Below are 56,712 nucleotides of genomic sequence, written 5' to 3'. Positions count from 1 at the left end.
TCCGCTGTTGATGATGGGCCTGCTGCTGTGTTCCCAGGGTTTTGCCGCCACTGCCCAGCAAAATAAAATGACCACCTGCAATGCCGACGCCACCACCAAGGCGCTCAAAGGCGATGAACGCAAAGCCTTTATGAGTACGTGTCTCAAGGCGGCTCCCGCTGCCAACGACGCCAAGACCCTGACGCCCCAGCAGCAGAAGATGAAAGACTGCAATGCCGACGCCAAGACCAAAGCCTTGACCGGCGACGCGCGCAAAACCTTTATGAGCACCTGCCTGAAGAAATAATAGCCCCAGGCCATAGAAGGCTGCGACACTCGCACACAGCCCCCTGTAGGTGCTGGCTTGCCAGCGAAAAAGCGGGAACGCTCACGCGTTTATCCAGACTAAACGCGGTGCCCTTGCGTTTTTCGCCGGCAAGCCGGCTCCTACAACATCCTTTAACGCCGTTCGTTTTGAGGCTGTATGCCAACGTTTTCTCAGCGTCACGTGTTGTTGCTGGTCAGTTGCGTCATCATTTTCGGTGGATTATTGCTGGTCCTGCCGCTGAAGCTGCTGCCCAGCCTGTTGGCCGGCCTGCTGGTGTATGAACTGGTCAACATGCTCACCCCGCAGTTGCAGCGGCTGATCGAAGGTCGGCGCGCGCGCTGGTTGGCCGTGGCCTTGCTCGGCACCTTGATCGTCAGCGTGCTGACCCTGATCTTCGCCGGCGCCATCAGCTTCCTGCTCCACGAAGCAGAAAATCCCGGGGCGTCCCTCGACAAGTTCATGGGCGTGGTCGACCGCGCGCGCGGCCAGCTGCCGCCCTTCCTCGATGCCTACTTGCCCGCCAGCGCCGCCGAGTTCCGCGTGGCCATCGGTGATTGGCTGAGCAAACACCTGAGCGAACTGCAGTTGGTCGGCAAAGACGCCGCGCACATGTTCGTCACCCTGCTGATCGGCATGGTGCTCGGCGCGATCATCGCGCTGCAGCGCGTGCCCGACCTTACCAAGCGCAAGCCGCTCGCCGCTGCGCTGTTCGACCGCCTGCACTTGCTGGTCCAGGCCTTTCGCAACATCGTCTTCGCCCAGATCAAAATCGCCGCGCTGAACACGGCCTTTACCGCGATCTTCCTGGCCGTGGTGCTGCCGCTGTGTGGCATTCACCTGCCGCTGACCAAGACCCTGATCGTGCTGACCTTCCTGCTCGGCCTGCTGCCGGTGATTGGCAACCTGATGTCCAACACGCTGATCACCATCGTCGCGCTGTCGTTGTCGATCTGGGTGGCGGTGGCGGCGCTGGGCTACCTGATCGTGATCCACAAGGTCGAGTATTTCCTCAACGCGCGCATTGTCGGCGGGCAGATCAGTGCCAAATCGTGGGAATTGCTCCTGGCGATGCTGGTGTTTGAAGCCGCGTTTGGCTTGCCGGGCGTGGTGGCGGGGCCGATCTACTACGCGTATTTGAAGAGCGAATTGAAGCTCGCTGGCATGGTTTGATGCAATAACGAGAACGTTAAAGGGACTTAAGGGGAAACTAGCAGTGAGCGACAATCTCTACGCTCCGCCAACGGCGGAGCTGACCGACACAGCGCGGCCGTCAGCCGAGTTTTACGTCATTTCCAAAAAGAAATTGCTGATCCTGAGCCTGCTCAGTTTTGGGCTTTACACCTATGTCTGGGCGTATAAAAACTGGAGCTTGTACAAGCAGGCCAACCAGGCCGATATGTTGCCAGTGGCGCGCGCGTTCTTTTTTATTTTCTTTATCCACAAGCTCTATCGCCTGGCCTACCGGCGCGTAGTCGAGAGCGGCCGCAAGTTCGACTTCGATTTTGAACAGTGGGCGACGGTTTTCGTGGTGCTGACGGTGGGCGCCAATATGTTCGACGCGGCGGCGGCGCGGATCGAGGCGTGGTCTGCATATAAGAACCTGACGATGCTGGCGATTCCGATCTGTGCCTACATCCTGCAGCAGTCCCAAGGCCTGATCAATTTTGCCGCGGGGGATCCTGACGGCGAGAGCAATGATCGTTTCAGCCCATGGAACTACCTGGTGATCGTGCCGGGGGTGGTGGTCTGGGGGCTGACGTTCCTGGGGCTGTGGTCGATTTATTTCCGCTAGGGCGGGTGGGCTTGTCCTGCGATGAGTGGGCTTTTTTGTGGCGAGCGGGCTTGCCCCGCGTTGGGCTGCGAAGCAGCCCCAAAACCATCATCCCAGGCATACCTGAAACACCGCATTCATCCTTGATGGGGCTGCTTCGCAGCCCAACGCGGGGCAAGCCCGCTCGCCACAAGAAGCCCGCTCGCCACAAGAAGCCTGGCAGCCACAATAAGCTCATCAGCCACATCAAGCCTGGCAGCCACAATAAGCTCATCAGCCACATCAAGCCTGGCAGCCACAACAAGCCCATCAGCCATATCAAGCCTGGCAGCCACAATAAGCTCATCAGCCATATCAAACCCTGCAGGCCACAGGAGACTTTGGTTGGCTCATCAAGCCCTGCAGGCCACAAGAGGCTCTGGTTGCCTCAAGAGCCTCCTCTGGCCAGCGTCTCGCTCAACTGCCGTAGCGTTTGCTTGCCTCGATTGCCAGGCCGCTGCCGATGCTGCCGAAGATGTTGCCTTCCACGTGCCGTGCATTCGGCAGCATTGCCGAGATGCTGTGGCGCAGGGCCGGGATGCCGCTCGAACCGCCGGTGAAGAACACCGTGTCCACTTGGGCAACGTCCACCGAGGCGTCGGCCAGCAATTGCGTGACGCTGTTGCGCACGCGCTCCAGCAGGCCGTCGATGGCCGACTCGAACAGGCTGCGGCTCAGGTTCACGCTCAAGCCCGGTTCAACCCGGTCGAGCAGTACGTGGCGGCTGTCTTCGTGGGTCAGCTGGATCTTGGTTTCTTCCACTTCCATCGCCAGCCAGTGGCCGGCGCGCTGTTCGATCAGCTTGAACAGGCGGTCGATGCCGCCGGTGTCTTCGATGTCGTAGCGCATGCTGCCCAGGGCCAGCTGGGATTTCTGCGAGTACACCGAGTTGATGGTGTGCCAGGTGGCCAGGTTCATGTGGTGGCTGGTGGGCATGTAGGCTCCGCTTTTCATGCGGCTGCCGTAGCCGAACAGCGGCATCATGCCGGCCAGCGACAGTTGCTTGTCGAAGTCGGTCCCGCCGATGTGCACACCGCCGGTGGCGAGGATATCGTCGTGGCGGTTGTCGTTGTGACGGCGGTCCGGTGACAGGCGCACCAGCGAGAAGTCGGACGTACCGCCGCCGATGTCGACGATCAGCACCAGCTCTTCCTTCTCGATGGTCGACTCGTAGTCGAAGGCCGCGGCAATCGGTTCGTACTGGAACGAGATGTCCTTGAAGCCGATCTTGCGCGCTACATCCACCAGGGTGTTTTCGGCTTCCTGGTCGGCCATCGGGTCGTCATCGACGAAGAACACCGGACGTCCCAGCACCACTTCCTCGAACTCGCGGCCGGCGGTGGTCTCGGCACGGCTCTTGAGTTGGCCGATAAACAGCGCCAGCAGGTCGGTGAACGGCATGGCCGTGCCCAATACGCTGGTGTCGTGCTTGATCAGCTTGGAACCCAGCAGGCTCTTGAGCGAGCGCATCAGCCGGCCTTCGTAGTTTTCCAGGTACTCGTGCAGGGCCAGGCGACCGTAGACCGGGCGGCGCTCCTCGAAGTTGAAGAACACCACCGACGGCAACGTGATCTTGTCGTCCTCCAGCGCGATAAGCGTCTCCTCGCCAGGGCGGATCCAGCCGACGGTGGAGTTGGACGTGCCAAAGTCGATGCCGCAGGCACGGGCTGGAGATGGGTTTTTCATGTCTATCGGGTTCCGGTTGAAAAACGGCCGCGCAGTGTATGCCAGTCGCAAAGGAATGCGTAGGCCGACTATCCGTTAAATGGTGCTTGAAAGTACGCGTTTCGCCCCCACATCTTGTGCATACGGCTAGCGCCGATAACACTTTGACGCACCCCTAGGCCACAGCACTCAACAGGTGCAATGCAGCGCACGTTGTGCCCCGGGCTGTGCGATCTCGATTAAGGATGGTGAACCTCCGATGGATTTCAAAGACTACTACAAGATTCTGGGTGTCGAGCCGAGCGCCGATGACAAGGAAATCAAGGCCGCCTATCGCAAGCTCGCACGCAAATACCACCCGGATGTCAGCAAGGAAAAAGACGCCGAAGCCAAGTTCAAGGACGCGTCCGAAGCCTATGAAGCGCTTAAAAGCGCGGATAAGCGCGCGGAATACGACGAACTGCGCAAATACGGCCAACATGGCCAGCCATTCCAGGGGCCACCGGGCTGGCAGAGCCGTGGCGGCTTTGGTGGCGGCCAGGACGCGGGCGACTTCTCGGACTTCTTCAGTTCGATCTTCGGCTCGCGTGGCGATGCCTTCGGAGGCGGCCAGCGTCGTCCTGCCGGGCGTAAAGGCCAGGACGTGGAGATGCAGTTGTCGGTGTTCCTCGAGGAGACGCTGTCGACCGAGTCCAAGCAGATCAGCTTCCAGGTGCCGCAATACGACGCCTCGGGCCGGCATGTCAGCAACACCACCAAGAGCCTGAACGTGAAGATCCCTGCCGGCGTGACCGACGGCGAGCGCATCCGCCTCAAGGGCCAGGGCGCACCGGGCATCGGCGGCGGGCCGAATGGCGACCTGTACCTGATCATCAAGTTTGCGCCACACCCCAAGTTCGAGGTGGATGGCGAGAACCTGATCATCAACCTGCCCCTGGCGCCATGGGAATTGGCGTTGGGCACGGAAGTGGCGGTGCCGACCCTGACCGGCAAGATCAACCTCAAGGTGCCAGCCGGCAGCCAGAACGGCCAGCGCATGCGCGCCAAGGGCCATGGCTTGCTGAACAAGGCCGGGCAGCGCGGCTTCCTTTACGTGCAGCTCAAGGCGGTGATGCCACCGGCAGGCGATGACGAGGTGAAAGCGTTGTGGCAGGCGTTGGCGCAGAAAGCGGCCTTCGATCCTCGCGCCAATTTCTGACGCGCCCTTGCAGGAGCCCGGCTTGCCGACGATAGCGTTCTAGAGACTGCTATCGCCGGCAAGCCGGGCTCCTGCACGATTCGGGGTTCAGAACAGGAAATACCGCTGCGCCATCGGCAACACGTCCGCCGGCTCGCACCACAGCAACACCCCATCGGCCTTGACCTGGTAGGTCTGCGGATCCACCTCGATATCCGGCAGGTAATCGTTGTGGATCAGGTCGGTTTTCTGCACGTCGCGACAGCCCTTCACAACCCCAATCTGTTTCTTCAGGCCCAGCGCTTCCGGCAGGCCTGCGTCCATCGCTGCCTGGCTGATAAAGGTCAGGCTGGTGGCGTGCAACGAGCTGCCAAAACTGGCGAACATCGGGCGGTAGTGCACCGGCTGTGGCGTCGGGATCGAGGCGTTGGCGTCGCCCATCAGGCTGGAGGCAATCGCACCGCCCTTGAGGATCAGGCTCGGCTTGATGCCGAAGAACGCCGGGCGCCAGAGCACCAGGTCAGCCCATTTGCCGACTTCGATGGAGCCGACGATATGACTGATGCCATGGGTGATCGCCGGGTTGATGGTGTACTTGGCGATGTAGCGCTTGGCGCGGAAGTTATCGTTGCCCGGACCGTCGCCGGGCAGGGCGCCGCGCTGTTTTTTCATCTTGTCGGCGGTCTGCCAGGTGCGCGTGATGACCTCGCCGACACGGCCCATGGCCTGGCTGTCGGAGCTGATCATCGAGAAGGCGCCGAGGTCGTGCAGGATGTCTTCGGCGGCGATGGTTTCGCGGCGGATGCGGCTTTCGGCGAAGGCCACGTCTTCGGCAATGCTCGGGTCCAGGTGATGGCAGACCATCAACATGTCCAGGTGTTCGTCGATGGTATTGCGCGTGAACGGCCGCGTCGGGTTGGTGGAACTGGGCAGCACGTTGGCAAAGCCGCAGGCCTTGATGATGTCCGGCGCATGGCCGCCACCGGCACCCTCGGTGTGATAGGTGTGAATGGTGCGGCCCTTCAGCGCGGCCAGGGTGGTTTCGACGAAACCCGACTCGTTGAGGGTGTCGCTGTGGATCGCCACTTGCACGTCGTACTGGTCGGCGACGCTCAGGCAGTTGTCGATGCTGGCGGGCGTGGTGCCCCAGTCTTCATGCAGCTTCAAGCCGATGGCGCCGGCCTTGACCTGTTCGATCAGCGGCTCCGGCAGGCTGGCGTTGCCCTTGCCGGTCAAGCCGATGTTCATCGGGAACGAGTCGCTGGCCTGCAGCATGCGCGCCAGGTGCCACGGACCCGAGGTGCAGGTGGTGGCGTTGGTGCCGGTGGCCGGGCCGGTGCCGCCGCCGATCATGGTGGTGACGCCGCTGGTCAGCGCCTCTTCGATCTGCTGCGGGCAGATGAAATGCACATGGGAGTCGATGCCCCCGGCAGTGAGGATCATGCCTTCGCCAGCGATCACTTCGGTGCTGGCGCCGATGGCCATGGTCACACCGGGTTGGATATCCGGGTTGCCGGCCTTGCCGATGGCATGGATGCGGCCATTCTTGAGGCCCACATCGGCCTTGACGATGCCCCAGTGGTCGATGATCAGCGCGTTGGTGATCAGGGTATCGACGACCTCGTGGGCGAGCAGTTGGCTCTGGCCCTGGCCATCGCGGATCACTTTGCCGCCGCCGAATTTCACTTCTTCGCCGTAGACGGTGAAGTCCTGCTCCACTTCGACGAACAGCTCGGTGTCGGCCAGGCGGACCTTGTCGCCGACGGTGGGGCCGTACATGTCGGCGTAGGCTTGTCTGGAAATCTTCATGTGATTGCCTTGGGAATTAAGTGAATGTGGGATCGCGCGCTCGCTTTCGCCGGCTTCCCGGCGATGGGGCCTAGAGGTCGCCCATGATCCGCCCGGCAAAACCAAATACCCGGCGTCCGCCGCTCAAATCGACCAGTTCGATTTCACGGCTTTGCCCAGGCTCGAACCGCACCGCCGTGCCCGCTGGAATATTCAGGCGCATGCCGCGACTCAATGCGCGGTCGAAGGTCAGTGCGTCGTTGGTCTCGAAAAAGTGGTAATGCGAACCCACCTGGATCGGGCGGTCGCCGCTGTTGGCCACGCTCAGGGTGACGGTGCGGCGGCCGACATTGAGTTCGATCTCGCCAGGCTGGATCTGATATTCGCCAGGAATCATGCAGGTTGCCCCAAGGTCTTGAAGTAGATGGCGGTCGGGGTGTAGCGCCCGTCCGGGCTTTGGCAGTAGTCGGGCAGTTCGCCGATCTTGGTGTAGCGCAGGGACTGGTAGAAGGCCTCGGCGCCCGAGCCGGCTTCGGTGTCCAGGTACAACAGGCCGCGCTTGTGCTGGCGCGCGGCGAGTTCCAGGGTGTTCATCAACTGTTGGCCCAGGCCATGGCGTCGCGCGCTGCTGTGCACCAGCAGTTTTTGCACCTCGGCGCGGTTCAGGCCGTTGGCTTTCAGGCACAGCGCCAATTGCACGCTGGCGATCACCTGTTCGTCGCGCACCACCACCCACAGCAGCAGGCTGGCGTCTTCGATGCTGGCGCGCACGCCTTGCAAATAGTCGCGGGCCTGGGCTTCATCGAAGTCGGCCATGAAACCCACCGACGCGCCATGCTTGACCGCGTCGAGCAACAGCTCCACCAAGCCCTGGCGGTAGTGGGCAAAACTTTCAGCATTGACTCGACGCAGATGGGTCGCGCTCATCGATCTCACTCCTTGGGCGGTTGCGCGCCCGGGTTCAATGTCAGTTGCATAAAGGTCAGGTCCAGCCAGCGGCCGAACTTGATGCCCACCTGGGGCATCTGCCCGGTGGTGATGAAGCCCAGGCGTTCATGCAGGCGGATCGAGGCCTGGTTGCCGCTTTCGATGGCGGCGACCATCACGTGTTTGCCACAGCCGCGCGCGCGTTCGATCAGGGCTTGCATCAGCAGGGGGCCAAGGCCTTTGCCGCGCTGGTCGTTGCGCACATATACCGAGTGTTCGACGCTGTAGCGAAAGCCTTCGAAGGGGCGCCAGTCACCGAACGAGGCGTAGCCGATCACTTCATCATTTTCCACCGCGACCAGGATCGGATAGGCCTGGGCCTGGCGCGAACTGAACCAGGCCTGGCGGTTGCCGAGGTCCACCGGTTGTTCGTTCCAGATCGCCGTGGTGTTGAGCACCGCGTCGTTGTAGATATCGCGAATCGCCGGCAGGTCGGCGTGCACGGCGTCACGCAGGGAGATGGACATGCTCGGTCCCTCAAGCAATCGGTTGGTGGACGGTGACCAGCTTGGTGCCGTCCGGGAACGTGGCTTCCACCTGGATATCCGGGATCATTTCCGGGATGCCTTCCATCACTTGCTCACGGCTCAGCAGGGTGGTGCCGTAATGCATCAGGTCGGCCACGGTGCGGCCATCGCGGGCGCCTTCCATCAGGGCGGCGGAAATATACGCGATGGTTTCCGGGTAGTTGAGCTTCACCCCGCGCGCCAGGCGGCGCTCGGCCACCAGGCCGGCGGTAAAGATCAGCAGCTTGTCTTTTTCCCGTGGGGTCAGATCCATGGTTCAAGGTCCTTCAAAACGTTATTCATAAAAACACCGTAGATCCCTGTGCGAAACCTTCGTGACTGCGCCACCGCGATCGCCGGCAAGCCGGCTCCTGCAGTGCGAATCTTCATGTGCTCCAGATTCTCGGTGAAACGGCTTCACGGCCCAGCACCGCCGGGCGTAAGAGTTTCCATAAATCAATCAACCAGCCCCGCGCCAACAGCGCTTCACTGGCCAGGCAGCGGGCGACCAGCAAACCGGGCAGTTGGGTCAGGTCGCCGCGCACGGCGTGGGGCAGGGCGCGGCACTGTTCGAGTAGTTGCGGTTCGATCTCGGCGGTCAGCAACAGCGTGGCGAACACCGGTTGGCCGTCGAGGCCGATGGGCGAGTCGAGCAAACCGTCGGCGCCCACAATGCGCTGGCGCTCATGCCAGAGCAACTGGCCGTCGCGGCGGATATCCAAGTGTGATTGGAAGTGGCCGAGGTCGAAACGCTCGCCACTGGCCGGGCGACCGAGGGCAATGACGTCCCAGTAGAACAGCCGCGCATCGCCGTGCAGTTGGATGCGCGTGGTGAGCTCGGCCTGGGCGGCGCTGAACACGATGGTTTCCTGGGGCAGCCACTCCAGGGTCGCGCCGGCTTCCACGGTCAAGTCCAGTTGCTGAAACGCCGGGCCGCTGGCGCGGTACCACTTGGCCGCGCCGGGGCTGGTCAATTGGGCCCAGGCGCCTGTGCCGACATGCGCGCTGATGTCCAGGCGATCACCACCGGCAATTCCGCCGGGCGGGTGCACGATGATGTGCTGGCACACCTCGGGGCCTTCGGCATACAGGTGCTTCTGCACCCGCAGCGGGCCGAGGTGGCGGCGCATTACCGGACGCGTGGTGTCGCCGAAACGTGCGTAGCCGAGTTCCAGCTCGGCGTGCCAGCTGGGGGTGAACAGGGCGGGGGAGACGGGCAGGTTCATGGTTGAGTGCTTATCATCAGGACGCTACAGATTAGATGGTAACCAGGCCGCGTACACCTTCACGCTCCATATTTTCGCCACGGCCCTGCTGGACGATTTCACCCCGCGACATCACCAGGTACTGGTCAGCCAGCTCGGCGGCGAAGTCGTAGAACTGCTCTACCAGCAGGATCGCCATGTCGCCGCGTGCGGCCAGTTTCTTGATCACTGCGCCGATCTCCTTGATCACCGACGGCTGGATGCCTTCGGTGGGTTCATCGAGGATCAGCAGGCGCGGACGGCTGGCCAGGGCGCGGCCAATCGCCAACTGTTGCTGCTGGCCGCCGGACAGGTCACCGCCGCGCCGGTGCTTCATTTGCAGCAACACCGGGAACAGTTCGTAGATAAAGGCCGGCACTTCCTTGGCCTCGGCACCGGGAAACCGCGACAAGCCCATCAGCAGGTTTTCTTCCACCGTCAGCCGCCCGAAAATCTCCCGACCCTGCGGCACGTAGGCGATCCCGGCGTGCACGCGCTGGTGCGGCTTGAACCCGGTGATGGGTTTGCCTTCCCAATTCACCGCGCCCTCCTTGGCCGGCAGCAGGCCCATCAGGCATTTGAGCAAAGTGGTCTTGCCCACGCCGTTACGGCCCAGCAGGCAGGTGACCTCGCCGATCTTCACATCAAAGGAGAGACCGCGCAGGATGTGGCTACCGCCGTAATACTGATGCAGCTTGTCGACGTGCAGCATGTTCAAAACTCCTCAAATCGTGCAGGTGCCTGGCATGCAGGTGCCTGGTGGCAAGTGCCTGGCGTGCAGGTACCTGGCATCTGTGGTGAGCAGGCTTGCCCTGCGTTGGGCTGCGCAGCAGCCCTAAACCCAGGCGATGCAGTGTGCCTGGCGTAACGCGGCGCTCTTATTGGGGCCGCTTCGCAGCCCAACGCAGGGCAAGCCTGCTCACCACAACAGTGTGTCTGCCGCCGATTTTTCAGCGGCCCAGGTACACCTCGATCACCCGTTCATTTTCCTGCACTTGTTCCAGCGATCCTTCCGCCAGCACGCTGCCCTGGTGCAACACGGTCACGTGGTCGGCAATCGAACCGACGAAGCCCATGTCGTGCTCCACCACCATCAACGAGTGCTTGCCCGCCAGGCGTTTGAACAGTTCGGCGGTGAATTCAGTTTCGGCGTCGGTCATACCCGCTACCGGTTCGTCGAGCAGCAACAGCTGCGGGTCCTGCATCAGCAGCATGCCGATTTCCAGGAACTGCTTTTGCCCGTGGGACAGCAAACCCGCCGGGCGATCCAGTGACGCGGTCAGGCGAATAGTGTCGAGCACTTCATCGATACGGTCTTTCTGCTCGCCACTCAGGCGCGCGCGCAGGCTGGCCCATACCGACTTGTCGGTCTTCTGCGCCAGCTCGAGGTTTTCGAACACGCTGAGGGCTTCGAACACCGTCGGTTTCTGGAACTTGCGGCCAATGCCGGCCTGGGCGATCTGCACTTCGCTCATGCTGGTCAGATCCAGGGTCTCGCCGAACCAGGCCTTGCCGTGGCTGGGGCGGGTCTTGCCGGTGATCACGTCCATCAGCGTGGTCTTGCCGGCGCCGTTGGGGCCGATGATGCAGCGCAATTCACCGACACCGATGTACAAGTTCAAGGCGTTGAGGGCCTTGAAACCGTCGAAGCTGACGCTGATGTCTTCCAGGGTCAGGATCGTGCCGTGGCGGGTGTTCAGGCCGGTGCCGGCGGCCTGGCCAAGGCCGATGGCATCGCGGCCGCTGCCCGCATCGAGAATAGGTTCGAGCATGACGTTCCTCATTTTTTCAGCAGCCCGATCACGCCCTTGGGCAGGTACAGGGTGACGATGATGAACAGCGCGCCGAGGAAGAACAGCCAGTATTCCGGGAAGGCCACGGTGAACCAGCTCTTCATGCCATTGACCACGCCGGCGCCGAGCAACGGCCCGATCAGCGTGCCGCGCCCGCCCAGGGCCACCCACACGGCGGCTTCGATGGAGTTGGTGGGCGACATTTCGCTGGGGTTGATGATGCCCACTTGCGGCACATACAACGCCCCGGCCAAACCGCACAACACCGCGCTCAGCACCCACACGAACAGCTTGAAGCCGCGCGGGTCGTAGCCGCAGAACATCAGGCGGTTCTCGGCGTCACGCAGGGCGGTCAGTACCCGGCCGAACTTGCTGCGTGCCAGCCGCCAGCCGATGAACAGGCTCGCCACCAGCAGCAGGACCGTGGCCACGAACAACACCGCGCGCGTGCCCGGTTCGGTGATGCCGAAACCGAGAATGCTGCGAAAATTGGTGAAGCCGTTGTTGCCGCCGAAGCCCGTCTCGTTGCGAAAGAACAACAGCATCCCGGCGAAGGTCAGGGCCTGGGTCATGATCGAGAAATACACGCCCTTGATCCGCGAGCGGAAGGCGAAGAAACCGAATACCAGCGCCAGCACGCCCGGCGCCAGCACCACCAGGCACAGGGCCCACAGGAAGTGCTCGGTGCCAACCCAATACCAGGGCAGTTCGGTCCACGACAGGAAGGTCATGAACGCCGGCAACTCATCGCCGCTGGCCTGGCGCATCAGGTACATGCCCATCGCATAACCGCCGAGGGCGAAGAACAGGCCGTGGCCGAGCGACAGCATCCCCGCGTAGCCCCACACCAGGTCCAGCGCGAGCGCGACGATGGCATAGCAGAGGATCTTGCCGACCAGTGTCAGGGTGTAGGCGGACACATGCAGCGCACTGTCCGGCGGCAACAACGACAGTAGCGGCAGCGCGAGCAGTACCACAAGGATCAGCGCGCCCACTGCAATCGTGACGGTGGGGCCGGCCTTTTGCGTGGCCGTGAGCATCAATGGCTGGTTCATCAGTCGATCACCCGTCCTTTCAGTGCGAAGAGTCCCTGCGGGCGTTTCTGGATAAACAGAATGATCAGCGCGAGGATCAGGATCTTGCCGAGCACGGCACCGATCTGCGGTTCGAGAATTTTGTTGGCGATCCCCAGGCCGAAGGCCGCCATCACGCTGCCGGCCAACTGGCCGACACCGCCGAGCACCACCACCAGGAACGAATCGATGATGTAGCTCTGGCCCAGGTCCGGGCCGACGTTGCCGATCTGGCTCAGCGCCACGCCGCCCAGGCCGGCGATGCCGGAGCCAAGGCCAAACGCGAGCATGTCCACGCGCCCGGTGGGCACGCCACAGCAGGCAGCCATGTTGCGGTTCTGGGTGACGGCGCGCACGTTGAGGCCCAGGCGCGTCTTGTTCAGCAGCAGCCAGGTCAGCACCACCACAAACAGCGCGAAGGCGATGATCACGATGCGGTTGTACGGCAGCACCAGGTTGGGCAGTACCTGGATCCCGCCGGACAGCCACGCGGGATTGGAGACTTCGACGTTCTGCGCGCCAAACACCAGGCGCACCAACTGGATCAGCATCAGGCTGATGCCCCAGGTGGCGAGCAGGGTTTCCAGCGGCCGGCCGTACAGATGGCGAATCACCGTACGCTCCAGCGCCATGCCGATCGCGGCGGTGACGAAGAACGCCACCGGCAAGGCGATCAACGGGTAGAACTCGATGGCTGCGGGCACGTAGCGCTGCATCAGCAACTGCACCACATAGGTCGAGTAGGCGCCGAGCATGAGCATCTCGCCGTGGGCCATGTTGATCACACCGAGCAGGCCGAACGTGATCGCCAGGCCCAGGGCCGCGAGGAGCAGGATCGACCCCAGGGACATGCCGCTGAAGGCCTGGCCGAGGATCTCGCCGAGCATCAGTTTGCGTTTGACCTGGGCCAGGCTGGTTTCGGCTGCGGTGTGCACGGCGGCGTCGGTTTCCACGCCCGGCGCCAGCAATGCTTCGAGACGGGTGCGCGCCAGCGGATCGCCGGTGCTGCCCAGCAGACGCACCGCAGCGAGGCGCACCAGCGGGTCGGTGTCGACCAGTTGCAGATTGGCCAGCGCCAGGCTGAGGGCGGTGTGCACGTCCTCGTTGGTCTCGGCGGCGACTTGCTGGTCGAGGAATTTGAGCTGCGCAGGCACAGCGGTTTTTTGCAGGGTTTGTGCTGCGGCCAGGCGCACCTTGGGGTCGGCGGCGAGGAGTTGCTGGCTGGCCTGCACGTTGTCGATCAAACCGCGCAGGCGGTTGTTCAGGCGTACGGTCCTGGTTTCACCGTTGACCGTGAGTTGGCCTTGTTGCAGGGCGTCGACCAGTTCGATGCGGGCTGGATTTGGCTGGGCAGCCCAGTCCTGCAGCAGCTTGGCTTGCTGGGTCGGGTTGGCGGCCAGGAAGTCTTCGGCATCGCCTGCGTGTGCGGCCAGCGGCAGCAACAGCAGGGCGGCGAGGATGAAGCGGTAAAGGGCAGTGGGCATACCAAAGTGTCCTGATCATGCGCGGACAGTGTGGGAGCGGGCTTGCTCGCGAATGCGCCGTGTCAGTCGACGCATCCGGAGCTGATCCAGCGCTTTCGCGAGCAAGCCCGCTCCCACATTTAGACCGAGTCGGGCTTAGTTGCTCTTGACGGCGTAATCCGGCTTTTTGTCATTGCCAGGAATGTACGGGCTCCACGGTTGCGCGCGGATCGGCTCCTGGGTCTGCCAGACCACCGAGAACTGCCCGTCCGCCTGGATCTCGCCGATCATCACTGGCTTGTGCAGGTGGTGATTGGTCTTGTCCATGGTCAGGGTGAAGCCCGACGGCGCGGCGAAGGTCTGGCCGGCCAGCGCTTCACGCACTTTGTCGACATCGGTGGACTTGGCTTTCTCGACAGCCTGCGCCCACATATGGATGCCCACGTAGGTGGCTTCCATCGGGTCGTTGGTCACGGCTTTGTCCGCGCCCGGCAGGTTGTGTTTCTTGGCGTAGGCCTTCCAGTCGGCGACGAATTTGGTGTTCACCGGGTTCTCCACCGACTGGAAGTAGTTCCAGGCCGCGAGGTTGCCCACCAGCGGCTTGGTGTCGATGCCGCGCAGCTCTTCTTCACCCACCGAGAACGCCACCACCGGTACGTCGGTGGCCTTCAGGCCCTGGTTGGCCAGCTCTTTGTAGAACGGCACGTTGGAGTCGCCATTCACGGTGGAGATCACTGCCGTCTTGCCGCCGGCGGAGAACTTCTTGATGTTGGCGACGATGGTCTGGTAGTCGGCGTGGCCGAACGGGGTGTAGACCTCTTCGATGTCTTTGTCCGCTACACCTTTGGAATGCAGGAACGAGCGCAGGATCTTGTTGGTGGTGCGTGGGTACACGTAGTCGGTGCCGAGCAGGAAGAAACGCTTGGCGCTGCCGCCTTCTTCGCTCATCAGGTATTCCACCGCCGGGATCGCTTGCTGGTTCGGCGCTGCACCGGTGTAGAACACGTTGGGCGACATCTCCTCACCCTCGTATTGCACCGGGTAGAACAGCAGGCCATTGAGCTCTTCGAACACCGGCAACACCGATTTGCGCGACACCGAGGTCCAGCAGCCGAACACCACGGCGACCTTGTCCTGGGTCAGCAGCTGGCGGCCTTTCTCGGCGAACAGCGGCCAGTTGGAGGCGGGGTCGACGACCACCGGCTCGAGCATCTTGCCGTTCACCCCGCCCTTGGCGTTGATCTCGTCGATGGTCATCAGCGCCATGTCCTTGAGCGACGTTTCGGAGATGGCCATGGTCCCGGACAGCGAATGCAGGATGCCGACCTTGATGGTCTCGGCGGCCTGCACGGTCCAGGTCAGGCCCATGGCGGCAATGGATGCCGACAGGGTGAAAGCCTTGATCAAGCTGCGACGCTTCATGGTGCGATCTCCGTAAACGTTGGATTTTTTCTGAGGGCCAGATATGAACGTTAAAACGGTACTAGCAAAGGCTGTGCCCGATGACGCACCGCCCGGTTTTGCGGGGGCATACCTGCAGCTGGAGGGTTGTGCGCACCAAAAACGAGCGACCAGGCGGTGGCGGTGCAGGTGATGCGCCTAAAGAGTGCCGGGAGGCAAAGGCGCCTTGATAACCAAGCGGCGCCCCTCTTGAGGCTGACCGCGATGAGTTGCAGGCCGCTGTCGCGACAGGGCTGCGTCTTGAACCCTAGCGCTTGCGCATCAGGCCTATAAAGAACAGCCCGCCGATCGCCGCCGTGGCAATGCCGATCGGCAGGTCTTGCGGGGCGATCAGGGTGCGCGCGGCCACATCCACCCACACCAGGAACAAGCTGCCCAGCAACGCGCAGACCGGCAGCAACCGGCGGTGCTCGGCGCCTACCAGGCGCCGGGCGATGTGCGGCACCATCAGCCCGACAAAACCGATGGAGCCGCTCACCGACACCAGTACGCCGGTCATCAATGAGGCGATCAGGAATACCCGCAGGCGCACGTTGCGGGCGTTCAGGCCAAGGGTCACGGCGGTCTGTTCGCCGGCCATCAGCGCATTCAGCGGCCGCGCCATGCCCACCAGCAGCATCAGCCCCAGCACCACCACGGCGGCAGGCACCATCAGCAGTTCCCAACGCGCCAGGCCGAGGCCGCCGAGCATCCAGAACATCACCGCCGACGCGGCGCGGTGGTCGCCCATGAACAGCAGCAGGTTGGCCGTCGCCATCATCACGAACGACACCGCCACACCGCACAGCAACAGGCGATCACTCTCCAGCCGGCCATTGCGACTCGCCACGGCCAGCACCACCAGCATGCTCACCAACGCACCGATAAATGCGGCGATGGGCAAGGTCAGCAGGCCGATGATTTCGCCGACATGCAGCACCACGATCACCGCGCCGAGCGTGGCGCCGGAGGTGACGCCCAGCAGGTGCGGATCCGCCAGCGGGTTGCGGGTGACAGCCTGCAATACCGCGCCGATCAACGCCAGGCCGGCGCCCACCAGCGCCCCGAGCAACATGCGCGGCACCCGGATCAGCCAGACGATGTGCTCCTGCCCGACCGGCCAGTTGACCTCGCCGAGTCCGAAGGCCTTGTACAACAAGACGCGCCACACCACGTCCACCGGCACCCGCGCCGGGCCGAAACCCAGGGAGAGCACGCAGGACACCAGCAACACCGCCCCGAGGGTGGCGAGCAGCAAGGCGTAGCGACGGGTGATCATTCGCCGTGGAACCCCTTGGCCAGGGTTTCGACGGCCAGCACGTTATCGATGCCGGGCGTGGCCTGCACGTAAGGGATCACGATAAAACGCTGGTTCTTGATCGCATCCACCGCCTGCAGTGCCGGGTTATTGAGCAGGAAGGCCTGCTTCTGGTCGGCGCTGACTTCGCTGTAGTCGACGATCACGATGACCTGCGGGTTGCGCTCGACCACGGTCTCCCAGTTGATGCGCGTCCAGCTGGCGTCGACGTCGTCGAGGATATTGCGCCCGCCGGCAGCCTCGATCAGTGCCTGGGGCATGCCCAGGCGGCCGGAGGTCATGGCGCGGTCTTCGCCGCTGTCATAGAGGAACACGCGGGGTGTGTCGGCGGGCAGGTCCTTGCGCACCTCGGCGACCTGCGCCTGCATCTGGGCGATCAGGGCGTTGGCGCGGTCCTGGACGTCGAAGATCTTGCCCAGGTTGCGCAGGTCATTGTAGGTGTCGTCCAGGGTCGCGGCCGGGCGCTTCATGACAAAAGCGCACGACTCGGTCAGCTCATACACGTTGATGCCCAAGGGCTGCAGGGTTTGCGGCGTGAGGTCGCCGCCCACGCGCATGCCGTAGTCCCAGCCGGCGAAGAAGAAATCCACATTGGCGTTGAGCAGGGTTTCCACCGAGGGATACTTGCTAGCCAGCTCCGGCAGGCCATCGAGGGTCTGGGCCATTTGCGCGCTGACCGACTTCCATCCTGTCACACCGCTGTAGCCGGCCATGCGTGGCTTGAGGCCCAGGGCGAGCATCATCTGGGTCATGTTGATGTCGTGGCTCACCGCATGCTGCGGCGCTTCCTGGAAGGTCACGTCGCGGTTGCAACTCTTGATGGTCACCGGGTAATGGGTCGCTTCGGCGAACGCTTGAGCCGTGCCGAACAGCAGGGCGAGAGACAGCAGGGAGCGCAGGATCATGGTTGAGTTATCCAGGTGATTCGGGGGTAGCCGGACAAGGGATGGGTGTCGATCAGCGCCTCGACGCCGAACACGTCGCGCAGCAACTCGGCGGTGAGTACTTGATGGGGCGTGCCACTGGCGACGATGCGCCCGTGGTCGATCACATAGAGGCGGTCGCAAAAGGCGGCGGCCAGGTTCAGGTCGTGGATGCTGGCCAGGGTGCCGATGTTCAGGCGTTTGACCAGCCTTAAAAGCTCAAGCTGGTAGCGCGGGTCGAGGTGGTTGGTCGGCTCGTCGAGGATCAGCAGTTGCGGTTGCTGGGCCAATGCACGGGCCAGGATGACGCGCTGTTTTTCACCGCCCGACAGCGTGCCGAACGCGTGGTCGTCAAAGCCCTGCATGCCCACCGACGCCAGCGCCTGTTGCACCAACTGCTGGTCCTGTTGTGTGTCGCTGTCAAACAAACCCTTGTGGGGTGTGCGGCCCATGGCGACCACTTCATCCACGCGCAGGCCGAAGGCATCCGGAAACTCCTGCAGCACCACGGCAATACGTTGCGCGCACCACTTGGCGCTTTGCTTCCACACGTTCCGATGGTCGAGCCGCACTTCACCGTGTTCCGGTTGGGTGAACCGGTAGGCGCAGCGCAACAGGCTGGTCTTGCCGCTGCCGTTGGGCCCGATCAGCCCGACAAACTCCCCCGCACCGACCTGCAGGCTGGCGTCACGCAGTTGGAACCGGTGATGGCAGCGGTCGTGACCCGGTGGGGTCCAGCCAAGCTGGGCGAGGGTGAGTGAAGTCATCGTTACTCTCTGGATCAACACAATTGAACGGTGGGCGCTGGCTTGCCTGCTATAGCAGTTTGTCTGGTCCAGATGCACTGCCTGAACCGCCGCCATCGCAGGCAAGCCAGCTCCCACATGGGGTTCCGCTAAAAGGTGTAGTCCGCCGTGACGAAGAACGAGCGCGGTTCACCGAGGATCCACTGTTGGCCGTCGTTGTACTGGCTGACGGCGTAGGTACGGTCGAACAGGTTGTTCAACTGCAGGCCCAGGGTGGTGTTGCGCAGTGCTTTCCACGAGACGCTGGCGTCGACCACGGTGTAGCTCGGCAACTCGTTCTGGTTGGCCATGTCGGCATACCGCGCATCGACATAGCGCACACCGGCGCCGGCGCGGATATCGTCGGTCACAGCCTTGCTCAGCCACAGGTTGGCGGTGCGGCGCGGTACGTCCACCGGGCGGTTGCCGTCGCGCGATACCTGTACGCCGTCGACGTCCTGTTTGAAGTCGTCGTACTGCGCCCGCACGAAGGCGGCATTGGCTTGCAGTTGCCAGGCGTTCGGCAGTTGCAGGTCGAGGCTGGCTTCCAGGCCATTGGACGATTGCTGGCCGACCTGCTGCTGTTGGTCGGGGTCGCCCGGCACGTCGGTGAGCAGTTTTTTCTTGACGATATGGTAGGCGGCCAGCGTCCATTCACCGCGTTGGTCCCAGAAGGTTTGCTTGATGCCGATCTCGCTTTGCTTGGCCGTCGACAGGTCGAACTGCTGCTGGCTCTTGCTCAGGGAAATCAAGCCGCCGACGCCGTCGGTGCTGGTGGCGTACTGGCCGTAGACCGACGTGTCCGGGGTGATCGCATACACCAGGCCGGCCTTCCAATTGTTGCCGGTGAGGGTCTTGTCGTTCTGGCTGCCGTCGCGCAAATCATCGCGATCAATGTGCGCGTAGTCACGGCGGATGCCGGTGATCAGCGACAGTTGATCGGTGAGTTGCAGGCGGTTTTCAGCGAAGCCGGCGACGGTCTTGGTGGTGGTGGCGAACACCGGTTTGAACGGGTCGTTACTGGCGAACTGTCCAGGCGCCGGGTGGTTCACGTCGATAGGTTGGCCACCGTTGAAGGTGTCTTCAAACGGGGTGTTGCTGGCCAGGCGGAAGCGGATGCGGTTGTACTCCACGCCGGTCACGGTCTGGCTGTCGAGGCCGAACAGGGTGTGCTTGAAGGTGAAGGTCTGGCGATCACCGACCTGTTCCTGGTTGTGCTTGATGCCGACGTTGCCGCTGCGGGTGAGTTGGCCGTCGGTGAAATTGTAGTTCTCGGCGTTCTGCCAGCGACGCTGGTTCTTCAGGTAGTACAGCTCGTTGGTGGCGCTGACATGGTCGTTGATCTGCCATTCGCTGGTCAGGCGCGTCCACTGGTCGTTGTAGTGCTGGATGTCGTTGCTGACGTTGTAGTTCTTGTCGCGCAGGCCCTTGTGCAATTGGCCGTTGATCAGCGGGGTGCCGAAGTAGTTTTGCGGGCGCTGGTCGCCGTAGTCGCTGGCCAGGGTAAAGCTCAGGTTGTCTGCCGCCTGCCAGCGCAGCGCGCCGCTGACGAAGTCGCTGCTGGAGTCGCCACGGTCGATGAAACCGTTGCTGCGCAGGCGATTGAGGTTCAAGCGATAGCTCAGGGTGTCGGTCAGCGAGCCGCCGCTGTCCAGGGCTTCCTGCTGGCGGTCGTAGGAGCCGTAGCCGAGGCGGATATGGTTTTCGATCTCGCCGCTGAAGGGTTTTTTCGGCACGGTGTTGACCACCGCACCGGTGGCACCTTCGCCGTACAGCACCGAAGCCGGGCCGCGCAAAACGTCCACGCGCTCCACCGACCAGGTGTCCACCGGGAAGGTCGAGGTCCCCATGCCCATGTACATGCGGTTGCCGTCATACAGCTGCATCACCGAACCCTGGCCGGTAAAGCCACGGGCCGAGAGCGACGTGCCGCCGTCACCCGGCGAGCCGGTGCGGCTGATGCCGGTGGCGCGGGAAATCGCATCCTGCACGCTGGCGTCGCCGCGTTCGCGGATCTGCGTGCCGGTCTGGCTCTCGACGCTGCCCGGGGTTTGCAGGGCAGTAAGGTTCAGGCGTGAGCCGGCGGTGGTCGGCGTGTTCAGGTCGACGCGTTCGTCATCCACCGCAGGCGCGGTGACGGGGCTGGCGGGCAGGGTCAGGGCCTGGGCGCTGGTGTGCAGGGCGAGCAGGCACAGGCCGGACGCAAGGTACTTGTTCATCAGACGGAAAATCGCTTCTTCGAGGCGGTGCTCGCCGTAGGGGACGGCGAGCCGGGGTATGCAGTAAGTGTTATAAGTTAACACTTTCTGCGTCGTGGGCGAAAGCCCGCGTAAGACTACATAACGCCTCTAAGTGGGGCATCTCGCCTAATTCATGCCGAACCTGAGGCGGATTCATGTGGGGCGAACAGCCGCGACAGCACCAGGCGATCCACCACCCACACGACGATCAACGACGCGCCCACCAACGGGAAAACAATTGCCAGTCCCAGCATGATGACCATCGCGGTTTTCCACTTCGGCAGGTCATGGCGCAACGGCGGAACCCCCAGGCCGCCTGCAGGCCTGCGCTTCCACCAGATCACCACGCCGCTCACGGCGCTGAGCAGGATCATCAGGCAGATCAGCAGGACCACCAATTGGTTGATCCAGCCGAACATCTTGCCTTCGTGCAGCATCACCCCGGTTTCGGTGGCCCGCGCCACGCCGTTGTAGTGGTCCCAGCGCACATCGGCCAGGACCTTGCCGGTGTACTGGTCCACATGCAGGGTGGCGTCGTTGCGCGGGTCGTTGGCGAATACCGCGACGGTGAACACACCCTCGGCGGTAGTAGGAAAAGTAATGCTGTAGCCGGGCTCGACCTGGCGCGCATTGGCGAGGTCGACCACCTGTTGCAGGCGCAGGGTCGGCGCGGCAGGGCCTGAGTGCAGGCCGGCGTGATTCATGTGTTCGGCATGGTCGCCGGACATCGGCATCGGCGTGTTTTCCATGGCCCAGGGCACGGTCTGCTGGCTGGCGGTGTTGAGCACCCGCGCCTGCTGGTCGGACTGCGGCACGTTGTTCCACATGGCTGCCGGGAACGTGTTCCACAGGTCGGCGTATTGCTTGCCCCAGAAGCCGGTCCAGGTCATGCCGCTGAGCAGCATCACCAGCAAAAACGCCGCGCCCCAGAAGCCCGCGACTGCATGCAGGTCACGCCAGAACACGCGGCCACGGCTATTGAAACGCGGCCACAGCACCCCGGCCGATGACTTGCCACGCGGCCACCACAGGTACAGGCCCGACACCACCAGCATCACGCCCCAGCCGGCAGCGAGTTCCACCAGGCGATCACCGACGGTGCCGATCATCAACTCGCCATGCAGCGCGCGGGCGATGGCTTGCAGGTTGTTTTTTGCATCTTGTTCGCCGAGCACGGTGCCGCGATAGGGATCGACGAACACCGTGACTTCACGCCCACCGTCGTGCATCACGAATTGTGCGCTGCTGGTGGCGTCGGCCGGGGGCAGGTACTTGCTGATCTTGCCCTGGGGGAAAGCGGCCTGGGCGCGTTGCAGTTGCTCGTCTGCGCTCAACGCGTGCTCGGCGCTCTGGACCTTGAGCAGGTCGCCGTACATCAGCGGGTCGAGCTGGGGTTTGAACAGGTAGATGATGCCGGTCAGCGCCAGCAACACCATGAAGGGGGCGACAAACAGGCCGGCGTAGAAATGCCAGCGCCAGGCCAGGTTGTAGAAGGATATCTTTTGAGTGGTCATCAGGTGCTCCGCACAGGCTCGTTATTTATTGGGTGTAAACGCAGGACCTGCAGGCGCCGGCAAGCCGGCTCCTGCAGGGTGTGCGTCAGAAGCTCATGTCCACCTTGGTCCAGAGCGTGCGCCCCGGTTCCTTGATGGCTTGCGGGTCGTTGGCGGGGTAGCCGAAGCCGGCGTTGCCCGCCAGGTTCAGATGCTCGGCGTAGGCCTTGCCAAACAGGTTGTCGACGCCGGTACTGACCTTGAAGTTTTTATTGATGCGGTACGCGGCGTTCAGCGAGAACACGCCGAAACCTGCGCTCTTGTCGAAGTCCTTGCCGACCACATTGCCCTTGTTCCGGTCGATGCGGTTCTGCGCCGCAACCACGCGCCACAGGGCACCGGCGCTCCAGTCATCCTCGCTGTAAGTGAGGCCCAGGCGCGCATCCAGGGGCGGCATTTGCGGCAGGGCCTTGCCGTCGCTGCTGTTCTTGCCCCAGGCGTAGGCCAGGGTCGCGTCGGCCTTCCACTGGCGAGTCAGCTTGTAGGCCGCGCCGAGTTCACCGCCCATGATCCGCGCGTCCACATTGCGTGCCTGGGAGGTGGTGCCTGTCATTCCTGGCTGGTAGTCGAACAAGATGAAATCGCGGACCTGGCCGATGTATCCCGAGGCCCAGGCTTCGAGGTCGGCGGTTTTGTATTGGGCGCCGACGTCGAGTTGGGTGGTCTTCTCCGGCTTTATGCTGTCGAAGGCGTTGACTGAACCGGCCGGGCCGTTGTCCGGGGAAAACAGTTCCCAGTAATCGGCAAAGCGCTCGGCATGGCCCAGGCCTGCGTAGACGGTGGTCGGGCTGTCTGCCAGGTCGTGTTCAAAGCGCACGAAACCTGACGGCAAAGTGTCGGCGCGGGATTTGTCGGCGGTCGGGTTGGGGCTGGGCATCATGCCCGCATCGAGGGTTTGCCGGAAATCCTTGGCTGAGGCGCGGTCCAGGCGCGCCCCGGTGATCAGGCGGTCGCGGTCGGCGGCGTACCAGGTCAGTTCGCCGAATGCGCCGTAGTTGTGGAAGTTGGCGTCCTTGACCTTGGGCAAATCCTTGTAGGTATCGATACCCATGCTGCTGCGCTGGCGATGCTCGTTGGTCTGCGCATCCAGGCCGCCGATCAGTTGCACATCGGCCCAGCGCCAGGTGGCCTTGACCCGCGCACCGAGGGTGCGGCGGTCGACGTTGGCGGCCATGGGCCCGGCCATCATCCCGGTGCCGGAGGGCACGCGCAGGCTGTAGTTATCCATCACATGGTCGGCGTAGTTGTAGTAGACCTGGGCCTCGACCTTGTCCAGCACGGCGCCGATGTTGGACTTCTCGAAGCGCAGCCCCAGGCTTTCGCGCAGGAATTGCGAACCGTCCATGCCGCGTCCGGCGTAGCGCGCTTCGCCATCGCCGCGGCCGGCGGTGAGTTCCAGCAGAGTGTCGGCGTCCGGGGTGAAGCCGACCGCGACGTCGCCATTCCATTTGTCGTAGCGCGAGGCGACGGTGTCGTGATTGCCGTCCTTGTAGTCGTCGGCATGCGCCTGGTTGCCGATCACCCGCACATAGCCGAGGGGCCCGCCGGCCGCCGCATCAATGACCTTGTCGAAGCGCCCGTTGGAGCCGGCCAGCACACTCGCGTTGAGGCGTGTACCGAGTGCGCCGAACTGCTCCGGCTCGCGCTCGAACAACACGGTGCCGGCTGATGCGCCGGGGCCCCACAGCACGGTTTGCGGGCCCTTGATCACGGTGAGCTTGTCGTAGGTTTCCGGCGAAATGTAGGAGGTCGGCGCATCCATCCGACCCGGGCAGGCGCCGAGCATCATGCTGCCGTTGGTGAGGATATTCAGGCGCGAGCCGAACATTCCGCGCAGCACCGGGTCGCCATTGGTGCCGCCGTTGCGCACCAGGGCGAAGCCGGGGATGGTCTTGAGGTAGTCGCCGCCGTCGCTGGCGGGCACTGGCTGGCGCGGGTCCTTGGGGTTGGTGACCACGGTCAGCGGCGAGCTGGGGGCAATCGCGGTGATCACGGTGGGGCTCAGTTCATGCTCGTCGGCCTGGGCCTGTGGCGCCAGGAGTGCGCCGCATAAAACGGCGAGCACAGGGGTACATCCCATACGGGTGTCAGCAGAAAACCTGGACATGACAAATTCCATCAATCAATCGTAAACAACACGGCCAGCAGCCTGCGGCTGTCTGTCTAAAGTCGGCCGGGGTGAAGTAACGGTGCTCGGTGCCTACGAGACGATGGGCGGCGCGCGGCTGCGGGCGCCGGGGAAGATGCTCTGCCGGGCATGACCCAGGCGTGGGGTGGGGGTGAGGGCGTTGGCCGGCGGTGGGTTACCGAGGCTGAGGTAGGACACGCTGCCCGGCAGCGCGGGGCAACTGAACAGCAGGCTGCAATAGCCGCATTTTTCCCAGAGGACGTGGTGTTCGTCGGCGGTTTTTTTCGGTTGCGGCTCGCCATGGCAGCTCGGCATGTCCATGGACATTTCCATGGACATGCCGACGTGATGGTCCATCGGCATCGCCTGGGAAATCAGCGGACCGATAAAGATCATCAGCATGGCGAACAGGCTGATCCAACTGCCGCGCATCACGCGGTGGCGGGGGGACAACCTGGCGCGAGGGGCGCCCATCGAGTGTCTGCCTACTGGGCGTGCTTATGCTCGTTGGGGGCCGTCGGCGGCACTTTTTGCACCGACACTTCGACTTCGACCTTGCCGGCTTTTTCGAAGGTCAGGGTCAGCGGGAACTGTTTGCCATCGGCCAGCAGGCTGCGGTCCTTGAGGCCCAGCAGCATCACGTGATACGCCATCGGCGCGAAGGTCAGGTCGCCCTTGGCCGGCACCGCGACGCTGGGCACTTGCTGCATCTTCATCAAATCGCCCTGCATCACGTGCTCGTGCAACTCGGCTTTTTCCGCCACGGGCGTGTCGACGCTGAGCAGGCGGTCCGGTGTCTCGCCGGTGTTATGAATCACGAAATACGCCGCGACGGTCGGCGCATTCGGCGGCAACTCCTGGGACCAGGGATCGCTGACCAACAGGTCGCCGGCCTTGTAGTCATCGGCATTGGCAGCAACGCACACCGGCAGCAACAAAGCAGCCAGAAGCAGGGAAGATTTGAGCATGGCAGTTCTCCAGAACGGTTCTAAACGCAGTTCACTTGCGAAGAAAATCAGACCGTCGGAGAGGCGCGGGGGTTGAGGCTTGGCCATTGCTGGCGCGGGGTAGGGTTACGCAATACCGGCGGCGGCAGGCTCTGCACCGCCTCGAACCGCGTGACATACAACTGCGGCACATGCCCCGGCAACGCCACCCACGGCGCCGAGCCCGAGCAACACCAGCAATGCTGCATGGTGGAGTGATCGTCCTGCTGCGGCGCTGGAATCTCCAGCTTGCCCAGGGCAATCGTCTTCAGGCTGGCGCCGTTGGACGAACAGAAACTGCCCCACAGCAACTGCTGCACTGGGTCCTGGGATTGTTGCATGGCACTGGCCATCGGCATGGCAAAGGCATTGAACAGCACTGCAAGGCAGGCGATCCAGGCAATTGCAAAGCGTTGACGGGCCATGGCGGACAATCCGTAGGGTTAAACGATCAGGGGGGTATTTAGCCTGATCGGGGGGGATAAGTAAAAAGGGGCGGTGTGGTTTGGTGTCGCAGTGACTAGCTTGAGGATAGACCGGAACCACAGATTGCCAATTTTTCAGACCAGGCGCGAAATCCTGCATGATGCTGAACCCTGTGGGAGCTGGCTTGCCTGCGATGCAGACGACTCGGTCCAGCAGCTGGAGCGAGGTGATGCTATCGCAGGCAAGCCAGCTCCCACAGGTTGGACTATGCCCGACTCGGCTGTGGGGGTCTTCAGCAGAAACGTCCGACAGCTTTTTGAGGTTGTCCCTAGGACACTCAATCTCTAGTCTCCGTACACCGCTGAAAACTCAGCGGACGGGCGTCGCGGCCCGGATTCCTATTGGACACTGAGCGTCATCGTCTGCTTTCAGTTGGCGCTTTTTTATCGTCTACTGTGCGGCGCTATGGCGGCTGTACGCGGGATACCTTCGGGTATGCCGGGTTTCCTGAGGACCGGTCCGCGAACCTGCGTACAGCTGCCACCCCCTATCGCGTCGCGGCGATCAGTGGCAGCTCCATTTCCTTAGGAGTTCCACAATGATCAAACCCACCCCCAATCCTCCCATCCGGCTATTCACCGTGGCCGATGGAATCAGCACTGAAGACCTTTTGGTCAACCTCAGCGAAACACTCGCTTCAGCCAATGCACTGAGTTGCGACATTGCCTTCAACCTGGAAGGCGCACCGCGCGAAGAGTTGCTAGGCGTTGCGCAGTTGATCGAGCTGGCGCAATTGCTCGCTGACCGTGTGCACGATGGTGTCGGACAGGCGACAGCCACGATCAACTGAAGGCCCGCTGCAATCTGTAGGAGCCGGCTTGCCGGCGATGAGGCCATCGAGGCCGGCGGCGGGTTTTCGGGCGTCATCGCTGGCAAGCCAACGCCTACAGTGAATGCAGCGTCTGAAAGGTGAGGCACGCAATCAGAAATTTCCGACAGCTCATTAGGGGGGGGAGGAAGCTAAACCTCTTATATCCGTACACCGCTGCAAACTCAGCAGTCGGGAGTTGCGGTACCCGTACACAAGCGTGATCGTGTGGCCGGCCTTAGACTTCCCAGCTGGCTTCGCGTATGTGATTGAAGTTGACGACATCTACGCAGTGCTGATGAGCAAAACCCGCGACTCTAAGATCGTCAGTCAAAACCAGATAATTATCTTTTGCTGCGGCGACAATACCGACATCGGTAAGGCCATAGGGTGACAACTCATAATCGCGACTTATAGCCAAGGCTGGAATGTGCGTCTCGATTATTGTGGAAAGTGAGTGCGTTAGCGTTTCATAGAAGTCGTGCAACTTGCTTCCATAAAGTCCATTTGTCAGGTTGCTGACTTCAGCGAGAATGTGGGGTGTTGAAACGAGCTTTTCAAATTGATCGATTACTTTAAGCAGAAGTTGATAGTCTTCATTGCTGTAGCCGCGTGTTCTCTTGAATTCCCCGATGCTGGGCGTTCCTCCTATCAGTGCCAGAAGTAGCAAATTAGTGTCAACGATGATTCCTTTTCTTCGATACTTCTTGATGTAAGTATCTATCATATCTCACGGATCTTCATGGAGCGGAACTCGCCAGTCTCCGCGTCAATGATGAAGGTCTTGTATTTTCGTTCAAATATTTCTCCGGAAAGAGCTGCGCCCATTCTCTGGAGTTTGTTAGGGTTTGGGACGTTAAAGCCCAGTGTGATTGCCCAGGCTTTTTTGTTTGGATCTAGTTCTACTTCCTCAAGCATTAAATCGTTCAGCGCCATTTCTTGCCCGAGAAAATCGTTGGCTGCTGCTTTTGCAACTTTAACAGCCTCTTTAACTTCTATCATGTCAGCTCCTGAATATCGGTGGGCCGGGCTTGAACTGCTTCTGGAGTTTAGCACTTCGTGTTGTAGGTTCATCGCCGTCTCTTGAAGGTAAAAATAGATCGGATAGAGGTTGGCGGATGATCCTGATCTATCACATGAACGCTGCCAATGAATCGATTGTTTCTGCGGGCGACAAAAACTCCCGGTCCACCGCAACCAACACCGGCCGCTTCAACACCAAGACCGGCACGCCACGCTCGCGCGCCACTTCCAGTTTCGGCTCGGTGGCGGTGCTACCGCTGTTCTTGCTGATCAACACATCAATCCCGCGCCGTGCAAACAACGCGCGTTCGTCTTCGAGCAGAAACGGCCCACGTGCGCCGATCACTTCGCAACGTTCATTCCCCGGGTACACGTCGAGCGCGCGTAGCGTCCAGAATTGGTCGGCAGGGATTTCATCGAGGTGCTGCAGCGGCTCGCGACCCAGCGTGAACAGCGGCCGCTTGAAGAGTTTCAAAGCGTCGATCAGTTCGGCCCAGTCAGCGACCTCGCGCCAATCATCTCCCGGCTGCGGCTGCCACGCCGGGCGTCGCAGCGCCCAGCAGGGGATGCCGGTGATCTGCGCGGCCTCGGCGGCATTGCGGCTGATCTGCGCCGCATACGGGTGGGTTGCATCGAGGATCAGGCTGATGCCCTCATCCCGGACAAACTGGGCCAAGCCCCCAGCGCCGCCGTAACCGCCAACACGCACGTGGCAGGTCAGGTCAGTGGGCACGCGCCCAACCCCGGCCAAACTGTAGACATGCTCCGGCCCCAAAGTCCGTGCGATAGCCAGCGCTTCGGTCACGCCGCCCAACAGCAAGATGCGTTTCATCGCGGCTTGACCACTTCCAGCAGGGTAATCGGCAGCGCCTGGCGCCACGTATCAAACGCCCCCAACGGCTGGGCCTGGGCCACGTGGATGCGGGTCAGTTCGCCGCCGTGCTCCGCGCGCCAGTTCATCAGGGTCATTTCGCTCTGCAGGGTCACGGCGTTGGCCACCAGCCGACCGCCAGGGCGCAGGTGTTGCCAGCAGGTGTCGAGCACGCCGTCGCGGGTGACGCCGCCGCCGATAAAGATCGCGTCCGGTGCTTCGAGGCCGTTGAGCGCTTGCGGCGCGGTGCCGCGGATCAGTTGCAGGCCGGGCACACCGAGGGCGTCGCGGTTGTGTTCGATCAGGCCCTGGCGGCCTGCGTCGGCTTCAATCGCCAGCGCACGGCAGCTCGGGTGCGCGCGCATCCATTCGATGCCGATGGAGCCGCTGCCCGCGCCCACGTCCCAGAGCAGCTCACCGGGCATCGGCGCGAGGCGGGCGAGGGTCATGGCGCGCACATCGCGCTTGGTCAGTTGGCCATCGTGTTGGAAGGCTGAGTCGGGCAGGCCCGCCAGGCGTGACAGGCGTGGTGTTTCGCTGGAAGCCAGGCAATCGATGGCGACCAGGTTCAAATCGGCGACGCGAGCGTGTTGCCAATCCCCAGCCAGCCCGTCAATGCGCCTTTCATCCGCGCCGCCCAGATGTTCAAACACGCTCAACCGGCTGGGCCCGAACCCGGATTCAGCCAGCGCCGCGGCAATCAATGCAGGACTGCTGCCGTCATTGCTCAATACCAGCAACCGCACGCCGGTCGCCAGATGTGCATTCAGCGCCGCCAAGGGCCGGGCGACCACGGACAGCGTCACCACCTCCTGCAACGGCCAGCCCAACCGCGCCGCCGCCAGGGACACCGATGAAGGCGCCGGCAAAACCAGCAACTCGGCAGCCGCCACCTGCCGCGCCAAACTGGCGCCCACGCCGTAGAACATCGGGTCGCCGCTGGCCAGCACGCACACCGGTTCGCCATGTCGCGCCAGCACCGGCTCCAGGGAGAACGGGCTCGGCCACAACTGTCGCTCGCCGCGAATACACACCGGCAACAGGTCCAGCTGGCGTTGGCCGCCTATAATCCGGGTGGCGCGCAACAGGGCGTGCCGGGCATTCCTGCCCAGCCCCTTGAAGCCGTCTTCACCGATGCCTACAACCGTCAGCCAGGGCGACATATGAATTCCTTGAACGACATCCGACGGGCAGGCTTTTCATGCCGCCGGACAAAGCAGGCATAATACCGCGCCTTGACCCGTTAACCGGTAGCCCCGTGAACCCAACGCCTGCTCTGAATACCTTGCGCCCCTCGGCTTGTCCGGGGTTGCTGCGTATCGTCCAGGCGCTGGACGGCGGCATTTGCCGGATCAAACTGGCCGGCGGTTCGATCACGGCGGCCCAGGCCAACGCTGTGGCAGACGCGGCCCACGCCTATGCCGGCGGGGTGATCGAGGCCACCAACCGCGCCAACCTGCAGATTCGTGGGATCGGCGCCGAGCAGCAAGCCTTGATCGCCCTGCTGCTCGCCGCGGGCCTGGGGCCCAGCAATGCCGCCGGCGACGATGTGCGCAACCTGATGCTCAGCCCCAGCGCGGGTATCGACCCGCAGATGCTGTTCGACACGCGCCCATTGGCAGACCAGATCCTGGCCACCCTGCAAAGCCATCCGCGTTTTCATGAGTTGTCGGCCAAGTTCGCCGTGCAGCTGGATGGCGGGGAGGCCCTGGCGATGCTCGAGCATCATCATGACCTGTGGCTGTCGGCGTTCGTACGCAAGGGCGAGACGCTCCTGGCGTTCGGCCTGGCAGGCTGTCCGGGGCTGGATGCGCCGCGGGCGGCTGTGCCTCTGGCGCAAGGCCATGCACTGGTGGTGGCCGTGCTGGATGCGTTTCTGGACCTCGCCACGCCAGAACAGACGCGCATGCGCTATCTGCCTGTGGATAACTTAATGAGCCGTCTGGATCTGCCGCTGCTGCCAATCGACGGCTTCAAGCGCCCGCCCAGTGGTGCCTTGCTGCATCTCGGCACTTATCCACAGACGCAGAAAAACCAGTTCTACGTCGCTGCCATCGCCCCCTTGGGTCGCCTGAATGCGACGATGCTCAAGGGCGCCGCACAACTCGCCAGTGAGTACGGCGACGGCACCCTGCGTTTCACTCCTTGGCAGGGCGTGCTGTTGCCCAACATCGAAAAGCCCCACGCGGTGACCGAACGCCTGGCGCAGCTGGGCTTCCTCTGCTCGGTCGACCAACCGCTGGCGCACATGATTGCCTGCACCGGCTCCAGCGGCTGCGGCAAGGCCTTGGCCGACACCAAGGCCGACGCGGTGCAACTCGCCGCCTTGCAACCCGGCCATGGCGTGCACCTGTCCGGTTGCCCACGTTCCTGCGCCGCCGCGCACACGGCGCCGGTCACCTTGCTGGCGGTGAGCCCCGGCCACTACGACCTGTATTTTCGCGATGCAGCCCACGCCGGTTTCGGCCGGCTGCACGCGCGCACTCTTTCTATTGAAGCGGCGGGCGCCCTGCTGCGCGCTCGCCCACGGAGCAACACCGATGATTGATTACATCCGCGACGGTCAGGAGATCTATCGCAACTCCTTCGCCATTATTCGCGCGGAAGCCAAATTGGACCGTATCCCGGCTGATCTGGAGAAACTCGCGGTGCGCGTGATTCATGCATGCGGCATGGTCGAGGCCATCGATGGCCTGCAGTTCTCTGAAGGCGCAGGCAAGGCCGGCCGCGATGCACTGGCCGCCGGTGCACCGATTCTGTGTGATGCGCGGATGGTTTCCGAAGGCGTGACCCGCGCGCGGCTGCCGGCCAACAATGCCGTGATCTGCACCCTGCGCGACGACAGCGTGCCGGCGTTGGCGCGCGAGCTGGGCAACACGCGCTCTGCGGCTGCGCTGGAACTGTGGCGTCCACACCTGGAAGGCAGTGTAGTGGTGATCGGCAACGCGCCGACCGCCTTGTTCTACCTGCTGGAAATGCTCGACGCCGGCGCACCGAAGCCGGCATTGATCCTTGGTTTTCCGGTTGGTTTTGTCGGCGCTGCCGAGTCCAAGGCGATGCTGGCCGCCGACAGCCGTGGCGTGCCGTTCGTGATCATGCAAGGCCGCCTGGGCGGCAGTGCGATGGCCGCCGCTGCGGTGAACGCCTTGGCCACGGAGGTCGAATAATGCCGGTACGCGGACGTTTGATTGGCCTGGGTGTGGGCCCCGGTGACCCCGAGTTGATCACCCTCAAGGCCCTGCGCCTGCTGCGTGAATCACCGGTGGTGGCGTACTTCGTGGCCAAGGGCAAGAAGGGCAACGCCTTCGGCATCATCGAAGACCACCTGATCGCGCAGCAGACCCTGATGCCGCTGGTGTACCCGGTGACCACCGAGATACTCCCGGCGCCGCTGTCGTACGAGCAAGTCATCAGCGACTTCTACGACGCTGCCAGCCTCGACGTGGCCGCGCACCTGGATGCCGGCCGCGACGTGGCGGTGATCTGCGAAGGCGACCCGTTCTTCTACGGCTCCTACATGTACCTGCACGACCGCCTGGCCGAGCGGTATGAGGCCCAGGTCATTCCCGGCGTGTGCTCGATGCTCGGCGGTGCCTCGGTACTCGGCGCGCCGCTGGTGTATCGCAACCAGAGCCTGTCGGTGCTCTCGGGCGTGTTGCCCCATGATGACCTCAAGCGCCGCCTGGCAGATGCCGACGCGGCGGTGATCATGAAGCTGGGTCGCAACTTCCCCAAGGTGCGCCAGGTGCTCGAAGAACTCGGCCTGGCCGAGCGCGCGCTGTATGTGGAGCGCGCGACCATGGCCAACCAGAAAATCGTGCCGCTGGATCAGGTAGAGCCGATGTCTTCGCCGTACTTCTCGCTGATCATCGTGCCCGGTGAACGGTGGCAAGGTTGATGAATCCGGCGATTGTCATTTTGGGCCAGGGCAGCCTGGCCACCGCGCGCAGGATCCAGCAGGTTTACCCGGGCGCATTGATCCACGGCCTGGCCGGACGGGTTGAAGGCGCGGACCAGGCATACAGCGAATTCGGCGCGACCCTGCGCCAGTTGTACCAGCAAGGCACGCCGCTGATCGCGCTGTGCGCGGCCGGTATCGTGATCCGGACCCTGGCGCCACTGCTGCTGGAAAAAGGTGAAGAACCCGCCGTGCTGGCGGTGGCCGAAGACGGCAGCGCCGTGGTGCCGCTGCTCGGAGGCCTGGGCGGCGTGAATGTCATGGCCCGTGAAATTGCCAGTGCGTTGCAGGTGTCCGCGGCCATCACCACCAGTGGCGAGCTGCGTTTCGGCACCTGCCTGCTCAACCCGCCTGCGGGATATGAGTTGGCTGACCTGGACCTCGGCAAGCGCTTTGTGTCCGACCTGCTGGCCGGCGCAAGCGTGCGGATTGAGGGGGCGGCGCCCTGGCTGGATGAGGCCAACCTGCCACAGGATCAGCAGGCGCGCCTGGCGATTCACGTCGGCAGTGCCGAGCGCGCGCCGGCTGCCCATGAATTGCTGATCTATCCGAAGACCGTGTGCGTCACCTGCAAACCGGGTCCGCAACTGGCGGCACGTGTGCGCAGCGCGCTGCACGAAGCGGGTATCGCCGTGCAATCGCTGGCTTGCCTGTTGGCCAGCGAGACGCAGATGGCCGATGTGTCGCTGCACGAAGCGGCGGCGCAATTGGCCGTGCCGCTGCGCTTTGCCGTCGTGGAGCAAGACGCGGATATCGCTATCAGCGTCGCCGAACAGCCGCTGGACGTGTCGCAGGTCGGTCGTGTGCGTGGCCGCCTTGCTGTCATCGGCCTCGGCCCTGGCGCCGCCGAGTTGATGGTGCCGGCGGTGAAGGCCGAACTCGCGCGCTGCACCGATGTGCTCGGCTATGAAACCTATGTGCGCATGGCCGGGCCGTTCCGTGACGATCAGGTGCAGCATTGCACCGACAACCGTGAAGAAATGCAGCGCGCCCGCCACGCCTTCGAACTGGCTGCCCTTGGCCGTTCGGTGGTGGTTGTATCGTCCGGCGACCCGGGTGTTTTCGCCATGGCGGCGGCGGTGATCGAAGCGTTGCACGAGTCCAGCGACCCCGCGTGGCACCAGGTCGACCTGCAGATCCTGCCCGGTGTTTCGGCCTCGCTGGCGACCGCCGCCCAGGCGGGTGCGCCGTTGGGGCATGACTTCTGCGTGATGTCGCTGTCGGACAACCTCAAGCCCTGGTCGATCATCGAAAAGCGCCTGGACCTCGCGTCCCAGGCCGACCTGGCCCTGGCGTTCTACAACCCGATCTCGCGTTCGCGGCCGTGGCAGTTGGGGCGCGCCCTGGAAATCGTTGCGCTGCACCGCACCCCCGAAACGCCGGTGGTGCTGGGCCGTGACATCGGTCGCCCCGGCCAGACCCTGCGCACCACGACCCTGGGCCAGCTCACGCCGGAGCAGGTGGACATGCGCACCATGGTGCTGATCGGCTCGTCCACTACCTGCACCTTCCCCCGTGCCGGTGGCGGTGATTGGGTGTACACGCCGCGCTGGTACGGCGAAAAACCCATCGGCTGAAAACGCCTCGACGGCTGCCAGAAAGCTCCGAGTGACCCAGGGAATCACCTGCGGTGACTCGGGGCTTTTTCTTTTTTTATCGATGAAAACCCGAAGGCTGGCACGCATGCCCAGTAATTGCTGGGCTGCGTTTTGCGCGGTGCCCTTGCAAGCGATGTTTGTCGTCTGGCAAGCCGCGCAGCCGCTGGATTAGTGTGAACACATGCCCCATGTGGGGGCTTGTGGAGAACTGAAAATGGAGCGACATCACGCAAGGATCAACAGCAGCAAAAGGCGCAAGTTGATTGCCGCCTACAAGTTGCCGGGGGCACCTGGCAAGCCGCCTGCCGTGCCCCTCGACCCGAACAATCCATGCAATGCGGCGGTGGTCAACAATAGTGTGATTTCGTTTGCCGAGGGCCTGTCCGGGATCAACCGGGAGTACATCCGTAAAAGCTATCTGCTGGCCAGCAGCTACGTCAGCGATGTATTGAAAATGCACCGGGGTACCGAGGCCTGGTACGACGAATTCATCAAGGTCATGATCAGCCTGGGCTGGTTGCCGGTGCGCAGCAGCTTCGAGCGGGTCTCAAGTTCCGGCAAGGGCCTGACCGTGCAATTGGCAGTGCTGAACCTGATCGCCGCCATGCTCGCCTCGACCTCATTGGCCGGGCCACTGCTGGCGTCGCTGCCCAAGTTGGCGGCAGATGCATTGGAGGCCATGAAGCAACACCCCGCTTCCTTCGAGCTGTTCAAGCGCAACACTACGCTGCATCAGGGCGGTGATTTCGGCGTGGCGTCCTGCGCCGAAAACGACGGCGAGGTGATGATGGTGCTGGTGACCTACAGCAGCCGTGGCGTAAGCAAGCAGGTGGGCCTGCCGTTTCTGGAGTGGGACAGTACGTCGTCCGAGGCTTTCAGCGGGCAAACCTGCCTGGTGCTGAATACCTCGGTGGTCAACGAAAAAACCATCCAGTTGATGCGCGAAAGCGCCGGCGACAAGGTGCAGCTGGCAATTGCCCAATACCGGATCTAGGGCACCAGGTAACCGCGTACGCCGGTGAAGATGATTTGCGCGGCCAAGGCGCACACGAACAACCCCATCAACCGACTGACAATCTGCAAGCCCTGGTCACCGAGAATGCGTTCGATCCGGTTGGACAGGTACAGCACCACGCCCACCGTGAGGCTGGCCAGGGCAATGCTGAGGATGGCGGTGATCTTGTCATCCCAGTGTGGCTGGCTGACGCCCATCACCAACAGCGCGCCGATGGTGCCGGGGCCGACGGTGAGGGGGATGGTCAGCGGCACGATCGTCACGTCCTGCTGCACGTTGTCGGTCTGCACTGCGGACTTGCCCTGGGCCATGCCCAAGGCGGAAATGAACAGCACACTGCCGGCGCCGATGCGAAACGCATCCACGGTGATGCCGAACACGCTGAAAATCACCCGGCCGAACAAGTACAGCAACACGCTCGATACCAGGGTGGCGAGAGCCACTTTCCAGGCCAGGCGCCGGCGCTCCTTGCTGGAGTAGCCACGGGTCAGGCTGATAAAGCAGGACAGCACGAAGAACGGGCTGTAGAGCACCAGCATCTTCAGGTAAACGCTGAACAACACGTGGAGCATGGTGGGAGCTCGCAACGAAGGAGGGCGAGCGGGAGTTTATCAGGCCTGTGGCTGAGCGCTATCTGTGATGCGACAACACTCCAATGTGGGAGCGGGCTTGCTCGCGAAAGCGGCGTGTCAGCCAATACATGTTTGACTGATACAGCGCGTTCGCGAGCAAGCCCGCACACATTTTGATCTGCGCCATGCAGGGGTCAGGTAGGTGCGTGCTCTGGCCGCTGTTGACGCTGCGCGACCCAGAACTCCACCAGCTCGCGCAATTGCGAGAGCTCTACCGGCTTGGCCATGTGGCCGTCCATTCCGGCCTGGCGTGCACGTTCTTTGTGCTCCGAGAGGATATGCGCGGTGAGCGCCACCACCGGTGTGCGAATGCGCTGGTGGCTGACTTCCCACGCGCGCAGTTGCTGGGTCGCGGAGAAACCATCGAGGATCGGCATCTCGCAGTCCATCAATACCAGGTCGTAACGCTGGGCCTTCATCGCCTCCAGTGCTTCCTCGCCGTTGCTGGCGGTGTCCGGGTTGAGGTTGAGCTTGCCGAGCATGCCACGGATCACTTTGGTGGAAATGCTGTTGTCTTCGGCCACCAGGATGCGGAAGTCGCTGGGCACGGTGACGGGCGCTGGCGCGATGGGCAGCGCGCGCGCCGGGACGTTGCCCTTGCTGCGTTGAGTCAATTCGTCGGCCAGGGTGGTCTTGAGCGTATAGCCCGCCACGGGCTTGGCGAGAATGCGCTTGATCCCGCAGTTGCGCGCGATGATCTTGCTCGGCGCATTGCTGATGCCGGTGAGCATGATCAACAGAATGTCGTGGTTCAGACTCGGGTCTTCCTTGATCTTCGCCGCCAGTTGCATGCCGGTCATGCCGGGCATGTTCTGGTCGAGCAGCACCACGTCGAAGTAATCACGCAGGTGTGCCTTGGTACGCAGCAGCGCCAGGGCTTCCTTGCCCGACGGCACGGCGCTGACATTCAGGCCCCAGGCGGTGCATTGCTGCACCAGCACTTTGCGGCAGGTGTCGTTGTCGTCCACCACCAGCACGCGCGCGCCCTTGAGCGGGCCATCGAGGTCGGAGGTCGGGTGTTCGAGGCGTTCCGGGTCCAGCGGCAAGGTCAGCCACAGGGTGCTGCCTTGCTGGGCGCCGCTCTTGATGCCGAACTCGCCGTTCATCAACAGGATCAGCTGGCGCGCAATCACCAGGCCCAGGTGGCCGCTCAGGCGCGTGGCCGAGAGGAAGTTCTTGCTGTGCAGTTCGCTGTGCAGCAGGGCGTCGCGCTCGGCGGCTTCCATTGGCAGGCCGCTGTCCTGGACGGCAATGCGCAGGCGCGGCTTGGTGCTGCGGTCATCCAGGGCGACCACGATCAGCACTTCGCCTTCATCGGTTTTCTGCAGGGCGTTTTCCAGCAGGCTCAGCATCGCCTGGCGCAGGCGCGTCGGGTCGCCGCTGATCACGCGCGGTACCTGGGGCTGGATGAAACTGATCAACTCGACGTTTTGCTGCTCGGCCTTGGCGCGGAAGATACTCAGGCAATCTTCGATCAGCGCGTTGAGGTCGAATTGCACATCATCCAGTTCGATCTGTCCGGATTCGAGCTTGGAGATATCGAGGATCTCGTTGATCAACGTGAGCAGTTCATTGCCGGCGCTGTGGATGGTTTGCACGTAGTCGCGCTGTTTCACCGACAGCGGCGTACCCAGCAGCAGCTCGGTCATGCCCAGCACGCCGTTCATGGGGGTGCGGATTTCGTGGCTGATTTTCGCCAGGAACTCGGCCTTGGCCGCGATTTCTGCGTTGCTGGCGGCCAGGTCACGGCTGAGGCTGAAACGCGCCTCGACAATCGCACGCTGGCGTTCGCCCAGGGCCAGGCTCATCAACAGGCCACTGACGCAGATAAATGCCAGCAGTGTGACGATCAGGCCTTGCGGCGAGACCATGGTCAGGCCCAGCAAGGCCGGGAGGATGATCAGCGTACCGATGTTGAACACCACCATCGCCGCCACGAACAAACGTGCGGGGCGGTAGCCTTTCTGCCAGTGGCAGGCCGAGACAAACAGCATGCTCAAGCCGGCCAGGGCGACCAGGGCGTAGGTGATGATGTTCAGCGGCAGGGTGTTGACGAACAACAGCAGCAGGCCGCACAGCACGATAAACAGAATGTCGGCCATCAACAGTTTGTTCAGCGGATGCGGGCCGAGCGGCATGAAGAAACGGTAGGCAAACATCAACCCGCACGGCGCGGTCAGCAGCAGCGCGAGGTAGGCGCCCGGGGTCTGGATCGCATGCCAGTTCGGCAGCCACGGGCCTACCAGGTTGAGCAGCAGCGCCAGGCTGAGCATCAACAGTACTTCGCACGCCGCCAGCCACAGGCTGCTGCGCGAGCGGTGGTAGGCGAAGCGCGTGAGGTTGTGCAGGATCAGCATCAGCAGGCAGCCGAACAGCAGGCCGTAGATCAGCGTCTGGGTCTGGTCGGCGGCGGCGAGCACGGCCGGTTCCAGGGTGATATAGGGGCGTAGTTCGTGTTCGGAGACCAGGCGCAGATAGACATCCAGAGGCTTCTGGCTCTGGGGCATCGGCAGCATGAAGTCACTGCTGGGCAGCGGGCGTTCTGCCTGGGGCTGGCGCGTGCCGGTGCTTTGTTGTTCGACCAGTGTGTCGCCGTCCAGCACGTAGAGGCTCAGGTGCGACAGGTCGGGCGCGAATACCCGCAGCACTTGCTCGTGCTTGCCGGGTTGCAGCTTGAAACGTACCCACAGTGCACCGTCCGGTTCCGCGGCGGTAATGCGGTCCAGTTCAATGGGGCTGAATTGATTGGTGTAGCGTGAAGAGCGGATGTCGCTCAGCTGCAGATCGGCCTGTTCATCAAGCAATACTGCCCAGCCACTGCCTTGCGCGGCGGCCTGGGCCGGGAACAAGCAGAGCAGTGTCAGCAGGCTGACAGTGAAACCTATGGCGATCCTGAGCCAGCGCACGGCGAAATCCCTTCGTAGGTTGATGCACGGGTTAACTATGCGCGGGGTGGCATGAGTACGGCAAGGGCCAGAGGCCCTTACCTAACCGAACGGATAGCGACTTACGAGTGCTCGCCGCGCTCCCGCGCGATGGCGCGATAGCCGATATCAGTGCGGTAGAAGCAGCCTTTCCAGTCGATTTTTGCGGCCAGCTTGTACGCCTGTTGCTGCGCGGCGTCGACACTGGCGCCCATCGCGGTGGCGCACAACACGCGGCCACCCGCAGTGACAACCTTGCCATCCTTGAGCGCGGTGCCCGCGTGGAACACTTTGCCTTCCAGCGTAGCAGCAGCGTCCAGGCCTTCAATCACATCACCCTTGGCGTAGTCGGCAGGGTAGCCACCGGCTGCCAGCACAATGCCGACGCTCGGGCGTGGATCCCATTGCGCTTCGACCTTGTCCAGGGCCTGGGCCAATGCGGCTTCGACCAGCAGCACCAGGCTCGATTGCAGGCGCAGCATCACCGGTTGGGTTTCCGGATCACCGAAGCGGCAGTTGAACTCGATGACTTTCGGGTTACCGGCTTTGTCGATCATCAGGCCGGCGTAGAGGAAACCGGTGTACACATTGCCTTCATCGGCCATGCCGCGCACGGTGGGCCAGATCACCAGGTCCATGACGCGCTTGTGCACGTCGGCGGTGACCACCGGGGCAGGGGAGTAGGCACCCATGCCCCCCGTGTTCGGGCCGCTGTCGCCGTTGCCGACGCGTTTGTGGTCCTGGCTGGTGGCCATCGGCAGCACATTCTTGCCGTCGACCATCACGATGAAGCTGGCTTCTTCGCCGTCGAGGAATTCCTCGATGACCACGCGCGAACCCGCGTCACCAAAGGCGTTGCCGGCGAGCATGTCGCGCACGGCGTCTTCGGCTTCCTGCAGGGTCATGGCGACGATCACGCCTTTGCCAGCGGCCAGGCCGTCGGCCTTGATCACGATCGGCGCACCTTTTTCACGCAAGTAAGCCAGGGCCGGCTCGATCTCGGTGAAGTTCTGGTAGTCGGCGGTCGGGATCTTGTGGCGTGCCAGGAAATCCTTGGTGAACGCCTTGGAACCTTCCAGTTGGGCCGCGCCGGCGGTAGGGCCGAAGCAATCCAGGCCACGACTGCGGAACAGGTCGACGACGCCAGCCACCAACGGCACTTCCGGACCGACGATGGTCAGGGAGACGTTCTTTTCAGCGAAATCCGCCAGTTGCTCGAGCGCCAGCACGTCGATAGCGACGTTCTCGCACTTGGCTTCGATGGCGGTGCCGGCGTTGCCGGGGGCGACGAATACTTTCTGGACGCGAGGGTCCTGGGCAACTTTCCAGGCCAGGGCGTGTTCACGGCCACCGCTGCCAATGATGAGGACGTTCAAGTCAGACTCCTTCGAAGGAAGTTACAAGCTGCAAGCTGCACGTTGAGAGCAATCTGTATCGCTCTGAAGGCAGCCTGCAGCTATGAATTTTAGAGGCTACAACCAGCAGCAAAAGCGAGGCAGCTGTGCTTTTACGTGCTGCTTGCAGCTTGAACCTTGCCGCTTCACGGCAGTGGATCAGTGGCGGAAGTGGCGCATGCCAGTGAAGACCATGGCGATGCCGGCTTCGTCTGCCGCCGCGATGACTTCGGCGTCACGCATCGAACCGCCCGGTTGGATCACCGCGGTCACACCGGCTTTCGCGGCGTTGTCCAGGCCATCGCGGAACGGGAAGAACGCGTCGGATGCCATCACCGAACCGACCACCTGCAAACCGGCGTGTTCGGCCTTGATCGCGGCGATACGCGCCGAGTTCACGCGGCTCATCTGGCCAGCGCCGACACCGATGGTCTGGCGGTTCTTGGCGTAGACGATGGCGTTGGATTTAACGTACTTGGCCACTTTCCAGGCGAAGATCAGGTCGTTGATCTCTTGCTCGGTCGGTGCGCGCTTGGTCACCACTTTCAGGTCCTGGCTGCCGATCATGCCGATGTCGCGGCTCTGTACCAGCAAGCCGCCGTTGACGCGCTTGTAGTCCCAGGCAGCGGCACGTTCAGCCGACCACTCGCCGCAGGCCAGCAGGCGCACGTTGGCCTTGGCTGCCACGATGGCGCGGGCTTCTTCGCTGACGGAAGGGGCGATGATCACTTCGACGAACTGACGCTCGACGATGGCTTTAGCGGTCTCGGCGTCCAGTTCGCGGTTGAACGCGATGATGCCGCCGAATGCGGATTCGGTGTCGGTCGCGTAGGCCAGTTCGTACGCCTGGCGGATGCCGCCTTCAGCGTCCGGGCTCACGGCCACGCCGCACGGGTTGGCGTGCTTGACGATTACGCAGGCTGGCTTGACGAAGCTCTTCACGCACTCAAGCGCGGCGTCGGTGTCGGCCACGTTGTTGTAGGACAGCTCCTTGCCTTGCAGCTGGGTCGCGGTGGCGATGCCCACTTCGGCCGGCTTGGCCTCCACGTAGAACGCCGCGCTCTGGTGCGGGTTCTCGCCGTAGCGCATTTCCTGGGCCTTGATGAACTGGCTGTTGAAGGTGCGCGGGAACTGGCTACGGCCTTCGGTGCTGAGGGTTTCAGCCGCCTGGTTCACGGTGCCCATGTAGTTGGCGATCATGCCGTCGTAGGCGGCGGTGTGTTCGAACGCCTTAAGCATCAGGTCGAAGCGCTGGGCGTAGGTCAGGCCGCCGGCTTTCAGGCTCTCGAGCACTTGGGCGTAGTCGCTGGCGTTGACCACGATGGCCACGTCTTTGTGGTTCTTGGCTGCCGAGCGAACCATGGTCGGGCCGCCGATATCGATGTTTTCGATGGCGGTCGGCAGGTCGCAGCCTGGCTTGTTGATGGTGGCTTCGAACGGGTACAGGTTGACGGCTACCAGATCGATCGGCTTGATGCCGTGCTCGCTCATGATGGCGTCGTCGGTACCGCGACGGCCGAGGATACCGCCGTGGATCTTCGGGTGCAGGGTCTTGACCCGACCGTCCATCATTTCTGCGAAACCGGTGTAGTCCGCCACTTCTACTGCGGCCACGCCGTTGTCCTGCAGCAGTTTGAAGGTCCCGCCCGTGGAGAGGATTTCCACGCCAAGGGCTTCCAGCTCCCGGGCAAATTCGAGGATCCCGGTCTTGTCGGAGACACTGATCAAGGCGCGGCGGATCGGCAGGCGGGTAGTCTGGTCGGTCATTTCAATTTCCATCAAAAGCAAAGGAAGTCAGCAAAAAAGGCGACCGTTTTTACGCGGGCGCCTTTCTGGTTTGATTGAATGCTTACAGCAAATCGTATTGTTTGAGCTTTTTGCGCAAGGTGCCACGGTTGAGGCCCAGCAGCTCACTGGCTTTGGTCTGGTTGCCCTTGACGTAGTTCATCACGCTTTCGAGCAAGGGCGCCTCGACTTCGGAGAGCACCAGGTTGTACACGTCCGTGACGGAAGCGCCCTCAAGGTGGGCGAAATAATTGTGCAGCGCCTTCTCGACACTCCCGCGAAGGGTCTGGCCTTCTTCGCTCGGCGTGTTGAGGTGCTGTTTCAAATTGACGTTGTCGCTCACGGGTGTTGTTCCACTCACTAAAGTCTCGGTCATCATCGTCATGCGGCCACCCCCTCTCCGTCCCCTGTCCCCAGGCTCTTGTAACGCTCGCTGAAGAACTCACGAACGTTGGCGCACTGTGCTTCCGTATCATCCAAACGATTGAAGTGGGCGCGAAACTCCCTGGCGCCCGGCAAGGTTGCGAGATACCAGCCGACATGCTTGCGAGCAATGCGTACTCCCATCACGTCTCCATAGAAGGCGTGCAGGGCGGCCAGATGCTCTAGCAGAATACGTTCCACCTCGATCAACTCCGGTGCCGGCAAGACTTCGCCGGTACGCAGAAAATGCTCGATCTCACGAAAAATCCACGGCCGCCCCTGGGCGGCCCGGCCAATCAACAGGCCATCGGCACCGGTAGCGTGCAGCACGCGCCGGGCTTTCTCGGCTGAGTCGATATCGCCATTGGCAAAGACCGGCATCGACACCGCCTGCTTGATCGCGGCAATGGTGTCGTACTCGGCTTCACCGGTGTACAGATCGGCGCGGGTGCGGCCATGCACCGCCAGCGCTGTAATGCCCGCCTGTTCGGCGATCTTCGCCACCGTCAGGCCATTCTTGTTGTCCCGGTCCCAGCCGGTACGGATCTTCAGGGTGACCGGCACATCCACTGCGGCGACAACGGCCTGCAGGATCTCGGCGACCAACTGCTCATCCTTCAACAAGGCGGAACCGGCGGCCTTGTTGCAGACCTTCTTGGCCGGGCAGCCCATGTTGATATCAATGATCTGTGCGCCCAACTCCACGTTGGCCCGGGCCGCATCCGCCAGCATCTGCGCATCACCGCCGGCGATCTGTACCGAGCGGGGCTCGGGATCACCTTCGTGGATCATGCGCATCCGCGATTTGCGGGTGTTCCACAAGCTCATGTCGCTGGTGACCATTTCCGAGACTACTAGACCCGCGCCCAAACGCTTGCACAGCTGACGAAAGGGCTGGTCGGTGACGCCCGCCATAGGAGCGAGGATCAAGCCGTTCTGCAATGTGTATGGGCCGATGCGTACCGCCGACATAGGACTTCCCTGTTGTGGGGCCGGATCATTAGAGTTCGAAAAAGGGTTGGCATGATACCCGCTCTCGATGACTGGATAAAGGCTGAATTGGATAAAATCTGAACAGCAATTTCTTTATCGCCGCCGGTTTGGTTGCCCGGCGCCTAGTCAAGAATCTGCCGTCAAGCCTCGGTGCATGAACCGATTCACTCGGGCGAATGAAAGCTCAGGCTGTAATTCACGGCTTTATTGCCCGGATCGAGGATATCCAGGGAGATATGGATCGGCGTCTGTGATGGCATTTCGCTCACGCCGGCCAACTCACCGCTGAGGTATTCGGCGGGCTTGAACCGACGACTGGCGATCAGGCTGCCGTTCAAATCGGCAAAACGCAGCTCCAGCAGCGGGAAGGGCTGGGAGAAGGTCGCGCGGTTATAGATGATTGCATCCACCACCAGCGCCCCGGCGAATTCCGGGTGGCTGCGTACCACCAGGTTGCTGCTCTTGATGTGGGCGATATCGACCCGTGACGGCACCGTGCAGCCCAGGGTGGGGCACAGTTGCTGGAACCATGGGCGGTAGGCGTCCTGGCGGGCCAGGTCGTCGAATTGGTAGGCGATGTATTGGCCGGCGAGGCCGGCGGCGGCGATCAGCACCAGCAACAGCCAGAGCAGGCGGCGGCCCCAACCCGACGCACGTTTTTGCGCGTAGAGGTGCAGTGGGTCGTCTTCGAGGTCCTGCAGGACATCGTCGTGAACGCCGGTGGACGGGCGAGGGCGTTTACGTCGAGGTTGCGGGCGTTCTTCGGGTTCCGGTTCCTCGACTGCCTCGATAACGGGCGTGACGGGGGGATCGAGTTCGTCATCCTCGAGTGTCGAGCGCAGCGGCGGTTCGTCGTCGATATCGTCGGTGTGGAACGACATCGACGGTTCGGTGCGCTGCCGGGTCGCAGGTGCCTTGGTCGGTTCAGGGGCTTCGACGACCTGGACGCGTTCTTCCGGTGGTTCGCTGAACAGGCTGGCCGCCCACTTTTCTTCCTCGGCCTTGACCGTATCGCGGCTGGCGCTGAGAGCCTCTTCCTTTTGCCGACGGTCGGAACCGCCCTGGCGACGCTCCGCGCCCGAGGGCTGCGTATGCTGAATCTCGCGGCGTTCCAGCTTGGCCAACTCCACGTCGAGGTCGAGGTTGTCCAGGTCCAGTTCTTCGGCGGTCCACTGTTTCTGGCTGATCGCCCGCGGGGCCTCTGCGGCTGGCTCGACCGGTTCCGGTGCCGGCGTCTGCTGGGCGCGCTGCTCCAGCAGCTGGCGTGCCGCATTGAATACCTGCAGGCACGAGCCGCAGCGCACCACGCCGCGGGCCACGCTCAATTGAGCGTGGTTAACGCGAAAGCGTGCTTGGCAATGCGGGCACTGGGTGACGAAACTGTCGGTCATGCGGCCATCCGATTCAGGCAAGCGCTCATTCTAGCGCCGACGACCGCTGATGCGTACCCAGCCATCACGGTTGGCGATCGGATCCAGCTCGAAATCCTTGGTGTAGGCAGCGGCCACGTCCTCACCCTGCTCGGCAAGGATGCCCGACAGCGCCAGGCGGCCGCCCGGCTTGACCAGGCTCGACAGCTGCGGCGCCAGGGAAACCAGCGGGCCGGCGAGGATGTTCGCCACCAGCACGTCGGCCTGCACCTGGGGCAATTGCTCGGGCAGATAGAGTGGGAATTTATCTTCGGGAATGTGGTTGCGCCCGGCGTTGTCGCGCGAGGCTTCCAGGGCCTGCACGTCGATGTCGGTGCCGACGGCTTCCTTGGCGCCCAGCAGCAGGGCGGCAATCGCCAGGATCCCCGAGCCGCAGCCGAAGTCCAGCACGTGGCTGTCGGTCAGGTCCTGGCCGTCCAGCCATTCCAGGCACAGCGCGGTGGTGGGGTGGGTGCCGGTGCCGAAGGCCAGGCCCGGATCAAGCAGCAGGTTGACTGCGTCCGGCTCCGGCGCGGCGTGCCAGCTCGGCACGATCCACAGGCGCTGGCCGAACCGCATCGGCTGGAAGTTATCCATCCAGCTGCGTTCCCAGTCCTGGTCTTCGATGACTTCGCTGTGGTGCTCGGGCAGCGGGCCGCCGGTGAGCAGTTCCATATGGGCCAGCACGGCGGCGGCATCGGTGCCGTCTTCGAACAGGGCCAGCAGATGGGTGTGGGACCACAGCGGGGTGGTATTGAGTTCGGGTTCGAAGATCGGCTGGTCTTCGGCGTCCATGAAGGTCACCGAGACGGCGCCCACTTCGAGGAAAGCGTCTTCGTAGGTTTCGGCTTGTTCTGGGCTGATGGCGAGACGGACTTGCAGCCAAGGCATGGCGGGCACCTTTGAATAAAATGAATGTGCGACTGCTGGGTCGCGAAAGCGCGCAAGTTTACGCGAGAGCATGACCTGTGGCGAGGGAGCTTGTTGTGGCGAGGGGGCTTGTCCCCCGTTGGGCTGCGTAGCAGCCCCATGAGGTCGCCGGATTTCTGCAAGTCAATCGCAAGATCAGGTTTCGGGGCTGCTGCGCAGCCCAACGGGGGACAAGCCCCCTCGCCACAAGAGCCAATTTCACAGGGCTCACAAACAACAAAGCCGCCCGAAGGCGGCTTTGTTGGGTGGAGCACTTACTGGTTGGCCAGCTTGTGTTCCAGGTAGTGAATGTTCACACCACCTTCGCAGAAGCCTTCATCACGGACCAGTTCCCGGTGCAGCGGGATGTTGGTCTTGATGCCGTCGACCACGATTTCGTCCAGGGCGTTACGCATACGGGCCATGGCCTCGTCGCGGGTCGCGCCCCATGTGATCAGCTTGCCGATCAGCGAGTCGTAGTTGGACGGAACCTTGTAGCCGCTGTACAGGTGCGAATCCACACGGACGCCGTTGCCGCCGGGCGCGTGGAAATGCTTGACCAGGCCAGGGCTTGGGATAAAGGTCTTCGGGTCTTCGGCGTTGATGCGGCACTCCAGGGAGTGGCCGTGCATCTTCACGTCGTCCTGGGTAAAGGACAGCGGGTTGCCGGCGGCGATGCTGAGCATCTCCTTGACGATGTCGATACCGGTGACCATCTCCGAAACCGGGTGCTCTACCTGCACGCGAGTGTTCATCTCGATGAAGTAGAAACGACCGTTCTCGTAGAGGAACTCGAAGGTACCGGCGCCACGGTAGTTGATGTCGATGCACGCCTTGACGCAGCGAGCCAGTACTTCCTGGCGAGCTTTTTCATCCAGGCCCGGTGCCGGAGCTTCTTCCAGTACCTTCTGGTGACGGCGCTGCAGCGAGCAATCGCGGTCGCCCAGGTGGATGGCGTGGCCCTGGCCGTCGGACAATACCTGCACTTCCACGTGACGTGGGTTGGTCAGGTACTTCTCCAGGTAGACCATCGGGTTGCCGAACCAGGCGCCCGCTTCGGAGCGGGTCTGCTTGGCGGCTTCGATCAGGTCTTCTTCCTTGTGCACCACGCGCATGCCGCGACCACCACCGCCACCGGCGGCCTTGATGATCACCGGGTAACCGACTTCGCGACCAATGCGCAGGGCGGTGGCCTCGTCTTCAGGCAGTGGGCCGTCGGAACCTGGAACGGTTGGCACGCCAGCAGCGATCATCGCGTCCTTGGCCGAGACCTTGTCGCCCATCAGGCGAATGGTTTCGGCTTTCGGGCCGATGAAGGCAAACCCGGATTTTTCCACCTGTTCGGCGAAATCGGCGTTTTCCGCGAGGAAGCCGTAGCCCGGGTGGATGCCGTCAGCGCCGGTCACTTCTGCCGCGGCGATGATGTTCGAGACTTTCAGGTACGAGTTCGTGGCCAGTGGCGGGCCGATGCAGATGCTTTCGTCCGCCAGTTTCACGTGCATCAATTCGGTATCGGCCGTCGAGTAAACAGCGACGGTCTTGATGCCCTCTTCCTTACAGGCGCGCAGGATACGCAGCGCGATCTCGCCGCGGTTGGCGATCAGGACTTTTTGCAGTTTCTTCGCAGGTTTCAACATCGAAGGCGCTCCGCGGTTCAAACGATGGTGAACAGCGGCTGGTCGTACTCAACCGGCTGACCGTTTTCTACCAGGATGGATTCGATGACGCCGGCTTTTTCAGCGGTGATGTGGTTCATCATTTTCATCGCTTCGACGATGCAGATGGTGTCGCCCACTTTCACGGTTGCGCCGACTTCAACGAAGGCTGGCGAGGTCGGTGCCGGGGTGCGGTAGAAGGTACCGACCATTGGCGACTTGACCACGAAGCCGTTCAGCACTGGCGCAGCAGGTGCTGCTGGCGCAGCGGCGGCGGCAGGTGCGGCGGCCGGAGCAGCAGCGGCCGGAGCCGGCGCTTGCATTTGTGGCGCGTAGAACTGCTGGGCCGGGGTCTTGCTGTGACGGCTGATCCGTACGGACTCTTCGCCTTCCTTGATTTCCAGCTCGTCGATACCGGATTCTTCCAGCAGTTCGATCAGTTTCTTAACTTTACGGATATCCATGAATCATCAACTCCCAAGGGTCGGTCAGGGGCGCTTGGCCGGTTGTTCAAGCTGTTCCAGGGCGGCCTCCAGGGCCAGTCGGTAACCGCTGGCGCCAAGGCCGCAGATCACTCCTACCGCTACGTCGGAGAAGTAGGAGTGATGGCGGAAAGGTTCGCGTTTGTGCACGTTCGACAAGTGCACTTCGATGAATGGGATGCTCACCGCCAGCAGCGCGTCACGTAATGCAACGCTTGTATGCGTAAAAGCGGCGGGATTGATCAGAATAAAGTCCACGCCTTCGCCGCGCGCGGCATGGATACGATCAATCAGTTCGTACTCGGCATTGCTTTGCAGGTAGAGCAAATGGTGGCCGGCTTCACGCGCCCGTCGTTCCAGGTCGAGGTTGATCTGGTCCAGGGTGACTGCCCCGTAGACGCCCGGTTCGCGGGTGCCGAGCAGGTTCAGGTTGGGTCCGTGAAGAACCAGTAAGGTCGCCATCGGCTGTTCCTTGTTATTGATGTGGGTACGGCAGAACCCGGCGACTATGCCGCAAAGCCTTTGTGACTGTCCAGTTCTATGCAGTAGCCAGCACGATTACCGAGGATAGCGCGAAATTTGTGACTGTGACGGCGAGTTCGGTCAGTGTGGGAGCTGGCTTGCCTGCAATAGCGGTGTGTCAGCACAGGGAGATGTCGCCTGGTTCACCGCCATCGCAGGCAAGCCAGCTCCCCACATTGGGTCGCAACCCACGTTGAGTCCGGTCAGACGCGAAACGCCTGGACCGCCGTATTGAGCTGCCCGCCCAGCACCAGCAGGTGTTCGCCCTGGCTGCGGCCCTGGCCGATGCGCAGCAGATTGTCCTCGCCCAACTGGTGGATCCGCTCGCTGTTGTCGCGAATCTCACTGACGGCGCCACTCTGCTGCGCGGTCACATCGGCGATGCGCACGGCGGTGTCGGCAATGGTCTGGATCGCGCCGACGATTTCATCCAGCGCACCATCTGCCGCCTGGGCCTGCTGGGCGGTGGCTTCGGCGTGTTCGACCTGGGCGCGCATGCCTTGCACCGATTGGTGGGCGGCGCTTTGCAGGCCGGCGATCAGGCCCTGGATTTCAGCGGTGGCGCCGGCGGTGCGCTGGGCCAGGGAGCGCACTTCGTCGGCGACCACCGCAAACCCGCGCCCGGCTTCACCTGCACGGGCGGCCTCGATGGCGGCGTTGAGCGCCAGCAGGTTGGTCTGGTCGGCAATCGAGCGGATCACCGTGAGTACGCCGCCGATGGTGGCGGATTCTTCGGCGAGTTTTTCGATCATCTGCGCGTTCTGCTGCACTTCACCCACCAGCGCGTGCAGCCCGTTCAGGCTCAGGCCGATCACGCGCTGGCCTTGCTCCACCGCCTGGCCCGCACTGCGGCTGGCCCCGGCCGCCTGGCTGGCATCCCCGGCGACTTGCTGGATGGTTGCCTCCAGCTCGCCGAGCGAATCGCGGATCTGCGCGGTGTCCCCGGCCTGGCGTTCAGCGCCGTCGTGCAGGCCGCTGCTCAACTCGGCGAGGGCCCGGCTGCTGCCGGCGACCTCTTCGGCATTCCCGCGAATGGTGCCCACCAGGTCGACCAGATACGCGCGCAAGCGGTTGAGGGAGGCTTCGATATCGTGCAGCTCGCGGTTGGTCTTGCCCAAGGCAATCGGCTGGCTGAAGTCACCTTCGGCCCAGGTCGACAGGGCCGGCGCCAGGTTGGTCAGCACCCGTGCCAGGCGCCGTTGCAGGGTATCGATCAGCAGGGCAATCAGCAGGATCAGGCCGATCATCACGCCTTGCATCAGGCGCACTTCGCCCTGGATCTGGGCATGTTGCGCGCGCACTACCGGCTCCAGGCTGGCAATGGCCTGCTGTACGGCGGCGATTTTCAGGTGGGTGCTTGCGGCCAGGTCGGTGCGTTGCTGGATCTGTTCGCGGGTGCGCTTGAGTTCGCCGGGGTAGCGGGTGAGCAGGCTGTTGAGTTCGCGCTTGAGGTCGACACCGGTGTCCTGGGTCTCGGTCTTCTCGGTGTTCTCCAGGCCCATCAAGGCAGAAAAGTCGTCGGCGCTGGAATCGGCGCTGGCCTTGACGCCGAGCAATGGCAACGGCTCCAGCAGGTCGGCCTGGCTGCGGATATTGCCGACTTCACGCTCCACATCATCGGCCAGTTCCGCGCGCCCGCTGCTCACCAGCTTGTCGCGGGCCAGGGACAGTTTGCCCAAGTGCTGGGACGCGGCCAGCAACGGCGGCAGGTAACGCGCGGCTTGCGGCGAATTGACGCTCAGGGCGTATTGACCCAGTTGCTCCAGGTTCGCGCCCAGTTCGCGTTCGGCTTGCAGTAACAGCGCTTGCGGGTCGCCGGCCAGCTTGCCGGCAGCCAGCAGGTCAGTCTTGCTGAAGGTATCCAGGTCCACCAGGCTGGGGCGCAGGTTCTGCGCGAGGTCGGCGGGCAGTTCATCCAGGTGCTGCAGCAGGTTTTCCAGGCTCTGGCTGGCGCTGCTCAGGCGCAGGGCATCGCCGCTGGCCAGGTAGTCGTCGATATTGCGCGCGGCTTCATTCTGAAAGGTCTGCGACAGGCCCAGGTAGCGTTCCATCAATAGATAGGGACGCTCCAGCGCGCGTTGCGACCACCAGAGCGTGGCCCCGAGGGCCAGGCACACAGCCACCAAGAGGAGGGTATTGAGATTGGTCAGCAGCTTCAGGCGCATGCGGGGTTTCAACCGACAGCAAAAGGTAAGTGCCTGAAGTTATTGCGTTTGCGTTACAGAGTTATGACGGAATCAGTCGATTCCGGTGAAAGGATGGCACTTTGCTTTGACGTGCGCGCCGCTTGTACGCGGTTGCGCCCGGCGTCCTTGGCGCGGTACAGCGCCTCGTCGGCCTGGGCGGCCATCATCAGGCTGTCGGAACCGTCGCACAGCTCCACCAGCCCGGCGCTGAAGGTGCACCACAAATCCTGCGGCTGGGCCGGGTAGTGGATTTCGGCAAAGCGCCCGCGAATTTCATCCAGCACCCTGCAGGCCGACTCCAGGTCGGTGTCGGGCATCACGATGGCGAACTCTTCACCGCCATAGCGCCCGATATAGTCGGTCTTGCGCAGGCGCTGTTTGAGAAACAGCGCCAGGCTCTTGATCACGCGGTCGCCCATGGGATGCCCGTGGCTGTCATTGACCCGCTTGAAGTGGTCGATGTCGAGCATGGCAAAGCTCAGCGGCTTGTTCTCGCGGCGCGCACGGAAGCTGCAGTCTTCGAGCAATTGCAGGATGTGAGTGTGGTTGTACAGGCCGGTCAGGCTGTCGCGCACCATCCGCGCCTTGAGGTTGCGCGCACGGGCGGCGCGGTTGCGCACGGTGGTGATCAGGTGGCGCGGCTTGATCGGCTTGGTGAGGAAGTCGTCGCCGCCTTCGCTCATGGCGTCCAGTTGCTTGTCGAGATCGTCTTCGGCTGACAGGTAGATGATCGGGACGCTGACGTAGCGGTCGTTGTGGCGAATCACCTTAGCCAGTTCGGTACCGGTGCAGGCGGGCATGTACATGTCGAGGATGATCAGGTCGGGCTGGAAATCCGCCAGCTCGGCCATGGCCTGGATCGGCTCGATCAGGGTGCGCGTGACGATGCCGGCACTGTTGAGCAGCCGCTCGGTGTGCAGTGCCTGGGCCCGCGAGTCATCGATGATCAGCACTTTATACGGTTCGTACTGGGCGACGCAGGTGAGCACTTCGATTTTTTCCAGCAGGCTGGACGCCTCCAGTGTTCCGGTGAGGAACTCCTGGCCCCCGGCGCGCACGGCGGCCAGGCGGGTCGGGGTGTCGGTTTCATGCAGGCTGAAAAACAGCAGCGGCAGCTTTTGCTCCAGGCCTTCCTGGGCTTCGGCGGCGAGCTTGAGGCCCAGGCCGGCGCCGCAGAAGTCCACGTCCATCACGATCGCCGAGGGCAGGCGCTCGGCCATGGCGGCGCGAAAGGCTGCCACGCTGTCCAGCGACTGCGCGCTCATGCCGAAGAATTCCAGCTGCTTGGCCAGGCGTTCGGCGCGGTCGTGATCGGCGAGCATCACGTAGATCGGCTTGCGCATCGGCGGCAGGAACGTTTGCTCGAGCTGGTCGCCCTGGCGCAGTCCGGTGCGGGACAGGCGCTGCATCAGGCGGTTGAGTTCGGTGATCAGGTGGCTGCTCAGGCGGCCACGGTTTTCGTCCACCGCCTTGAGGGATTCGCCGATGTGCACGGCGAGCTGGCTGTGTTCCGGCTGTTCGAAACGCTCGGCAAAGCGCAGCAGGCGCAGGTTGGCTTCGCTGAGTTCGGACAGGTCGGCGCCCGACCATTCGCTGCGTTGCAGGCGCTGCCAGATCTCAAGAATTTGACGTGCCTGATGAATTACCCGCTGGGCAAAATGCTGCTTGAGACGCTCACGGCTGGGGTCTTCTGGCTCGGTCATATCCTGACTACTAGTTAGGGTGCATGCTGAGGTCGACTGATGGCTCTATGCTAGCACCTCTTTTCCATGGGATGAGTGTCATATGTCAATTAACTGCGTGTCCCGGGTATTCAGTTATTGACCCGATGGTCGCGCAGCGTAAAAAACCTGCATCCTTTATAGTCGAACCTTCCTCGTCCCCCGTTTGATTAAAAGCACCGCACCGGCGGGCACGATGGGGTAGGGTTGTGGTCGGAGTGTTTGAACGCACCCGGACCATTGAAGTGCATGAACTCAAGTGATTGAAAGGATATCGCCATGCTGGACTGGAAAAACCGTGCAGGCAGTGCCAAAGGCCCCGCCCCTGAGCCCAAGTCGGCCAACCGCAGCTATTTTCGCACGGTGCTGATGAGCCGCGCCGTGCTGAGCGTGCTCGGCCTGTACCTGTTGGTCACCGGTGCCCTGGGTTGGTACTGGAGCGAAGAGCCGGCGCTGTTCCCGGTCCAGCAAAATGCGCAGATTGCCGCTGAAAAAGACGGCAAGCAGATGGTGGTGGGCTTCACCACCGTCGAAACCCTCAAGACCGTGGTCGGCACCCTGCTGAACAAGCCGGGTGGCTACATTTCCAACGACCGCTTCCCGCCGGGCCTGTGGATGGACAACATGCCCAGCTGGGAATACGGCGTGCTGGTGCAGGTACGCGACCTGACCCGCGCCCTGCGTAAAGACTTCGCCCGTTCCCAGTCGCAATCGGCGGAAGACGCTGACTTGGCCAAGGCCGAGCCGCGCTTCAACTTCGACAACAAGAGCTGGGTGCTGCCATCCAGTGAGTCGGAATACCAGGAAGGCATCAATTCCCTGAGCCGCTACGAGGCGCGCCTGTCGGACCCTAACCAGAAAGGCGCGCTGTTTTATGCGCGAGCCGACAACCTGAACAACTGGCTGGGCGATGTCGCTACCCGCCTGGGCTCGCTGTCGCAACGCCTGTCGGCCAGCGTCGGCCGGGTCAAGTTGAACACTGCCCTGAAAACCGAAGCGCTGGCGCCGGGTGAAGTGCCACAGGTCGACGAAGAAGTGGTCGAAACCCCGTGGATGCAGATCGACAACGTGTTCTACGAGGCGCGTGGTCAGGCGTGGGCCCTGTCCCACCTGCTGCGTGCTATCGAAGTCGATTTTGCCGACGTCCTGGCCAAGAAAAACGCCACCGTCAGCGTGCGCCAGATCATTCGTGAACTGGAGGCCTCGCAAGAGCCTGTCTGGAGCCCGATGATCCTCAACGGCAGCGGCTTCGGCGTGCTGGCCAACCATTCGCTGGTCATGGCCAACTACATTTCCCGGGCCAACGCGGCGGTGATCGACTTGCGTCAACTGCTCAACCAGGGTTGATGATGGACGCTGCTCAAAACGAGGCCGCGCACCGTGCGGCCTCCGATGCCGAACTGATCTGCTGGGTCGACGAGCAGGACAACCTGCTCGGCCACCTGGTGCGGTCCGACCTGCGCCAGCGCGGCCTGATTGGCCGGTGCACGTTTATCTTCCTGTTCAACTCCAAGGGCGAGCTGTGCGTGCATCGGCGCACCCTGAGCAAAGCCCTGTATCCCGGTTTCTGGGACACGGCAGCCGGCGGCATGGTCGCGGCAGGCGAGTTGTATGCGGTGTCGGCCGCCCGTGAGTTGGAAGAAGAGCTGGGCGTCGGCGGGGTAGAGTTGGTCGAACATGACCACTTCTATTTCGAAGATGGCGACAGCCGGCTCTGGTGCAAATCCTACTCGGCGACGTGGGACGGGCCGCTCAGCCTGCAGCCCGAAGAAGTCATGGAAGCACGCTTTTTACCGATTGAAACGGTCCTGCAGGAGGCCGAGCAAAAGCCCTACTGCCCGGACGCCCAGGAGGGCTTGCGCCGCTATCTGGCCTCGCGTCGCTAAAGTTGCATAAATTGGCGCCATTTGGCCCTTAGCAAGTCGCGTTTTTGCCGTTACACTGCGCGACTTTTCACCCGTACTACGATTGTTTCACCCGGGTATCACTGTAGGCGCCGGCTTGCCGGCGATGGCTATCTTTAGGACGCCATCGCTGGCAAGCCGGCTGCTACAGGTGGGGTTGAAACAGGGCGGTACGGTAGCGCTGCCCCTGCCTGAGTGGGGCTTCGCGGTCGGTCCGTCTGATCGATCAGTCTTTGTCCTCCCAAGAGGATTGCCGGTGGCCAAAAAAGCCGCATCCTTCGCCGCCCTTGGTGGCCTGGTATTTTCCACCGACGCAGGTCGACACTGCCCGGACTGTCGTCAGCCCGTGGATTCGTGTACCTGCAAACAGACCCTGATCCCTGAAGGCGATGGCATTGCCCGCGTGCGACGCGAGAGCAAGGGCCGTGGCGGCAAGACGGTGACGACCATCACCGGCGTGCCCCTGGCCGAAGATGCCCTGAAGGAGCTGGCCACGACGCTGAAAAAGCGCTGTGGCACCGGTGGCGCGCTCAAAGACGGCGTCATCGAGATCCAGGGCGACCACGTCGAGTTGCTGTTGGCCGAGCTGATCAAGCTGGGTTACAAGGCGAAGAAATCCGGCGGCTAGCAGCCTCTGTGAAACCCACCCCGACCGCCGGTTCGCTGAACGCGAACTGTCGTCTCCATGGGTTTCACAGAGCCTGTTCCTGACCGGTGTCTAAACTCTGTCCTGCGAGTGGGGTCTACCTTCCTTACAGGCAAATCGTCATTTTCATTCTTTAGACTGCGCCAGCCTCAGAGAGAGGCGGCGCCTTCGACTTCATTTATAGGGGACTTCGATGTCCGTACGACGCACACGCAAAGACGATGGCAGCCAATGGACAGTTGCGGACAGCCGCAGTGTTTACGGGATCCGCCATTGGGGGGCCGGGTATTTCGCGATCAATGATGCCGGTCGCGTTGAAGTTCGTCCGAACGGCCCGAACAGCACGCCCGTCGACCTGTACGAGCAAGTCGACGAGCTGCGCAAAAGCGGCCTGTCCTTGCCGTTGCTGGTGCGTTTCCCCGACATCCTGCAAGACCGCGTGCGCCAGCTGACCGGTGCCTTCGATGCCAACATCGAGCGCCTGGAATACCAGAGCCAATACACCGCGCTGTACCCGATCAAGGTGAACCAGCAGGAGGCGGTGATCGAGAACATCATCGCAACCCAGAACGTGTCCATTGGCCTCGAAGCCGGCTCCAAGCCCGAGCTGCTGGCCGTGCTGGCCCTGGCGCCGAAGGGCGGCACCATCGTCTGCAACGGTTACAAGGACCGTGAGTTCATCCGCCTGGCGCTGATGGGCCAGAAGCTCGGCCACAACGTGTTTATCGTGATCGAGAAAGAATCCGAAGTTGAGCTGGTGATCGAAGAGGCTGCCAGCCTCAAGGTCAAGCCGCAGGTCGGCCTGCGCGTGCGCTTGTCGTCCCTGGCCTCGAGCAAGTGGGCGGACACCGGTGGCGAGAAATCCAAATTCGGCCTGTCGGCGGCGCAGCTGCTGTCCGTGGTCGAGCGCTTCCGCGCTGCCGGCCTGGACCAGGGCATCCGCCTGCTGCACTTCCACATGGGTTCGCAGATCGCCAACCTGGCCGACTACCAACACGGGTTCAAGGAAGCCATTCGTTACTACGGCGAGCTGCGCAACCTCGGCCTGCCGGTGGACCACATCGACGTCGGCGGCGGCCTGGGCGTGGACTACGACGGTACCCACTCGCGTAACGCCAGCTCGATCAACTACGACATGGACGACTACGCCGGCGTGGTCGTGGGCATGCTCAAGGAATTCTGCGATGCGCAGAGCCTGCCGCACCCGCACATCTTCTCCGAAAGCGGCCGCTCCCTGACCGCCCACCACGCCATGCTGGTGGTGCAGGTCACTGACGTCGAGAAGCACAACGACGACGTGCCGGAGATCGAAAACAAGGAAAGCCTGCCGGAAACCGTGCAGTGGCTGGTGGACCTGCTGGGCCCGACCGACATCGAGATGGTCACCGAGACCTACTGGCGTGCCACCCACTACATGAGCGACGTGGCCACCCAGTACGCCGATGGCAAGCTGACCCTGGCAGAAAAAGCCCTGGCCGAGCAGTGCTACTTCGCCGTCTGCCGCCGCCTGCACAACTCGTTGAAAGCCCGCCAGCGCTCGCACCGCCAGGTGCTGGACGAACTCAACGACAAGCTGGCCGACAAGTACATCTGCAACTTCTCGGTGTTCCAGAGCCTGCCGGACACTTGGGCCATCGGCCAGGTACTGCCGATCCTGCCGCTGCACCGTCTCGACGAAGAACCGCTGCGCCGCGCGGTCCTGCAGGATTTGACCTGCGACTCCGACGGCAAGATCAAGCAGTACGTCGACGAGCAGAGCATCGAGACCAGCCTGCCGGTGCACGCCTTGAACGAAGGCGAGGACTACCTGCTGGGTATCTTCCTGGTGGGGGCCTACCAGGAAATCCTCGGCGACATGCACAACCTGTTCGGTGACACCGACTCGGTGAACATCTACCAGCGCGAGGATGGTTCGGTGTACAGCGCCGGTATCGAGACCCATGACACCATCGAAGACATGCTGCGCTACGTGCACTTGTCGCCGGAGGAGTTGATGACTCACTACCGTGACAAGTGCGCCAGCGCGAAGATCAGCGCCAATGAGCGTACGCAGTTCCTGGACGCTTTGCGCCTGGGCCTGACGCGGTCTTCGTACCTGTCTTCGTAAGTCGCCGCTTCCCGGCTGAAAAAGATCTCAAAGTGACAGAGATCCAGTGTGGGAGCGGGCTTGCTCGCGAAGGCG

At 62.7% G+C, this 56,712-nt stretch carries 53 protein-coding genes (1 of these 53 running past the window's edge); 14 read left to right on the top strand and 39 right to left on the bottom strand.

Translation table 11 applies throughout. The annotated features are described in order from the left end of the window. The 3 genes from AC07OJ_RS18585 to AC07OJ_RS18575 all read left to right on the top strand — a co-directional run. Positions 1-286, top strand: partial view of a PsiF family protein gene (locus AC07OJ_RS18585; protein ID WP_065900193.1) — the 3' portion only. The gene continues 17 nt to the left of window position 1, outside the view; 286 of the gene's 303 nt are visible here — the last part of the coding sequence; its start codon lies off the left edge, out of view; its stop codon occupies positions 284-286. A gap of 177 nt (positions 287-463) precedes the next feature. Then, entirely contained in the window at positions 464-1,477 is a 1,014-nt protein-coding gene (locus AC07OJ_RS18580) for an AI-2E family transporter (protein ID WP_065900195.1), read from the top strand. Between the two features lie 43 nt (positions 1,478-1,520). Further along, positions 1,521-2,099: a hypothetical protein gene (locus AC07OJ_RS18575; RefSeq protein ID WP_065900197.1), complete on the top strand. Its 579-nt coding sequence runs from the start codon at positions 1,521-1,523 to the stop codon at positions 2,097-2,099. Between the two features lie 116 nt (positions 2,100-2,215). Here the strand turns inward: AC07OJ_RS18575 and AC07OJ_RS18570 are convergent, their stop codons facing one another. Both AC07OJ_RS18570 and AC07OJ_RS18565 read right to left on the bottom strand, forming a co-directional pair. Then, positions 2,216-2,431 carry a hypothetical protein gene (locus AC07OJ_RS18570; RefSeq protein WP_495094964.1) on the bottom strand — a complete coding sequence of 72 codons (216 nt, stop codon included), beginning with the start codon at positions 2,429-2,431 and terminating at the stop codon, positions 2,216-2,218. A gap of 103 nt (positions 2,432-2,534) precedes the next feature. Next, on the bottom strand, positions 2,535-3,803 hold the full coding sequence (locus tag AC07OJ_RS18565) for an Hsp70 family protein (protein WP_122718856.1): 1,269 nt from the start codon (positions 3,801-3,803) through the stop codon (positions 2,535-2,537). Between the two features lie 238 nt (positions 3,804-4,041). On the opposite strand from AC07OJ_RS18565, the gene AC07OJ_RS18560 reads away from it, so the two are divergent. After that, on the top strand, positions 4,042-4,980 hold the full coding sequence (locus AC07OJ_RS18560; RefSeq protein WP_065900211.1) for a DnaJ C-terminal domain-containing protein: 939 nt from the start codon (positions 4,042-4,044) through the stop codon (positions 4,978-4,980). An 87-nt stretch (positions 4,981-5,067) separates the two neighbouring features. On the opposite strand, the gene ureC is transcribed toward AC07OJ_RS18560, so the two are convergent. From ureC to AC07OJ_RS18460, 20 genes are all read right to left on the bottom strand, one after another. After that, on the bottom strand, positions 5,068-6,768 hold the full coding sequence (gene ureC / locus AC07OJ_RS18555; protein WP_065900213.1) for an urease subunit alpha: 1,701 nt from the start codon (positions 6,766-6,768) through the stop codon (positions 5,068-5,070). 70 nt (positions 6,769-6,838) lie between these two features. Continuing rightward, complete coding sequence (locus AC07OJ_RS18550; RefSeq protein WP_065900216.1) at positions 6,839-7,144, bottom strand: urease subunit beta; 306 nt, start codon at positions 7,142-7,144, stop codon at positions 6,839-6,841. Next, complete coding sequence (locus tag AC07OJ_RS18545) at positions 7,141-7,674, bottom strand: GNAT family N-acetyltransferase (RefSeq protein WP_120447516.1); 534 nt, start codon at positions 7,672-7,674, stop codon at positions 7,141-7,143. The genes AC07OJ_RS18550 and AC07OJ_RS18545 overlap by 4 nt, the downstream gene beginning before the upstream one ends. Before the next feature lie 5 nt (positions 7,675-7,679). Continuing rightward, a complete protein-coding gene (locus AC07OJ_RS18540; RefSeq protein WP_495005495.1) occupies positions 7,680-8,201 on the bottom strand; it encodes a GNAT family N-acetyltransferase in 522 nt (173 codons plus the stop codon). 10 nt (positions 8,202-8,211) lie between these two features. Continuing rightward, positions 8,212-8,514, bottom strand: a complete 303-nt coding sequence (gene ureA / locus AC07OJ_RS18535) for an urease subunit gamma (protein ID WP_003171437.1) — start codon at positions 8,512-8,514, stop codon at positions 8,212-8,214. Between the two features lie 112 nt (positions 8,515-8,626). Then, positions 8,627-9,466 (bottom strand): urease accessory protein UreD, encoded by an 840-nt coding sequence (locus tag AC07OJ_RS18530; protein WP_106805296.1) that lies wholly within the window; start codon positions 9,464-9,466, stop codon positions 8,627-8,629. A 31-nt stretch (positions 9,467-9,497) separates the two neighbouring features. Then, positions 9,498-10,196: an urea ABC transporter ATP-binding subunit UrtE gene (gene urtE, locus AC07OJ_RS18525; RefSeq protein WP_213550420.1), complete on the bottom strand. Its 699-nt coding sequence runs from the start codon at positions 10,194-10,196 to the stop codon at positions 9,498-9,500. Between the two features lie 238 nt (positions 10,197-10,434). Next, on the bottom strand, positions 10,435-11,268 hold the full coding sequence (urtD, locus tag AC07OJ_RS18520; protein ID WP_162946058.1) for an urea ABC transporter ATP-binding protein UrtD: 834 nt from the start codon (positions 11,266-11,268) through the stop codon (positions 10,435-10,437). Further along, on the bottom strand, positions 11,265-12,332 hold the full coding sequence (urtC, locus tag AC07OJ_RS18515; RefSeq protein ID WP_065900235.1) for an urea ABC transporter permease subunit UrtC: 1,068 nt from the start codon (positions 12,330-12,332) through the stop codon (positions 11,265-11,267). The genes urtD and urtC overlap by 4 nt, the downstream gene beginning before the upstream one ends. Continuing rightward, entirely contained in the window at positions 12,332-13,834 is a 1,503-nt protein-coding gene (gene urtB / locus AC07OJ_RS18510) for an urea ABC transporter permease subunit UrtB (protein WP_065900236.1), read from the bottom strand. The genes urtC and urtB overlap by 1 nt, the downstream gene beginning before the upstream one ends. Positions 13,835-13,969: 135 nt before the next feature. Continuing rightward, on the bottom strand, positions 13,970-15,235 hold the full coding sequence (gene urtA / locus AC07OJ_RS18505) for an urea ABC transporter substrate-binding protein (RefSeq protein ID WP_065900237.1): 1,266 nt from the start codon (positions 15,233-15,235) through the stop codon (positions 13,970-13,972). A 286-nt stretch (positions 15,236-15,521) separates the two neighbouring features. Further along, a complete protein-coding gene (locus AC07OJ_RS18500) occupies positions 15,522-16,532 on the bottom strand; it encodes a FecCD family ABC transporter permease (protein ID WP_106805292.1) in 1,011 nt (336 codons plus the stop codon). Continuing rightward, a complete protein-coding gene (locus tag AC07OJ_RS18495) occupies positions 16,529-17,476 on the bottom strand; it encodes an ABC transporter substrate-binding protein (protein WP_201143440.1) in 948 nt (315 codons plus the stop codon). Before AC07OJ_RS18495 ends, AC07OJ_RS18500 begins: the two co-directional genes overlap by 4 nt. Beyond that, a complete protein-coding gene (locus tag AC07OJ_RS18490; RefSeq protein ID WP_315411899.1) occupies positions 17,473-18,261 on the bottom strand; it encodes an ABC transporter ATP-binding protein in 789 nt (262 codons plus the stop codon). The genes AC07OJ_RS18495 and AC07OJ_RS18490 overlap by 4 nt, the downstream gene beginning before the upstream one ends. Before the next feature lie 128 nt (positions 18,262-18,389). Next, positions 18,390-20,498, bottom strand: a complete 2,109-nt coding sequence (locus AC07OJ_RS18485) for a TonB-dependent receptor (protein WP_495095089.1) — start codon at positions 20,496-20,498, stop codon at positions 18,390-18,392. A gap of 152 nt (positions 20,499-20,650) precedes the next feature. Next, a complete protein-coding gene (locus AC07OJ_RS18480) occupies positions 20,651-22,033 on the bottom strand; it encodes a PepSY-associated TM helix domain-containing protein (protein WP_495094963.1) in 1,383 nt (460 codons plus the stop codon). Between the two features lie 85 nt (positions 22,034-22,118). Then, positions 22,119-24,179: a TonB-dependent copper receptor gene (locus AC07OJ_RS18475; protein WP_495094962.1), complete on the bottom strand. Its 2,061-nt coding sequence runs from the start codon at positions 24,177-24,179 to the stop codon at positions 22,119-22,121. Positions 24,180-24,272: 93 nt separating this feature from the next. Next, the gene (locus tag AC07OJ_RS18470) at positions 24,273-24,674 is read right to left on the bottom strand and encodes a DUF2946 domain-containing protein (RefSeq protein WP_162946059.1); all 402 of its coding nucleotides are present in this window, start codon (positions 24,672-24,674) and stop codon (positions 24,273-24,275) included. Positions 24,675-24,685: 11 nt separating this feature from the next. Next, positions 24,686-25,168, bottom strand: coding sequence for a copper chaperone PCu(A)C (locus AC07OJ_RS18465; protein ID WP_120447524.1), 483 nt, complete (start codon positions 25,166-25,168; stop codon positions 24,686-24,688). A gap of 47 nt (positions 25,169-25,215) precedes the next feature. Further along, positions 25,216-25,611, bottom strand: coding sequence for a DUF2946 domain-containing protein (locus tag AC07OJ_RS18460; RefSeq protein WP_065900253.1), 396 nt, complete (start codon positions 25,609-25,611; stop codon positions 25,216-25,218). 599 nt (positions 25,612-26,210) lie between these two features. Between AC07OJ_RS18460 and AC07OJ_RS18455 the strand changes: the two genes are divergently transcribed. Next, positions 26,211-26,462 (top strand): DUF6124 family protein, encoded by a 252-nt coding sequence (locus tag AC07OJ_RS18455; RefSeq protein ID WP_065900255.1) that lies wholly within the window; start codon positions 26,211-26,213, stop codon positions 26,460-26,462. A 256-nt stretch (positions 26,463-26,718) separates the two neighbouring features. On the opposite strand, the gene AC07OJ_RS18450 is transcribed toward AC07OJ_RS18455, so the two are convergent. The 4 genes from AC07OJ_RS18450 to cbiE all read right to left on the bottom strand — a co-directional run bounded on the left by AC07OJ_RS18450 (position 26,719) and on the right by cbiE (position 29,537). Further along, positions 26,719-27,207, bottom strand: a complete 489-nt coding sequence (locus AC07OJ_RS18450) for a PIN domain-containing protein (RefSeq protein ID WP_120447527.1) — start codon at positions 27,205-27,207, stop codon at positions 26,719-26,721. After that, a complete protein-coding gene (locus AC07OJ_RS18445) occupies positions 27,204-27,482 on the bottom strand; it encodes a hypothetical protein (protein WP_120447528.1) in 279 nt (92 codons plus the stop codon). Before AC07OJ_RS18445 ends, AC07OJ_RS18450 begins: the two co-directional genes overlap by 4 nt. 130 nt (positions 27,483-27,612) lie before the next feature. Beyond that, positions 27,613-28,335: a cobalt-precorrin-6A reductase gene (locus tag AC07OJ_RS18440; protein WP_495094961.1), complete on the bottom strand. Its 723-nt coding sequence runs from the start codon at positions 28,333-28,335 to the stop codon at positions 27,613-27,615. Beyond that, a complete protein-coding gene (gene cbiE / locus AC07OJ_RS18435; protein ID WP_495094960.1) occupies positions 28,332-29,537 on the bottom strand; it encodes a precorrin-6y C5,15-methyltransferase (decarboxylating) subunit CbiE in 1,206 nt (401 codons plus the stop codon). The genes AC07OJ_RS18440 and cbiE overlap by 4 nt, the downstream gene beginning before the upstream one ends. Positions 29,538-29,575: 38 nt before the next feature. On the opposite strand from cbiE, the gene cobG reads away from it, so the two are divergent. The 5 genes from cobG to AC07OJ_RS18410 all read left to right on the top strand — a co-directional run bounded on the left by cobG (position 29,576) and on the right by AC07OJ_RS18410 (position 34,924). Continuing rightward, complete coding sequence (gene cobG / locus AC07OJ_RS18430) at positions 29,576-30,922, top strand: precorrin-3B synthase (protein WP_495094959.1); 1,347 nt, start codon at positions 29,576-29,578, stop codon at positions 30,920-30,922. After that, entirely contained in the window at positions 30,915-31,541 is a 627-nt protein-coding gene (locus AC07OJ_RS18425) for a precorrin-8X methylmutase (protein ID WP_495006891.1), read from the top strand. The genes cobG and AC07OJ_RS18425 overlap by 8 nt, the downstream gene beginning before the upstream one ends. Then, positions 31,541-32,272 carry a precorrin-2 C(20)-methyltransferase gene (locus AC07OJ_RS18420; protein WP_495094958.1) on the top strand — a complete coding sequence of 244 codons (732 nt, stop codon included), beginning with the start codon at positions 31,541-31,543 and terminating at the stop codon, positions 32,270-32,272. Before AC07OJ_RS18425 ends, AC07OJ_RS18420 begins: the two co-directional genes overlap by 1 nt. Beyond that, entirely contained in the window at positions 32,272-33,909 is a 1,638-nt protein-coding gene (cobJ, locus tag AC07OJ_RS18415) for a precorrin-3B C(17)-methyltransferase (RefSeq protein WP_495094957.1), read from the top strand. Before AC07OJ_RS18420 ends, cobJ begins: the two co-directional genes overlap by 1 nt. A 235-nt stretch (positions 33,910-34,144) precedes the next feature. Next, positions 34,145-34,924 carry a hypothetical protein gene (locus AC07OJ_RS18410; RefSeq protein ID WP_065900265.1) on the top strand — a complete coding sequence of 260 codons (780 nt, stop codon included), beginning with the start codon at positions 34,145-34,147 and terminating at the stop codon, positions 34,922-34,924. Here the strand turns inward: AC07OJ_RS18410 and AC07OJ_RS18405 are convergent. The 13 genes from AC07OJ_RS18405 to AC07OJ_RS18345 form a co-directional block, all read right to left on the bottom strand. After that, positions 34,921-35,517 (bottom strand): MarC family protein, encoded by a 597-nt coding sequence (locus AC07OJ_RS18405; RefSeq protein WP_003217330.1) that lies wholly within the window; start codon positions 35,515-35,517, stop codon positions 34,921-34,923. The genes AC07OJ_RS18410 and AC07OJ_RS18405 overlap by 4 nt on opposite strands. 194 nt (positions 35,518-35,711) lie before the next feature. Next, positions 35,712-38,483 (bottom strand): hybrid sensor histidine kinase/response regulator, encoded by a 2,772-nt coding sequence (locus tag AC07OJ_RS18400; RefSeq protein ID WP_120447534.1) that lies wholly within the window; start codon positions 38,481-38,483, stop codon positions 35,712-35,714. 101 nt (positions 38,484-38,584) lie between these two features. Continuing rightward, entirely contained in the window at positions 38,585-39,877 is a 1,293-nt protein-coding gene (gene purD / locus AC07OJ_RS18395) for a phosphoribosylamine--glycine ligase (RefSeq protein WP_065900269.1), read from the bottom strand. A gap of 177 nt (positions 39,878-40,054) precedes the next feature. Continuing rightward, positions 40,055-41,662: a bifunctional phosphoribosylaminoimidazolecarboxamide formyltransferase/IMP cyclohydrolase gene (purH, locus tag AC07OJ_RS18390; protein ID WP_065900272.1), complete on the bottom strand. Its 1,608-nt coding sequence runs from the start codon at positions 41,660-41,662 to the stop codon at positions 40,055-40,057. A gap of 82 nt (positions 41,663-41,744) precedes the next feature. Then, the gene (gene fis, locus AC07OJ_RS18385) at positions 41,745-42,065 is read right to left on the bottom strand and encodes a DNA-binding transcriptional regulator Fis (protein ID WP_002555375.1); all 321 of its coding nucleotides are present in this window, start codon (positions 42,063-42,065) and stop codon (positions 41,745-41,747) included. Further along, positions 42,062-43,075, bottom strand: coding sequence for a tRNA dihydrouridine synthase DusB (gene dusB / locus AC07OJ_RS18380; protein WP_016976994.1), 1,014 nt, complete (start codon positions 43,073-43,075; stop codon positions 42,062-42,064). The genes fis and dusB overlap by 4 nt, the downstream gene beginning before the upstream one ends. Positions 43,076-43,260: 185 nt before the next feature. Then, positions 43,261-44,487: a DUF3426 domain-containing protein gene (locus AC07OJ_RS18375; RefSeq protein ID WP_495094956.1), complete on the bottom strand. Its 1,227-nt coding sequence runs from the start codon at positions 44,485-44,487 to the stop codon at positions 43,261-43,263. Between the two features lie 30 nt (positions 44,488-44,517). Then, positions 44,518-45,396: a 50S ribosomal protein L11 methyltransferase gene (gene prmA, locus AC07OJ_RS18370; RefSeq protein ID WP_282397054.1), complete on the bottom strand. Its 879-nt coding sequence runs from the start codon at positions 45,394-45,396 to the stop codon at positions 44,518-44,520. Positions 45,397-45,689: 293 nt separating this feature from the next. Next, positions 45,690-47,051, bottom strand: coding sequence for an acetyl-CoA carboxylase biotin carboxylase subunit (gene accC, locus AC07OJ_RS18365; protein WP_065900276.1), 1,362 nt, complete (start codon positions 47,049-47,051; stop codon positions 45,690-45,692). 17 nt (positions 47,052-47,068) lie between these two features. Continuing rightward, positions 47,069-47,533 carry an acetyl-CoA carboxylase biotin carboxyl carrier protein gene (accB, locus tag AC07OJ_RS18360; RefSeq protein ID WP_065900279.1) on the bottom strand — a complete coding sequence of 155 codons (465 nt, stop codon included), beginning with the start codon at positions 47,531-47,533 and terminating at the stop codon, positions 47,069-47,071. Positions 47,534-47,557: 24 nt separating this feature from the next. Beyond that, positions 47,558-48,013 (bottom strand): type II 3-dehydroquinate dehydratase, encoded by a 456-nt coding sequence (gene aroQ, locus AC07OJ_RS18355; RefSeq protein WP_012721999.1) that lies wholly within the window; start codon positions 48,011-48,013, stop codon positions 47,558-47,560. A 263-nt stretch (positions 48,014-48,276) separates the two neighbouring features. Next, positions 48,277-50,238 carry a methyl-accepting chemotaxis protein gene (locus AC07OJ_RS18350; RefSeq protein ID WP_495094955.1) on the bottom strand — a complete coding sequence of 654 codons (1,962 nt, stop codon included), beginning with the start codon at positions 50,236-50,238 and terminating at the stop codon, positions 48,277-48,279. Between the two features lie 53 nt (positions 50,239-50,291). Next, entirely contained in the window at positions 50,292-51,962 is a 1,671-nt protein-coding gene (locus tag AC07OJ_RS18345) for a diguanylate cyclase (RefSeq protein ID WP_495094954.1), read from the bottom strand. Positions 51,963-52,349: 387 nt separating this feature from the next. On the opposite strand from AC07OJ_RS18345, the gene AC07OJ_RS18340 reads away from it, so the two are divergent. The 4 genes from AC07OJ_RS18340 to speA all read left to right on the top strand — a co-directional run bounded on the left by AC07OJ_RS18340 (position 52,350) and on the right by speA (position 56,637). Continuing rightward, a complete protein-coding gene (locus tag AC07OJ_RS18340; RefSeq protein ID WP_371322043.1) occupies positions 52,350-53,327 on the top strand; it encodes a DUF2333 family protein in 978 nt (325 codons plus the stop codon). 2 nt (positions 53,328-53,329) lie between these two features. Continuing rightward, positions 53,330-53,866: an NUDIX hydrolase gene (locus AC07OJ_RS18335; RefSeq protein ID WP_495094953.1), complete on the top strand. Its 537-nt coding sequence runs from the start codon at positions 53,330-53,332 to the stop codon at positions 53,864-53,866. Positions 53,867-54,140: 274 nt separating this feature from the next. Then, a complete protein-coding gene (locus AC07OJ_RS18330) occupies positions 54,141-54,512 on the top strand; it encodes a translation initiation factor Sui1 (RefSeq protein ID WP_005784408.1) in 372 nt (123 codons plus the stop codon). A 211-nt stretch (positions 54,513-54,723) separates the two neighbouring features. Continuing rightward, a complete protein-coding gene (gene speA / locus AC07OJ_RS18325) occupies positions 54,724-56,637 on the top strand; it encodes an arginine decarboxylase (protein ID WP_065900291.1) in 1,914 nt (637 codons plus the stop codon). The last annotated feature ends 75 nt before the right edge of the window (positions 56,638-56,712 follow it).

The sequence above is a fragment of the Pseudomonas sp. GW821-FHT09C08 genome (assembly GCF_059418125.1).
The sequence above is the reverse complement of the archived record's forward strand: the minus strand, read 5'-3'. Positions and strand labels throughout refer to the sequence as shown.

Coding starts and splice junctions, on each gene's coding strand:
- cobG (WP_495094959.1), top strand. CDS start 29,576: ATGCCGCCGGACAAAGCAGGCATAATACCGCGCCTTGACCCGTTAACC.
- AC07OJ_RS18490 (WP_315411899.1), bottom strand. CDS start 18,261: ATGACTTCACTCACCCTCGCCCAGCTTGGCTGGACCCCACCGGGTCAC.
- urtA (WP_065900237.1), bottom strand. CDS start 15,235: ATGAAGCGTCGCAGCTTGATCAAGGCTTTCACCCTGTCGGCATCCATT.
- AC07OJ_RS18545 (WP_120447516.1), bottom strand. CDS start 7,674: ATGAGCGCGACCCATCTGCGTCGAGTCAATGCTGAAAGTTTTGCCCAC.
- accC (WP_065900276.1), bottom strand. CDS start 47,051: ATGTTGAAACCTGCGAAGAAACTGCAAAAAGTCCTGATCGCCAACCGC.
- AC07OJ_RS18455 (WP_065900255.1), top strand. CDS start 26,211: ATGATCAAACCCACCCCCAATCCTCCCATCCGGCTATTCACCGTGGCC.
- AC07OJ_RS18580 (WP_065900195.1), top strand. CDS start 464: ATGCCAACGTTTTCTCAGCGTCACGTGTTGTTGCTGGTCAGTTGCGTC.
- purH (WP_065900272.1), bottom strand. CDS start 41,662: ATGACCGACCAGACTACCCGCCTGCCGATCCGCCGCGCCTTGATCAGT.
- AC07OJ_RS18470 (WP_162946059.1), bottom strand. CDS start 24,674: ATGGGCGCCCCTCGCGCCAGGTTGTCCCCCCGCCACCGCGTGATGCGC.
- AC07OJ_RS18350 (WP_495094955.1), bottom strand. CDS start 50,238: ATGCGCCTGAAGCTGCTGACCAATCTCAATACCCTCCTCTTGGTGGCT.
- AC07OJ_RS18485 (WP_495095089.1), bottom strand. CDS start 20,498: ATGAACAAGTACCTTGCGTCCGGCCTGTGCCTGCTCGCCCTGCACACC.
- AC07OJ_RS18560 (WP_065900211.1), top strand. CDS start 4,042: ATGGATTTCAAAGACTACTACAAGATTCTGGGTGTCGAGCCGAGCGCC.
- AC07OJ_RS18565 (WP_122718856.1), bottom strand. CDS start 3,803: ATGAAAAACCCATCTCCAGCCCGTGCCTGCGGCATCGACTTTGGCACG.
- dusB (WP_016976994.1), bottom strand. CDS start 43,075: ATGTCGGCGGTACGCATCGGCCCATACACATTGCAGAACGGCTTGATC.
- AC07OJ_RS18340 (WP_371322043.1), top strand. CDS start 52,350: ATGAGCCGCGCCGTGCTGAGCGTGCTCGGCCTGTACCTGTTGGTCACC.
- AC07OJ_RS18530 (WP_106805296.1), bottom strand. CDS start 9,466: ATGAACCTGCCCGTCTCCCCCGCCCTGTTCACCCCCAGCTGGCACGCC.
- speA (WP_065900291.1), top strand. CDS start 54,724: ATGTCCGTACGACGCACACGCAAAGACGATGGCAGCCAATGGACAGTT.
- AC07OJ_RS18495 (WP_201143440.1), bottom strand. CDS start 17,476: ATGATCCTGCGCTCCCTGCTGTCTCTCGCCCTGCTGTTCGGCACGGCT.
- prmA (WP_282397054.1), bottom strand. CDS start 45,396: ATGCCTTGGCTGCAAGTCCGTCTCGCCATCAGCCCAGAACAAGCCGAA.
- AC07OJ_RS18460 (WP_065900253.1), bottom strand. CDS start 25,611: ATGGCCCGTCAACGCTTTGCAATTGCCTGGATCGCCTGCCTTGCAGTG.
- cobJ (WP_495094957.1), top strand. CDS start 32,272: ATGAATCCGGCGATTGTCATTTTGGGCCAGGGCAGCCTGGCCACCGCG.
- ureC (WP_065900213.1), bottom strand. CDS start 6,768: ATGAAGATTTCCAGACAAGCCTACGCCGACATGTACGGCCCCACCGTC.
- AC07OJ_RS18410 (WP_065900265.1), top strand. CDS start 34,145: ATGGAGCGACATCACGCAAGGATCAACAGCAGCAAAAGGCGCAAGTTG.
- AC07OJ_RS18475 (WP_495094962.1), bottom strand. CDS start 24,179: ATGTCCAGGTTTTCTGCTGACACCCGTATGGGATGTACCCCTGTGCTC.
- urtE (WP_213550420.1), bottom strand. CDS start 10,196: ATGCTGCACGTCGACAAGCTGCATCAGTATTACGGCGGTAGCCACATC.
- AC07OJ_RS18425 (WP_495006891.1), top strand. CDS start 30,915: ATGATTGATTACATCCGCGACGGTCAGGAGATCTATCGCAACTCCTTC.
- cbiE (WP_495094960.1), bottom strand. CDS start 29,537: ATGTCGCCCTGGCTGACGGTTGTAGGCATCGGTGAAGACGGCTTCAAG.
- urtC (WP_065900235.1), bottom strand. CDS start 12,332: ATGAACCAGCCATTGATGCTCACGGCCACGCAAAAGGCCGGCCCCACC.
- AC07OJ_RS18405 (WP_003217330.1), bottom strand. CDS start 35,517: ATGCTCCACGTGTTGTTCAGCGTTTACCTGAAGATGCTGGTGCTCTAC.
- AC07OJ_RS18540 (WP_495005495.1), bottom strand. CDS start 8,201: ATGTCCATCTCCCTGCGTGACGCCGTGCACGCCGACCTGCCGGCGATT.
- AC07OJ_RS18480 (WP_495094963.1), bottom strand. CDS start 22,033: ATGACCACTCAAAAGATATCCTTCTACAACCTGGCCTGGCGCTGGCAT.
- accB (WP_065900279.1), bottom strand. CDS start 47,533: ATGGATATCCGTAAAGTTAAGAAACTGATCGAACTGCTGGAAGAATCC.
- AC07OJ_RS18500 (WP_106805292.1), bottom strand. CDS start 16,532: ATGATCACCCGTCGCTACGCCTTGCTGCTCGCCACCCTCGGGGCGGTG.
- AC07OJ_RS18450 (WP_120447527.1), bottom strand. CDS start 27,207: ATGATAGATACTTACATCAAGAAGTATCGAAGAAAAGGAATCATCGTT.
- AC07OJ_RS18465 (WP_120447524.1), bottom strand. CDS start 25,168: ATGCTCAAATCTTCCCTGCTTCTGGCTGCTTTGTTGCTGCCGGTGTGC.
- AC07OJ_RS18335 (WP_495094953.1), top strand. CDS start 53,330: ATGGACGCTGCTCAAAACGAGGCCGCGCACCGTGCGGCCTCCGATGCC.
- fis (WP_002555375.1), bottom strand. CDS start 42,065: ATGACGATGATGACCGAGACTTTAGTGAGTGGAACAACACCCGTGAGC.
- AC07OJ_RS18570 (WP_495094964.1), bottom strand. CDS start 2,431: ATGGCTGATGAGCTTATTGTGGCTGCCAGGCTTGATATGGCTGATGGG.
- AC07OJ_RS18375 (WP_495094956.1), bottom strand. CDS start 44,487: ATGACCGACAGTTTCGTCACCCAGTGCCCGCATTGCCAAGCACGCTTT.
- urtB (WP_065900236.1), bottom strand. CDS start 13,834: ATGCCCACTGCCCTTTACCGCTTCATCCTCGCCGCCCTGCTGTTGCTG.
- aroQ (WP_012721999.1), bottom strand. CDS start 48,013: ATGGCGACCTTACTGGTTCTTCACGGACCCAACCTGAACCTGCTCGGC.
- AC07OJ_RS18440 (WP_495094961.1), bottom strand. CDS start 28,335: ATGAAACGCATCTTGCTGTTGGGCGGCGTGACCGAAGCGCTGGCTATC.
- AC07OJ_RS18345 (WP_495094954.1), bottom strand. CDS start 51,962: ATGACCGAGCCAGAAGACCCCAGCCGTGAGCGTCTCAAGCAGCATTTT.
- ureA (WP_003171437.1), bottom strand. CDS start 8,514: ATGGATCTGACCCCACGGGAAAAAGACAAGCTGCTGATCTTTACCGCC.
- AC07OJ_RS18420 (WP_495094958.1), top strand. CDS start 31,541: ATGCCGGTACGCGGACGTTTGATTGGCCTGGGTGTGGGCCCCGGTGAC.
- AC07OJ_RS18550 (WP_065900216.1), bottom strand. CDS start 7,144: ATGATTCCTGGCGAATATCAGATCCAGCCTGGCGAGATCGAACTCAAT.
- AC07OJ_RS18445 (WP_120447528.1), bottom strand. CDS start 27,482: ATGATAGAAGTTAAAGAGGCTGTTAAAGTTGCAAAAGCAGCAGCCAAC.
- urtD (WP_162946058.1), bottom strand. CDS start 11,268: ATGAGGAACGTCATGCTCGAACCTATTCTCGATGCGGGCAGCGGCCGC.